The sequence below is a fragment of the Flavobacterium pectinovorum genome (assembly GCF_022802975.1).
GTDB lineage: Bacteria > Bacteroidota > Bacteroidia > Flavobacteriales > Flavobacteriaceae > Flavobacterium > Flavobacterium pectinovorum_B.
This window is the reverse complement of sequence record NZ_JAFEVZ010000001.1, coordinates 1-57671: the sequence shown is the minus strand read 5'-3', so window position 1 is coordinate 57671 and position 57671 is coordinate 1. Positions and strand designations below refer to the sequence as shown.

The 57671-nt window shown below is 33.3% G+C and carries 51 protein-coding genes and 2 tRNA genes (1 of these 53 running past the window's edge); 25 read left to right on the top strand and 28 right to left on the bottom strand.

Translation table 11 applies throughout. From position 1 onward, the window contains the following. Nucleotides 1-1012: the start of a nitrite reductase large subunit NirB gene (nirB, locus tag FLV_RS00265; RefSeq protein WP_243229944.1), read on the bottom strand. It extends 1499 nt beyond the left edge of the window; the window shows 1012 of its 2511 coding nt (coding positions 1-1012); it begins with the start codon at nt 1010-1012; the stop codon falls past the left edge of the window. Nucleotides 1013-1284: 272 nt separating this feature from the next. Between nirB and FLV_RS00260 the strand changes: the two genes are divergently transcribed. Beyond that, a complete protein-coding gene (locus FLV_RS00260) occupies nt 1285-2061 on the top strand; it encodes an META domain-containing protein (RefSeq protein ID WP_243229942.1) in 777 nt (258 codons plus the stop codon). 62 nt (nt 2062-2123) lie between these two features. Here FLV_RS00260 and FLV_RS00255 read toward each other — a convergent pair whose 3' ends face one another. After that, the gene (locus tag FLV_RS00255; RefSeq protein ID WP_243229941.1) at nt 2124-3257 is read right to left on the bottom strand and encodes a DegT/DnrJ/EryC1/StrS family aminotransferase; all 1134 of its coding nucleotides are present in this window, start codon (nt 3255-3257) and stop codon (nt 2124-2126) included. 134 nt (nt 3258-3391) lie between these two features. Between FLV_RS00255 and FLV_RS00250 the strand changes: the two genes are divergently transcribed. Together FLV_RS00250 and FLV_RS00245 are read left to right on the top strand one after the other, a co-directional pair. After that, complete coding sequence (locus FLV_RS00250) at nt 3392-4618, top strand: 3-deoxy-D-manno-octulosonic acid transferase (RefSeq protein WP_243229940.1); 1227 nt, start codon at nt 3392-3394, stop codon at nt 4616-4618. Nucleotides 4619-4971: 353 nt separating this feature from the next. After that, the gene (locus tag FLV_RS00245) at nt 4972-5184 is read left to right on the top strand and encodes a hypothetical protein (protein WP_243229939.1); all 213 of its coding nucleotides are present in this window, start codon (nt 4972-4974) and stop codon (nt 5182-5184) included. Nucleotides 5185-5398: 214 nt separating this feature from the next. On the opposite strand, the gene FLV_RS00240 is transcribed toward FLV_RS00245, so the two are convergent. The 4 genes from FLV_RS00240 to mutS all read right to left on the bottom strand — a co-directional run bounded on the left by FLV_RS00240 (nt 5399) and on the right by mutS (nt 8878). Beyond that, nucleotides 5399-5770: a DUF1508 domain-containing protein gene (locus FLV_RS00240; RefSeq protein ID WP_243229938.1), complete on the bottom strand. Its 372-nt coding sequence runs from the start codon at nt 5768-5770 to the stop codon at nt 5399-5401. A gap of 110 nt (nt 5771-5880) precedes the next feature. Continuing rightward, nucleotides 5881-5966: transfer RNA gene (locus FLV_RS00235), tRNA-Leu, on the bottom strand. An 81-nt stretch (nt 5967-6047) separates the two neighbouring features. Further along, a tRNA-Gly gene (locus FLV_RS00230) sits at nt 6048-6120 on the bottom strand. 151 nt (nt 6121-6271) lie between these two features. Continuing rightward, nucleotides 6272-8878, bottom strand: a complete 2607-nt coding sequence (mutS, locus tag FLV_RS00225) for a DNA mismatch repair protein MutS (RefSeq protein WP_243229937.1) — start codon at nt 8876-8878, stop codon at nt 6272-6274. 159 nt (nt 8879-9037) lie between these two features. On the opposite strand from mutS, the gene FLV_RS00220 reads away from it, so the two are divergent. From FLV_RS00220 to FLV_RS00210, 3 genes are all read left to right on the top strand, one after another. Continuing rightward, nucleotides 9038-9475: a DUF1573 domain-containing protein gene (locus FLV_RS00220; protein WP_243229936.1), complete on the top strand. Its 438-nt coding sequence runs from the start codon at nt 9038-9040 to the stop codon at nt 9473-9475. Between the two features lie 79 nt (nt 9476-9554). Further along, nucleotides 9555-10091, top strand: coding sequence for an RNA methyltransferase (locus tag FLV_RS00215; RefSeq protein WP_243229935.1), 537 nt, complete (start codon nt 9555-9557; stop codon nt 10089-10091). Nucleotides 10092-10197: 106 nt separating this feature from the next. Continuing rightward, a complete protein-coding gene (locus FLV_RS00210; RefSeq protein WP_243229934.1) occupies nt 10198-13572 on the top strand; it encodes a T9SS type B sorting domain-containing protein in 3375 nt (1124 codons plus the stop codon). A gap of 119 nt (nt 13573-13691) precedes the next feature. On the opposite strand, the gene folK is transcribed toward FLV_RS00210, so the two are convergent. Then, entirely contained in the window at nt 13692-14825 is a 1134-nt protein-coding gene (folK, locus tag FLV_RS00205) for a 2-amino-4-hydroxy-6-hydroxymethyldihydropteridine diphosphokinase (protein ID WP_243229932.1), read from the bottom strand. A 137-nt stretch (nt 14826-14962) separates the two neighbouring features. Here folK and sppA point away from each other — a divergent pair, with 137 nt between their 5' ends. From sppA to FLV_RS00190, 3 genes are all read left to right on the top strand, one after another. Beyond that, complete coding sequence (gene sppA / locus FLV_RS00200; RefSeq protein WP_243229931.1) at nt 14963-16720, top strand: signal peptide peptidase SppA; 1758 nt, start codon at nt 14963-14965, stop codon at nt 16718-16720. 10 nt (nt 16721-16730) lie between these two features. Next, a complete protein-coding gene (locus tag FLV_RS00195; protein WP_243229930.1) occupies nt 16731-17678 on the top strand; it encodes an alpha/beta hydrolase family protein in 948 nt (315 codons plus the stop codon). A gap of 160 nt (nt 17679-17838) precedes the next feature. Continuing rightward, nucleotides 17839-20463, top strand: a complete 2625-nt coding sequence (locus tag FLV_RS00190; protein WP_243229929.1) for an AsmA family protein — start codon at nt 17839-17841, stop codon at nt 20461-20463. 180 nt (nt 20464-20643) lie between these two features. Here FLV_RS00190 and FLV_RS00185 read toward each other — a convergent pair whose 3' ends face one another. Then, on the bottom strand, nt 20644-21723 hold the full coding sequence (locus tag FLV_RS00185) for a glycosyltransferase family 9 protein (protein ID WP_243229928.1): 1080 nt from the start codon (nt 21721-21723) through the stop codon (nt 20644-20646). A 246-nt stretch (nt 21724-21969) separates the two neighbouring features. Next, complete coding sequence (locus FLV_RS00180; protein ID WP_243229927.1) at nt 21970-22764, bottom strand: DUF2797 domain-containing protein; 795 nt, start codon at nt 22762-22764, stop codon at nt 21970-21972. A 225-nt stretch (nt 22765-22989) separates the two neighbouring features. Between FLV_RS00180 and FLV_RS00175 the strand changes: the two genes are divergently transcribed. Together FLV_RS00175 and FLV_RS00170 are read left to right on the top strand one after the other, a co-directional pair. Then, nucleotides 22990-24498, top strand: coding sequence for a GH3 auxin-responsive promoter family protein (locus FLV_RS00175; RefSeq protein WP_243229925.1), 1509 nt, complete (start codon nt 22990-22992; stop codon nt 24496-24498). 30 nt (nt 24499-24528) lie between these two features. Then, nucleotides 24529-25125, top strand: coding sequence for a hypothetical protein (locus FLV_RS00170; protein ID WP_243229924.1), 597 nt, complete (start codon nt 24529-24531; stop codon nt 25123-25125). Between the two features lie 646 nt (nt 25126-25771). On the opposite strand, the gene serB is transcribed toward FLV_RS00170, so the two are convergent. From serB to FLV_RS00105, 13 genes are all read right to left on the bottom strand, one after another. Further along, complete coding sequence (serB, locus tag FLV_RS00165; RefSeq protein ID WP_243229923.1) at nt 25772-27001, bottom strand: phosphoserine phosphatase SerB; 1230 nt, start codon at nt 26999-27001, stop codon at nt 25772-25774. A gap of 158 nt (nt 27002-27159) precedes the next feature. Beyond that, the gene (locus FLV_RS00160) at nt 27160-27600 is read right to left on the bottom strand and encodes a VOC family protein (protein WP_243229922.1); all 441 of its coding nucleotides are present in this window, start codon (nt 27598-27600) and stop codon (nt 27160-27162) included. An 80-nt stretch (nt 27601-27680) separates the two neighbouring features. Then, complete coding sequence (locus tag FLV_RS00155; protein WP_243229921.1) at nt 27681-28118, bottom strand: SRPBCC domain-containing protein; 438 nt, start codon at nt 28116-28118, stop codon at nt 27681-27683. 2 nt (nt 28119-28120) lie between these two features. Next, nucleotides 28121-28528, bottom strand: a complete 408-nt coding sequence (locus tag FLV_RS00150) for a VOC family protein (protein WP_243229920.1) — start codon at nt 28526-28528, stop codon at nt 28121-28123. A 231-nt stretch (nt 28529-28759) separates the two neighbouring features. Then, complete coding sequence (locus FLV_RS00145) at nt 28760-29164, bottom strand: SRPBCC family protein (RefSeq protein WP_243229919.1); 405 nt, start codon at nt 29162-29164, stop codon at nt 28760-28762. A 277-nt stretch (nt 29165-29441) separates the two neighbouring features. Beyond that, nucleotides 29442-30107 carry a murein L,D-transpeptidase catalytic domain-containing protein gene (locus FLV_RS00140; RefSeq protein WP_243229918.1) on the bottom strand — a complete coding sequence of 222 codons (666 nt, stop codon included), beginning with the start codon at nt 30105-30107 and terminating at the stop codon, nt 29442-29444. Continuing rightward, entirely contained in the window at nt 30091-30690 is a 600-nt protein-coding gene (locus tag FLV_RS00135; protein WP_243229916.1) for a hypothetical protein, read from the bottom strand. Before FLV_RS00135 ends, FLV_RS00140 begins: the two co-directional genes overlap by 17 nt. 137 nt (nt 30691-30827) lie before the next feature. Beyond that, a complete protein-coding gene (clpX, locus tag FLV_RS00130; protein ID WP_243229915.1) occupies nt 30828-32060 on the bottom strand; it encodes an ATP-dependent Clp protease ATP-binding subunit ClpX in 1233 nt (410 codons plus the stop codon). Nucleotides 32061-32293: 233 nt separating this feature from the next. Continuing rightward, nucleotides 32294-32968: an ATP-dependent Clp endopeptidase proteolytic subunit ClpP gene (gene clpP / locus FLV_RS00125; RefSeq protein ID WP_243229913.1), complete on the bottom strand. Its 675-nt coding sequence runs from the start codon at nt 32966-32968 to the stop codon at nt 32294-32296. 344 nt (nt 32969-33312) lie between these two features. Beyond that, the gene (locus FLV_RS00120; RefSeq protein WP_243229911.1) at nt 33313-34635 is read right to left on the bottom strand and encodes a trigger factor; all 1323 of its coding nucleotides are present in this window, start codon (nt 34633-34635) and stop codon (nt 33313-33315) included. A gap of 119 nt (nt 34636-34754) precedes the next feature. Further along, complete coding sequence (locus FLV_RS00115) at nt 34755-35096, bottom strand: phage holin family protein (protein WP_243229910.1); 342 nt, start codon at nt 35094-35096, stop codon at nt 34755-34757. 163 nt (nt 35097-35259) lie between these two features. Then, on the bottom strand, nt 35260-36024 hold the full coding sequence (locus tag FLV_RS00110; RefSeq protein WP_243229909.1) for an alpha/beta fold hydrolase: 765 nt from the start codon (nt 36022-36024) through the stop codon (nt 35260-35262). A 24-nt stretch (nt 36025-36048) separates the two neighbouring features. Next, nucleotides 36049-36762 (bottom strand): pyridoxine 5'-phosphate synthase, encoded by a 714-nt coding sequence (locus tag FLV_RS00105; protein WP_243229907.1) that lies wholly within the window; start codon nt 36760-36762, stop codon nt 36049-36051. Nucleotides 36763-36878: 116 nt separating this feature from the next. Between FLV_RS00105 and FLV_RS00100 the strand changes: the two genes are divergently transcribed. From FLV_RS00100 to FLV_RS00070, 7 genes are all read left to right on the top strand, one after another. Next, the gene (locus FLV_RS00100) at nt 36879-37538 is read left to right on the top strand and encodes a CBS domain-containing protein (RefSeq protein WP_243229906.1); all 660 of its coding nucleotides are present in this window, start codon (nt 36879-36881) and stop codon (nt 37536-37538) included. 85 nt (nt 37539-37623) lie between these two features. Beyond that, nucleotides 37624-38511: an NAD kinase gene (locus tag FLV_RS00095; RefSeq protein ID WP_243229904.1), complete on the top strand. Its 888-nt coding sequence runs from the start codon at nt 37624-37626 to the stop codon at nt 38509-38511. Between the two features lie 173 nt (nt 38512-38684). After that, complete coding sequence (locus FLV_RS00090; RefSeq protein ID WP_243229902.1) at nt 38685-39368, top strand: DUF6089 family protein; 684 nt, start codon at nt 38685-38687, stop codon at nt 39366-39368. A 1-nt stretch (nt 39369) separates the two neighbouring features. Then, nucleotides 39370-40110: an isoprenyl transferase gene (locus tag FLV_RS00085; RefSeq protein WP_243229901.1), complete on the top strand. Its 741-nt coding sequence runs from the start codon at nt 39370-39372 to the stop codon at nt 40108-40110. Next, nucleotides 40043-42790 (top strand): outer membrane protein assembly factor, encoded by a 2748-nt coding sequence (locus FLV_RS00080; RefSeq protein WP_243229900.1) that lies wholly within the window; start codon nt 40043-40045, stop codon nt 42788-42790. Before FLV_RS00085 ends, FLV_RS00080 begins: the two co-directional genes overlap by 68 nt. A gap of 41 nt (nt 42791-42831) precedes the next feature. Continuing rightward, complete coding sequence (locus tag FLV_RS00075; protein ID WP_243229898.1) at nt 42832-43845, top strand: OmpH family outer membrane protein; 1014 nt, start codon at nt 42832-42834, stop codon at nt 43843-43845. A gap of 14 nt (nt 43846-43859) precedes the next feature. Next, nucleotides 43860-44369, top strand: a complete 510-nt coding sequence (locus FLV_RS00070) for an OmpH family outer membrane protein (RefSeq protein ID WP_243229897.1) — start codon at nt 43860-43862, stop codon at nt 44367-44369. Between the two features lie 55 nt (nt 44370-44424). Here FLV_RS00070 and FLV_RS00065 read toward each other — a convergent pair whose 3' ends face one another. Further along, the gene (locus FLV_RS00065) at nt 44425-46605 is read right to left on the bottom strand and encodes a TonB-dependent receptor domain-containing protein (RefSeq protein ID WP_243229896.1); all 2181 of its coding nucleotides are present in this window, start codon (nt 46603-46605) and stop codon (nt 44425-44427) included. Nucleotides 46606-46677: 72 nt separating this feature from the next. Beyond that, a complete protein-coding gene (locus tag FLV_RS00060) occupies nt 46678-47007 on the bottom strand; it encodes a DUF6660 family protein (protein WP_243229895.1) in 330 nt (109 codons plus the stop codon). A gap of 135 nt (nt 47008-47142) precedes the next feature. Between FLV_RS00060 and murI the strand changes: the two genes are divergently transcribed. Beyond that, nucleotides 47143-47919 (top strand): glutamate racemase, encoded by a 777-nt coding sequence (murI, locus tag FLV_RS00055; RefSeq protein WP_243229894.1) that lies wholly within the window; start codon nt 47143-47145, stop codon nt 47917-47919. Here the strand turns inward: murI and FLV_RS00050 are convergent. Next, nucleotides 47916-49151, bottom strand: coding sequence for an aromatic hydrocarbon degradation protein (locus FLV_RS00050; protein ID WP_243229892.1), 1236 nt, complete (start codon nt 49149-49151; stop codon nt 47916-47918). The genes murI and FLV_RS00050 overlap by 4 nt on opposite strands. Then, the gene (locus FLV_RS00045) at nt 49152-50480 is read right to left on the bottom strand and encodes a DUF4270 family protein (RefSeq protein WP_243229891.1); all 1329 of its coding nucleotides are present in this window, start codon (nt 50478-50480) and stop codon (nt 49152-49154) included. A gap of 232 nt (nt 50481-50712) precedes the next feature. Here FLV_RS00045 and FLV_RS00040 point away from each other — a divergent pair, with 232 nt between their 5' ends. The 5 genes from FLV_RS00040 (at nt 50713) to FLV_RS00020 (ending at nt 54842) form a co-directional block, all read left to right on the top strand. After that, nucleotides 50713-51555 carry a DUF6268 family outer membrane beta-barrel protein gene (locus FLV_RS00040; protein ID WP_243229888.1) on the top strand — a complete coding sequence of 281 codons (843 nt, stop codon included), beginning with the start codon at nt 50713-50715 and terminating at the stop codon, nt 51553-51555. A 16-nt stretch (nt 51556-51571) separates the two neighbouring features. Then, complete coding sequence (locus FLV_RS00035; RefSeq protein ID WP_243229886.1) at nt 51572-52579, top strand: Kelch repeat-containing protein; 1008 nt, start codon at nt 51572-51574, stop codon at nt 52577-52579. Beyond that, a complete protein-coding gene (locus FLV_RS00030) occupies nt 52566-52904 on the top strand; it encodes a DUF4907 domain-containing protein (RefSeq protein WP_243229884.1) in 339 nt (112 codons plus the stop codon). The genes FLV_RS00035 and FLV_RS00030 overlap by 14 nt, the downstream gene beginning before the upstream one ends. Further along, nucleotides 52905-54011 (top strand): sensor histidine kinase, encoded by a 1107-nt coding sequence (locus tag FLV_RS00025; protein ID WP_243229882.1) that lies wholly within the window; start codon nt 52905-52907, stop codon nt 54009-54011. It abuts the gene before it with no gap. A 117-nt stretch (nt 54012-54128) separates the two neighbouring features. After that, on the top strand, nt 54129-54842 hold the full coding sequence (locus tag FLV_RS00020; RefSeq protein ID WP_243229880.1) for a LytR/AlgR family response regulator transcription factor: 714 nt from the start codon (nt 54129-54131) through the stop codon (nt 54840-54842). Nucleotides 54843-54939: 97 nt separating this feature from the next. On the opposite strand, the gene FLV_RS00015 is transcribed toward FLV_RS00020, so the two are convergent. Together FLV_RS00015 and FLV_RS00010 are read right to left on the bottom strand one after the other, a co-directional pair. After that, complete coding sequence (locus FLV_RS00015) at nt 54940-55458, bottom strand: gamma carbonic anhydrase family protein (RefSeq protein ID WP_243229878.1); 519 nt, start codon at nt 55456-55458, stop codon at nt 54940-54942. Between the two features lie 12 nt (nt 55459-55470). Further along, nucleotides 55471-56460, bottom strand: coding sequence for a type IX secretion system membrane protein PorP/SprF (locus tag FLV_RS00010; protein ID WP_243229876.1), 990 nt, complete (start codon nt 56458-56460; stop codon nt 55471-55473). A gap of 146 nt (nt 56461-56606) precedes the next feature. Here FLV_RS00010 and FLV_RS00005 point away from each other — a divergent pair, with 146 nt between their 5' ends. Continuing rightward, complete coding sequence (locus FLV_RS00005) at nt 56607-57506, top strand: NifU family protein (RefSeq protein WP_243229875.1); 900 nt, start codon at nt 56607-56609, stop codon at nt 57504-57506. Nucleotides 57507-57671 lie beyond the last annotated feature (165 nt).

The window sequence follows — 57671 nt, the reverse complement described above, 5'->3', positions numbered from 1 at the left end:
GATCACCAAAACTCGCCACTTCAACACCAATTAACTTCAATTGTGTTGACATGTCAATGGTTTCTCTCATGGTCTTAGAACCATTTAAGATCTGCTCTGCAGCAACGTCGGCCATTTCATAACCCGGAGCAACCAGTCCGTAAATCATTTGATTGTATAAAGCCACTTCACCAATCGCAAAAATAGAAGGATCTGATGTTTGCATTTGATTGTTTACCACAACCCCACCACGTAAACCAACTTCAAGTCCCGAAACTCTAGCCAGTTCATCACGTGGTTTAATTCCGGCAGATATAACCAACATGTCAACTTTTAACAATTCATTATCAGCAAACATCATTCCCGTGATACACTCTTTTCCGTCGATATATTGAGTCGCTTTATTAAGATGAATTCCAATATTCAATTCTTCAATTTTTGACTGCAGCATATCGCTTGCCCCTTTATCAAGCTGTCTTGGCATCAGACGAGGTGCAAATTCTACAACATGCGGATTCAATCCTAAGTCACGAACTGCTTTTGCTGCTTCAAGACCCAATAATCCTCCTCCTAAAACTGCCGCTTCAGTTGCTCCTTTTTGTTTTATTTTTTTAGCATAACCCATAATCGCATCCAGATCCTCAATGGTTCTGTACACAAAAACACCTTCTTTTTCTACTCCGTCAATTGGCGGCACGAAAGCAGAAGAACCTGTTGCCAGGACTAAGTAATCATACTTATGCGTTTTTTCTAAATGCGTATGTATTGTTTTTTCTTCCCTGTTAATATCAGTAACTAATTCAGAAGTATTTAAAGTAATATTATTTTCTGCGTACCATTCACTTGTTGACAATGACAAATCATCAGCCGTTTTACCTCCAAAGTATTCACTTAAGTGAACACGATCATAAGCACGTCTCGGTTCTTCCCCAAATACTGTAATTTGATACTTTTCCTGTCCCGATTTCGCTATAAATTTTTCACAGAATTTATAACCTACCATCCCGTTTCCAACTACTATTACTTTAATCATGATTTCTTTAATTAAGTATTACTACGCAAATATAAGTATTTGTACTTATATAAAATACTTATCTACGTAATTTTTTCATTAAATAGAATTCTTCTAAATACGTAGTTTGCCTTATAACCAATAAGTACAAGGCCTTTTGGTTTTTGGATATTTTTACAAATTATTTTATCTGTACTATTTTACTTAAATTTGAATATCACCCATTACACTGTTTATCAATACATAAACATTTACAAAACTTTTGCACATTGTACAAACCTAAACCACATCTCATGAAAAAGTACTTAATTTTACTCACCACACTTTCTTTAGCATACAACTGCAAATCCGTTAACACAAAAGACTCAAATTCAAGCATTACAACTCAATATATTCCCAAAGAAGATATTACCACTTACTTTAAAGCAACAGGAAACGAACCTGCATGGGAAATAAAAATTGGAAAAGAAAAAATTATTTTTACCTCACTAATACAAGGAAAAGAAAATCTCAGTTATCCATCCGTTAAACCAACCAGAGCTATGGATGCTAATATAAAAATGTATCAGACAAGCAATGCAACTTCCAGCATAACAATTACCATACAACAAACAGATTGCCAAGACTCTATGGCCGATTTGATTTCGTCTTATAAAGTTTCTGTAGAAATCAAAAATAACTCAGAAGCCGATTTTGAAAAACTTGAAGGCTGTGGAAAATACATAACCGATTATCGTTTACATGACATTTGGGTTTTAGAAGAATTAAACGGATACAAAGTTTCAATCACAGATTTTCAAAAAGAATTACCCCGAATTGAAATCGACGCTGAAGAAAACAGATTCATGGGATTTGGAGGCTGTAATTCAATCAGCGGAAGTTTATTTTTTGAAGACAATTTACTTCGCTTTTCAAAAGTGATTTCGACTTTAATGGCTTGTTCGCCAGGAAACAAAGAAGATGAATTTACCAAAGCAATTCAAAGCACTACAACTTATGCTATCAAAAACAACAGATTAACACTTTCGAATCCATCTGGAAAACTTTTAGTATTTAAGAAAGTAGATTAAAACATAAAACCCAAATCATCAAAACTGATAATTTGGGTTTTATTTATGCTTAAAAAAATAAATTATTTAGCCAGAAATTCTAAAACAGAATCTGTAATAAATTTAATTTGTTCATCATCTAGTTCTGTATGCATTGGCAATGCAATTACTTCTTTTACCAATTGATTGGTCACAGGAAACTGCTCTTCTTTATAACGAGAATCAGTATAAGCTTTTTGAGAATGCAACGGAATTGGATAATAAATCGCACACGGAATTCCCTTATCCAGCAAATGCTGCATCAAAGCATTTCGATCTGCATCAATAATTCTTAATACATACTGATGAAAAACGTGATCATTTTCGTTTGCATCAAATTCCGGTGTAATAATATGTCCATTTCCGGCAAAAGCCGCATTATATTTCGTAGCCGCTAAACGACGCGCTTCATTATATTCATTTAACAAAGGTAATTTTGCATTCAATACACCTGCCTGAATACTATCTAAACGCGAGTTAACCCCCACAACATCATGATGATAACGTTCATACATTCCGTGATTTACGATTCCGCGGATAACGTGCGCTAATTTATCATCGTTAGTAAAAATTGCCCCGCCGTCTCCGTAACAACCTAAGTTTTTAGAAGGAAAAAATGATGTCGCCGCAACATGTCCAATAACACCCACTTTACTTTTTGTTCCTGATTTAGAAATATAATCAGCACCAATAGCCTGAGCATTATCTTCAATTACATATAAATTATGTGCTGCAGCGATTTCCATAATTGCATCCATATTCGCAGCACGTCCAAATAAATGTACCGGAACAATCGCTTTGGTTTTTGGCGTAATGGCGCTTTTAATCGCTTCTATATCAATATTCATATTTATTATATCAACATCAACCAAAACAGGAGTCAATTGTAGCAAAGCAATAACCTCTACAGTAGCTGCAAAAGTAAAATCAGCCGTAATAACCTCATCGCCCGGTTTTAAATCCAACCCCATCATTGCAATCTGCAAAGCATCAGTTCCATTCGCACATGGAATTACATGTTTTGCTCCCAGATAATCCTCAAGATTTTTTTGAAACTGATGAACCAAAGGCCCATTTATATAAGTATTTGTATCTAAAACTTCCTGAATAGAAGCATCAACTGTAGTTTTTATTTTCTCGTATTGACTCTTTAAGTCAACCATTTGAATTTTTTTCATTTATCTTCTTATTTAAATCTGAAGATTCTGATTTACATCAAAATCTTTAAAACGAAAAGCAAAAATAGTTATTTAATACCTTCAAACAATGAAAATAATCGAAAGAAACGTATTTTAGCCCCAAAAATAAACAGATGCTTTTTCTATACAATTTAGTCGTTTTAATTACTGGTTTTTTCCTTAAAATAGTAGCACTTTTTAGCCCAAAAATGAAACTTTTTATTGATGGCCGAAAAAATGTTTTTACAATTTTAGAAGAGAAAATAAAACCCAATGACAAAACAATCTGGTTTCATTCGGCTTCCCTTGGCGAATACGAACAAGGCCTTCCTGTAATTGAGAAGATCAAAGAAAGATATCCTGCACATAAAATCATTGTTACTTTTTTCTCCCCATCCGGCTACGAAGTTCGAAAAAACAACAATATAGCCGATATCACTATCTACCTTCCTCTTGACACAAAAAGCAACGCAAAACAGTTTTTAAAATTAGTTCATCCCGAATTGGTCTTTTTTATCAAGTATGAATTTTGGCTTAATTATTTAAAAGAACTAAAAAAATTAAAAACACCTACTTATCTCATTTCAGGAATCTTTAGAGACAATCAGATGTTTTTTAAATGGTACGGCGGATTTTACAGAAAAGCATTAGAAACTTTTACTTATTTTTTTGTTCAGAATGAAGATTCTAAAATAAAAATCGAAACAATAGGCTTTCATAACGTAATAGTTTCCGGCGACACCCGTTTCGATAGGGTAAATGCTATTTTAGACAGAGACAATACACTTGAATTTATTGAAATCTTCAAAAACAATCAACCTACTATTGTCATTGGAAGCTCCTGGCCAAAGGATGAAATTTTATTAACAGAATACATCAATCAGGCTCCTGAGAATATAAAATTTATTATTGCACCTCACAATATAAAAGCAGAACAAATTGAAAATCTAAAAAATACAATTTCAAAAAAAACAGTTTTATTTTCCGAAAAAGAAAACAAAAGCCTAATCGATTATAATGTATTTATTATTGATACCATTGGTTTATTAACTAAAATTTACAGCTACGGAACCATAGCTTATGTTGGCGGCGGCTTTGGGAATCCCGGCATTCATAATATTCTGGAACCCGCTACCTTTGGAATCCCGATTGTTATTGGCCCTAATTATTCAAGATTTGCCGAAGCTATTGAATTAGTCAATCTTGGAGGCTGTATGGTTATTTCAAATACAGAAGAATTAAAAGAAATCTTTGACCGTTTGCTTTCAGACGAAAATTTTCTCAACGGAAAAGGAGAAATTTGTAAATCCTACATTCAGAATAATAAAGGAGCAACAGACACTATTCTAAAAAGCATTTAACAAAAATAATCAGATCTATAAATCTCAGTTTCAAAGATTCATTTTTTACAAAAGAACTAAAACAACCCTACCTCTCAGCTTATTCGATACAGAATAATCAATAAAAAACAAAACAAATCACAACTAACCAAATCAAAATCGCCAAATGTTTTTTGAATATTCAACAAAAGATAAAATTTTCAAAAAATACAACAATACGACACGTTCTGTTAGTTTTGGCACATTAATTGATAAATAACAACATCGAGTAACAAAGGAAAATATTTTAAAAAAAAAATAAAAAAATATTTTACATATTAAAAAATTTATATCTTTGCCTCGAATTAATAATTAACCTTTTATAATAAAGTAAGATGAAAAAAGTATTTTTAAGTTTAGCTGTTGTTGCTGTTTTAACTGTTGTATCTTGTAAAAAAGCTGACGCTGCAGCTGAAACTGCTGTAGATTCTACTGCTGTTACTGTTGATTCTGCTGCTGCTGTAGTTGATTCTGCTGCTGCTGTAGTTGATTCTGCTGCTGCAACTGTTGATTCTGCTGCTGCTAAAGTAGAAGAAGTAAAAAAATAATTAGAACCCAGTTCTAAAGATTTTAAAACCATCCATAAGATGGTTTTTTTTTATGCTTAAAATTTAAGCTTAAATCCCAATCTCAAAAAAAATCCCAATCTCAAAAAAGACTCTGTATCTTTTTGAAATTTGGGATTTTTTTTAAACTTAACAAAAACTAAAAAACAATCAAGCCTTGAGTTTGGAATTTTCAATATCAAAATTCCATTTTCTTTTATTCCTCAACCCCTTCAACCTCCTCTTCTTCAAAAATCAAATCATTTGACGAGAAATCCAAAATCTCCGCTCTCGACGCATACAATACAATTTCCTTTATCCCTTTCTGCAAAAGCAACTCTGTAGTATATTTACGACTCGTTGCAAAGTGAGTCTCACCCAACATCAATTTAAAAAAATACTTCCCTCCAGAGCCCTTAAATTTTAAAAAATTAGCCCGCTCAATATTTACTTTAAATTTCTCAATATCCTCTTCACACTCAAACTTTAACTCATAACTCAAACTTGTAAATATCACTTTCCCTTTTCTGGAAGTAAATACAAACTTATATTCATCATTAAATCGCCTGCTAATTACAAAAGCCCCCATGTTGATTGTTGATTATTGATTGTTGAAAAATAAATTTACTTCGCAAATTTACTTACCACAACCATGAATTTACACCATAAAAAAAGCCTCTTCAAAAGAAGAGGCTTTAGTACTCAGAGCGGGACTTGAACCCGCACGAACATTGCTGTTCACTGGATTTTAAGTCCAGCGTGTCTACCAATTTCACCATCCGAGCATTATATCTTTTAGTATTTTTTTTAAATAATTTTTTAAAAAAATCAATTAAATGAAACACCATCCAAGCGTTTTGGTTTTGAGCGAAAAACGGGGCTCGAACCCGCGACCTCGACCTTGGCAAGGTCGCGCTCTACCAACTGAGCTATTTTCGCGTTTCAAATTTTAATAAGAACTGCAACACTTAACTTGTTCTGTATTGCGAGTGCAAATTTAGGACATTTATTCAATTAAACAAGCCTTTTTTGAAAAAAAAACACACTTATTTTATAACTTTCTGATAACCTAAACTTTAAATCTGAAAATTTATTTTTTAATCAACATCCTTTTAATCTCATTGAGTTTCATTAATGCTTCAACCGGAGTAATCGCATTTATATCAAGACCCAGGATTTCTTCTTTTATTTCTTCCAACAAAGGATCATCCAAATTAAAGAAACTCATCTGTATTTCATCATTTGCAGATTTGATTCCGTTAAGCGCATCGCTCGAATGGTTTTTCTCCAGTTTCTTTAATAGTTTTTGAGCCTTTGAAATAACCAGCTGCGGCATCCCTGCCATTTTTGCGACATGAATACCAAAACTATGCGCACTTCCTCCTTTTACCAGTTTACGAATAAAAAGAACTGTATCCTTTAATTCTTTTACAGCTACATTATAATTCTGAATTCTTGGCAGAGATTCAGTCATTTCATTTAATTCATGATAATGCGTTGCAAACAATGTTTTTGCCCTGCCCGGATGTTCATGTAAAAACTCGGCAATAGCCCAGGCAATCGAAATTCCGTCGTACGTACTTGTTCCTCTTCCGATTTCATCCAACAAAACCAAACTTCTGTCTGAAATATTATTCAAAATAGAAGCCGTTTCATTCATCTCAACCATAAAAGTCGATTCTCCCATCGAAATATTATCTGAAGCCCCTACTCTTGTGAAGATTTTATCCACGATTCCCATTCGTACACTGTCTGCCGGAACAAAACTTCCCATTTGAGCCAACAATACAATTAAGGCCGTTTGCCTCAAAATAGCCGATTTACCCGACATGTTAGGCCCGGTAATCATAATAATCTGCTGGCTTTCCCTGTCTAAATAAACATCATTTGCAATATAAGGAGTACCAACAGGTAATTGTTTTTCGATAACAGGATGTCTTCCATTTTTGATTTCAAGTTCAAAAGTTTCATCAATTTCCGGACAAACATATTGATTCTCGACCGCCAATTGTGTAAACGAACACAAACAATCCAATTGCGCGACCAAACTTGCGTTCATCTGAACCGGTTTGATATAAGTAGCAATCCAGGCCACTAACTGCTCAAAAAGGTCTGATTCAATTTTATAGATTTTTTCTTCGGCTCCTAAAATTTTGGTTTCGTATTCTTTTAATTCTTCGGTAATATATCGTTCGGCATTTACCAAAGTCTGTTTACGAATCCATTCTTCCGGGACTTTATCTTTATGTGTATTTCGAACTTCGATATAATATCCAAAAACATTATTAAAAGAAATTTTCAGAGAAGAAATCCCGGTTCTCTCCGACTCTCTTCTTTCAATTCCTTCTAAAAATTCTTTCCCTGAAGTTGAAATAGCACGTAACTCATCTAATTCTTCATTAACTCCTTTTGCAATAGCATTTCCTTTTGCAATAGCAACCGGAGCATCCTGATTTAAAGTAATTTTTATTTTCTCCCTTAGTAAATCACAGGCATGCAGACTATCTCCTATAATTTTGACTGCTTCCTGCGGGCTTTGCAATGCCAAAGTTTTTATTGGAATAATCGCATCCAGAGATTCTTTCAGATAAACAATTTCACGAGGCGAAACTTTTCCGGCTGCGATTTTAGAAATCAAACGTTCTAAATCTGAAATCTGCTTGATTTGGTACTGAATATTATGAAGGATTTCAGGGTTTGATTTCAAATATGAAACCACATCATGGCGTCCTTTTATTTTATTAGCATCTTTTAAAGGTAATGCCAGCCAGCGTTTCAACAAACGACCTCCCATTGGCGAAAGCGTTCGGTCAATCACGTCTAAAAGCGTTACAGCATTTGGATTATAACTGTGGTATAATTCTAAGTTTCTGATGGTAAAACGATCCATCCAAACGTAAGCATCTTCTGCAATACGCTGAATTGTCGTGATATGCTGCACACGATTATGCTGGGTTTCGGACAAATAATACAAAATCGCTCCGGAAGCAATAATTCCTTCCTTCAATTCTTCAACGCCAAAACCTTTTAGAGAAACAGTCTGAAAATGTTTTGTTAGAGTTTCTAAAGCATAATCTTCTTTGTAAATCCAGTCTTCCAGATAAAAACTATGAAAATCATCTCCAAAAGCCTCTTTAAAATTACCTTTACTATTCTTAGGCACCAGAACTTCACTCGGATTGAAATTCTGCAATAATTTATCAATATATTCTGCATTTCCCTGAGCCGTTAAAAACTCTCCCGTTGAAACATCCAAAAAGGAAATTCCGATACTTTTATTAGCAAAATAAACTGAGGCTAAAAAGTTATTTGTTTTTGATTGTAAAACCTCATCATTTAAAGAAACCCCCGGAGTTACAAGCTCCGTAACCCCACGTTTTACAATCGTTTTGGTCATTTTTGGATCTTCGAGCTGATCGCAGATCGCCACACGAAGACCGGCTTTAACTAATTTTGGCAAATAGGTATTGACAGAATGATGCGGAAAACCAGCCAAAGCGGTCTCGGTTTCAGAACCTGCACCTCTTTTTGTTAAAGTTATCCCCAGAATTTTAGAAGCTCTGATGGCATCTTCTCCAAAGGTTTCATAAAAATCCCCAACTCTGAAAAGCAGACATGCATCAGGATATTTCCTTTTGATTTCGTTGTACTGTTTCATTAAGGGTGTTTCTTTTACCACTTTATCTTTCGCTGCCAAATTAGTATGTTTTAAATGAAAATTAAGACAGCGAATTTATAATATTTTAACGGTATATCGAAGTGCTTCAAAAATTAAAATATTTTAAGAATATTTTAAGCTGACATTTAGGAATTTTACATAGATTTGTTCATCATTAAAACAAAGACCCTTATAAAGATGAAAAAAATAATTTTATTAGCTATGCTGGCTGTAGTTGGAATTACAGCTTCTAATGCTCAAAGCAAAAAATCTTCTACAACTAAAGCTGCCAAAGTTGCTAAGGTTCAGGGAGCCGGAATGGTTTTTGAAAACGAAACAATTGATTACGGAACAATCGCTCACAATGCTGATGGTAATCGTCAGTTTGTTTTTGTAAACAACGGAACAAAACCATTAATTATCACTAACACTCAGGGATCTTGTGGCTGTACTGTACCAACAACGCCAAAAGAGCCAATTGCTCCAGGAGCCAAAGGTGTTATTGGCGTAAAATATGCTACTGACAGAGTTGGTGCTTTTACAAAAACGGTAACCGTTACTTCTAATGCTGAAGGACAACCAACAAAAACATTAACGATTAAAGGTACTGTTTTACCAGATCCGGCAAAGAGCTAATCTAAAAAAACAATATAAAAATAAATCGAAAAAGCTTCCTTATCTTTGGAAGCTTTTTTTATGAACTGAATACAACACAATGAGAAAACTTGAAAATAGCGAACTGGAACGCAAATCAATTGATGATTTTAAAAAATCAGACAAAACACCACTGATTTTAGTTCTGGACGATATTCGGAGCTTACACAACATAGGATCCGTATTTAGAACTGCTGATGCTTTTTTAATTGAAAAAATAATCCTGTGCGGCATTACAGCCACTCCTCCCAATAAAGAAATTCACAAAACAGCCCTTGGCGCTACTGAAACCGTTGCCTGGGAGCATCATGAAAACGTTTTGGAAGTTATTGAAAACTTAAAAAAAGAAAACGTATTAACTCTTGCTATCGAACAAGTAGAAAGCGCCATTTTTCTCCAGGATTTTACTGTCGAAAAAAATCAGAAATATGCTTTAGTCTTCGGAAATGAAGTACATGGAGTTGCCCAGGAAGCTGTAGCAATTTGTGATGGCTGTATTGAGATTCCGCAATTAGGCACCAAACATTCTTTAAACATAGCGGTTAGTGCCGGAATTGTAGTTTGGGATTTATTTAAAAAAATCAACTGGAATTTATGACATCTATAAAAATTACCCTTTTTTAAACAAAAAAGTTAATTCATAGCATTTTTTTCACAATTCTCTTAACTACTTTTACTAAAAGAGTTTACGAAATTAATTTGCTATGAAAAAAACGTTTTTGCTATTTTTATTTTTATCAGGCTTTCTTTGTTCTGCTCAGTACACTACAATTCCTGATTCAAATTTTGAAAAAGCCTTAATCGATTTAGGAATTGATAGCGGCCCTGTTGACGGAAGGGTTTCTTCTCTTAATATCATGAATATTAAATCTTTGGAAATTCCGGGAAAAAACATCTCAGATTTAACCGGAATTGAGGCCTTTATAAAATTAGAGCAATTAAACGTTGGGATACTTTATAATGATCCCGGTAAAAAAAATAACCTTACCAATCTAAACATTTCTAACAACATATACCTAAAAGATTTACGCTGTGAATATAATGATTTAACATACCTTAATCTTTCAAATAACACACAACTGAATACACTTTATGTAAACTACAATAAACTTAATGGTATTGATATTTCTAAAAATACAGGATTAACCACTTTTGATTGTCGTGAAAATAACATTTCATACATCGATGTAACTAAAAACACTTATTTAACAAATTTAAATGTTTCTGCAAATAAGTTAACTAATTTAGATATTTCTAAGAATTTATCATTAACCACTTTGAGCTGTTACAAGAATCAACTAACTAATATAGACGTTTCAAAACACATCAAAATCAAAAATTTTAACTTTGGATTTAATAAATTATCAACTATTGATGTTTCTAAAAATACGGCTTTAGAATTTTTAAATTGTGAAAACAATCAATTAACAAGTCTTGACATTACGACCAATACGCTCTTAACCGGATTGGAAAGCAAAAACAATCTATTGACCAATTTAGATGTTACTAAAAACACTGGTCTTGTTCGTTTAGACTGCAGTTTTAACCAATTATCAACTATTGATATTTCGAAAAATCTTTTACTAAATGATTTTATAATAAGTAACAATCAATTAACCAGTTTAGATGTTTCTAAAAATACAGCTCTAAAGCTATTATTTTGCGGCTTTAACAGCTTAACAAATATTGATGTTTCTAAAAATATTCTTTTATATGATTTATCAATTCACAATAATCAGATAACCAACTTAGATGTTACTAAAAACACTGGATTAGTAGTTTTAAACTGCCAAAACAATCAGCTAATTGATTTAAATGTTTCTAAAAACATTAATCTGGTTAATTTTCACTGTGAAAACAACCAACTAACCAATTTGAATTTAAGAAACGGAAAAAACACAAAGTTTTCCTTTTTAGACTTTAAATCAAATTCTGCTCTTAGCTGCATTCAGGTTGACAATGCCACTTATTCAAATACAAACTGGTCTGCTTATAAAGATGCTTCAGCTACATACTTAAATAATTGCAACACCCTTAATAGTACCGCACCTAAATTAACTGCTACCGGAAATCAATTATATTGCCCTAATACCGAAATCTATATTGTTACCGATTTCTCTATAACCCATGATCCCGACGAAACAGGAACTCAGGCTGTTTATATTCAAATTTCATCCGGATATGCTGCGGGATTTGACAAATTAAGCCTTTTAGACCCATCTTTACATCCAACTATCACAGAAAACTGGGATTTGGCTGCAGGAAAACTGACACTCACAAGTACAGCAGGTACTCAAATATTATACACAGATATTGTTAAAGCAGTTAAAAATATTGTTTTTTCAAACCCTTCTGCAACTGCCTCCGGAACCAAAACTTTTTCTATCACTATTGGTCAGGCAAATTATTTACCTTCAACAGGACATTTTTATCAGTTTGTCCCTAACGTTGGCATTAAATGGACTGAGGCAAAAATCGCTGCAGAAAACAGTACTTATTATGGCTTACAGGGATATCTCGCTACTATTTTGGCTGCAGATGAAGCAAAATTAACAGGCGAGCAAGCCTCAGGCGCTGGCTGGATTGGCGGAAGCGATGCCGAAACAGAAAATGTCTGGAAATGGGTTACTGGCCCGGAAGGGCTGGCAAATAATGAAACCGGAACCATATTTTGGAATGGAAACAGCAATGGAACCACACCGAACTTTGCCCTTTGGAACCACACCGAACCAAATCAGGCCGGAGACGAAGATTATGCACACATTACAGCTCCGGGCATTGGAATTCCCGGAGCTTGGAATGATCTATCAGATACAGGAGGATCAAGTGGTGATTATCAACCAAAAGGATACATTATTGAATACGGAGGAATGCCTGGAGAATTACCTTTAGAAATTGCTGCCAGCACCCAAATTACGATTCCTGAAGCTACTATTATTTCCCCTAATGCAATTTGTGATTCAGGAACTGTTACGTTAAATGCCACTTCAAACGCCGGGACAATCAAATGGTATGATGCTCAAGTGGGAGGTAATTTACTCGAAACCGGAAATACGTTTACAACTCCAATAATAAGCAGCACAACAACTTATTACACAGACGCAGGTTGCGAAATAAACCGAAAAAAAGTAGTGGCTACTGTAAACAAAACTCCAGAAACACCAACCGTATCTTCAACAGTTTCCAGATGCGGAACCGGCACTGTCACTTTACAGGCAACCTCGAATTTTGGAGTTATTAATTGGTTTACAAATTCAACAGGCGGAACAAGTATCCATACCGGAAACAACTTTATCATACCAAGCGTTTCAGCAAATACAACTTATTATGCAGAGGCTTCGGATAGTGGCTGCATCAACCCAAATCGTATCCCGGCAAATATAATTGTATATACTCCTCCTGTTGTTACTAATGAACAAGCGATTTTATGCGAAAACCAATCTGTAATTTTAGATGCTAAAATAAGCGGAATGATCTACAAATGGTCAACAGGAGAAACGACCCAAACCATAGAAGCTAAAACAACAGGGACCTATACCGTTGAAGTAACCAGCCCGGATCCTGAAAACTGCACAAGCACAAAAACCATAACAGTTATTGAATATAAAAAACCAATTATTAAAAATATTGATATAAAACAAAGAACCGTTGTTATCAATCTTACAAATCCACAAGATTATTTTGAGTATTCTGTTGATGGAAGTAATTATCAGAATTCAAATACTTTTTATGATGTGCCGGGCGGTTTACAAACTGCTTATGTAAAAGTCAAGAATAATCAATGTAATAGTAATGAGACTATTCAGGATTTCATTGTTATTATTATCCCATCATTTTTCACTCCTAATAATGACGGCTTTAATGATTTATGGGAAATTACCGGAATGGAGAATTATCCTAAAGCACAAGTTACCATTTTTGACCGTTACGGAAAACTACTCATACAATTGAATATTAACAAATTGAGTTGGGACGGCACTTTCAAAAAAGCTCCGCTTCCTGCTTCTGATTATTGGTACACCTTAAAAATTGATGATACAAAACCCTTGTTTAGAGGGCATTTTTCTTTGAAAAGATAATTTAATTAGAAAATATGTCAATTAAAAAATGAGATAATTATCTACGCAAAAAAGATATTATTTGTAACTGTTAGAAAGTAAAAGCCTTTAAAAAATTTCCTAATTATCAAATTGGCACATTATCTAATTACTCTTTGAATCTCATTCAATATAAAAAGATAATCTTCGTGTTTTTTGACAAAATCACGATCCGAAACATCAATTATTAAAACATTCAGATCTGTTTGGGATTTGATATATTCCAGATAGCCGTTATTTATTTTCTCCAAATATTCAGCCGAAATATTTTGTTCATAATTCCGTCCGCGTTTCTTAATATTCTGAAGCAGTCTGTTTGTATTCTGATACAAATAAACATATAAATCCGGCTTTGGCATTTCTTTGTAGATAATATCAAATAAGTTTCGATACAAACGGTATTCATCTTCGGCAAGCGTGATTTTTGCAAAAATTAAAGACTTGAAAATGTGATAATCGGCAATTACAAAGTCTTTAAACAAGTCAAATTGTGACAAATCATCAGCCAATTGCTGGTAACGATCGGCGAGAAAAGACATTTCTAACGGAAAAGCATATCGGTTTTGATCTTTATAAAATTTTGGCAAAAAAGGATTATCGGCAAAACGTTCCAATACCATTTTTGCATTAAAATCTTCGGCTATTTTCTGTACCAAAGTGGTTTTTCCGGCACCAATATTTCCTTCAAAAGCAATATAATTAAATTGCTCCAGCGGAATTTGCTCCAATGGATTTTTCAGGTTCTGAACTACAGTACAAACGCTATCATCGGGTGTAATTGCGATTAATTCTGAAACGGTTTTTTGAAAAATCGGATGTTTCCAATTTAGTTTTAAATCCTGCATTGGCAATAAAACAAACTTTCGGTTTTGCATTAGCGGATGCGGAATCTGAAGTTTTTCTGATTCAATTATCTGATCATCAAAAACAATCAAATCGACATCAATGATTCGGGATTGATACCCTTGCTGCCCCGAACGAATGCGTCCCAGTTGTTTTTCAACTTTTAAAACCTGACTGAGTATTTTTTGTGCAGAAGAAGAACTGTGCAGAAGCAAAGCACAATTGTAAAAAGCATCACTTTCAAATCCCCAGGCGGGTGTTTCATACAATTTTGAAACCAGGATGACGGTTCCCACTTCCTGATGTATCAAATTAATACAACTTTCAATGTTTTCTAACCGGTTTCCCTGATTACTGCCTATAGATAAAACGACCTGATGCTGTGATTTCATAATTAATGCAAATTAACTAAAACTATTTTAGAAATAACAATATATTTGTGTAGCGACATGCTTATTCAACTGATAAATTAAGTCTCGAAAATTGTAACAAAGCAGCTCTTTTTGCTACTTATTAAAAAAATATATTTATGAAATTTCTAGGAAATGTAATGGCCACAGTAATTGGCATTTTTGTTTTTATTATGCTGTTCTTTTTTGGTGTAATCCTAATTGGAGCTATTTTTGGAGGTGACGACAGCGTTACTGTCAAAGCTGATTCGGTTATTGAATTAGATTTAAAAAAAATCAATAACGACTATGCCGGAAAATATAAAGATCCTTGGGTAACTGTTTTTTCAGACAAAACAAACATTGGTTTAACAGATGTAATCAATGCTATTGAAGCTGCAAAAACTGACGATAATATCAAAGGAATCTCCATATTAAATGACGAATCTTCCTTAGGCCTTGCTCAATATAAAGATTTGAGAAATGCTTTGGAAAGTTTCAAAAAATCAGGGAAATTTGTTTGGGCTTATGCTAATACTTATTCTCAAAAAGAATACTATTTAAACTCGGTGGCCAATACTGTTTATTTGAATCCTGCCGGGGACTTAGATTTTAAAGGTCTTTCATCAGAAGTAATGTTTTTTAAGGATTTTCAGGAAAAATCAGGCATCCACATGGAAGTTATCCGTCACGGAAAATACAAAAGTGCCGTTGAACCTTTCCTCGAAAATAAAATGAGTGATGCCAACAGAGAGCAGATAACAGCACTTTTAAATTCTGTGTGGACCACTGTTGTCGCTGATATTTCAAAAAGCCGAAATATTTCAGTTGCAAAACTTAACGAAATAGCAAACGGATTGCTGGTAAGAACTCCTGAAATGGCAAAAGCTCAACATTTGGTTGACATTGTTGCCTATGAAGATGTCTATCACAATGCCATCAAAAAAGCTTTAAAAGTAAGCGGAGATGATGATTATAATAAAATATCAATTTCAGATTACACACAAAATAATATCACTACAGCTTTGACCAATACAGCAACCGATCAAATTGCAATTATTTACGCTCAGGGCGAAATTGGCAGTGGTGAAGGTGATGTTAATCAGATTGGTGAAGGTTCTATGAGACGTTCATTACAGGAAGCCAGAAAAAATGATGATGTAAAAGCGATTGTACTAAGAATAGACAGTCCCGGAGGAAGCGCACTAACATCTGATTTAATCTGGAGAGAGATTGAGATTACCAAAAAAGTAAAACCTGTTGTCGTTTCTATGGGTAATTATGCTGCTTCAGGCGGTTATTATATTGCCTGCAACGCCAATAAAATTTTTGCCGAAAAAAATACGATTACCGGCTCAATTGGAGTTTTTGGTATTTTACCTAATTTCAGTCCTTTAGCAAATAAATTAGGCATCAATACCGAGCAGGTAAAAACACATGAAAACTCGGCTAATTATAGTCCGTTTGTGCCTGTTGACGAAAAATTTAAAGCTTTTACTCTAGAAGGTGTTGAACACGTTTACAAAACATTTGTAACTCATGTTGCCGAAGGCCGAAAAATGACTTTCGCCCAGATAGACGCCATTGCTCAGGGAAGAGTCTGGTCTGGTACTGAAGCTTTAAAAATTGGTTTGGTAGACAAAATAGGAGGCCTGAATGATGCAATTGCCGAAGCTGCCAAAATTGCCAAAACAAAATCATACCGCACACAGAATTATCCTGAATATGAGAAAAGTTTAAACGATCTTTTGTCCGGGCTTCCTTTTGCACAATCAAAAGAATCATTTATAAAGGAAGAAATTGGTGAAGAAAATTATATTCTTATTGAACATATCAAAAGACTTCAAAAATTAAAAGGCGCTCAGGCCATCATGCCTTACAGTATCAATATCAAATAATTTATAGGAAATGAATAAAATCATGCTGCTTTTAACGGTTTTTATTCTAAGTTTTGTTAGTGCTCAGGATAAAAAAGAGGTCACATTTAAGGAATCCCCTGTTGTATTAAAAATAAATATCGATCAGTTGTACGGTACGCTGACAATTCCGGAGGTAGCCAAAAAATGCCCTGTTGCCTTAATCATTGCGGGTTCGGGACCAACAGACAGAAACGGAAATAATCCGATGATGAAAAACAATTCGTTAAAAATGCTTGCCGAAGCTTTAGCGAAAAACGGAATTGCATCCTTACGTTTTGATAAAAGAGGAATTGGTGAAAGCAAAGCTGCTGCCCCTTCCGAATCAGGATTGGTTTTTGAAAATTATACCGAAGATGCAAAAAGCTGGATTAATTTATTAAAACAAGACAAACGCTTTTCTAAAGTAATTGTAATTGGACACAGCGAAGGATCGTTAATCGGAATGATTGCCGGAGCAAAAGCAGACAAATTTGTTTCAATTGCCGGAGCCGGGGATGCTGCCGATAAAATTTTAAAGGCACAGATTTCTTCCAAAGGAATAAAACAGATTGAAGATATGACCTTTCCTATTATTGACAGCCTGAAAAGTGGTAAAACAGTAAAAAATGTTGACCCAATGCTTAATTCGCTTTTTAGACCGGGCATCCAGCCTTATTTAATTTCCTGGTTTAAATACGATCCGCAGACAGAAATAAAGAAACTCCCGATTCCTGTTTTAATTCTGCAGGGAAATAACGATTTGCAGGTAACTGTTCAGGATGCTGAAAATTTATCCAAGGCCAAACCCAATTCTGAATTGCTCGTCATTGATAAAATGAATCATATCCTAAAAGTTATTGAAGGCGACCAACAGGCAAATTTAGAAAGTTACAACAACGAAAATCTTCCGATTTCTGAAACACTGACTTCTAAAATAGTTTCATTTATTCAGAAATGACAATAAAAATTAAATTAAATCCGTTTGAAATAATAAGCTCAAACGGATTTTTTTATTGAATTTTATCAAAAAATTACAAAAAAGCTCTCGTATAAAAAACTATTTTTGCTAAAAGCATTTATCGTTTTTTGTCTATTCAACCCCCAAATATTAAATAATTATGTTAAAGAAAATTTTAAAAATCACAGGAATTGTACTCGTTGTTTTAATTGCTGCTCTCTTTGCTGTTCCCTACCTTTTCAAAGACCAGATCAAAGCTAAAATTGCTGAAGCCATTAACAAAAGTGTCGATGCAAAAGTAAGTTTTGCTGATGCTGATTTAAGTTTGTTCAAAAACTTTCCAAACGCAAACGTTTCAATTGAAAAACTGATAATCATCAACAAAGCCCCTTTTGAAGGAGATACACTGGTTTCTTTAGGAGAATTAGATTTAAAAATGAGCATCAAGGAACTTTTTAAAGGAAAAGAAGAAGCTTTAAATATTGAGGGAATTAGTTCTCAAAACGGTTTAATTAATATTATTTTCAACAAAGACGGCGTTGGAAACTTTGATATTGCCCTTAAAGACGAAAAAGAAACCAAATCTGAAGGCAAAAGCGATCCTCTTTCGTTAAAAATTCAGAATTATAAAATTGAAAACTTCACTTTCAGGTATATCGATCAGGGTTCTAAAATAAAAATGGTAATTGACAGCCTGAACCATGAAGGAACAGGAGATTTTACCAATTCGAAATTGGATTTAACTACAAAATCTACTGCCAATGTTTCTTTGGACATGGATAAAATGAATTATCTTAAAAATGTAAAACTGACTTTAGACGCTGTGTTAGGAATTGATTTAGAGCAAAGCAAATATACTTTTAAAGAGAACAAAGCTTTAATCAATCAGTTGCCTTTAGAATTTGACGGATTTATTCAAATGGCTGAAAAAGCTCAGATTTATAATTTAAAATTTAAAACCCCAACCTCATCTTTTACTAATTTCTTAGGCTTAATTCCTTCAGCTTATGCTTCAAGTCTTGATGGTGTAAAAACAACCGGAGATTTTACCGTTGTTGGTTTTGCAAAAGGAGCATTAACAGATACAACTGTTCCGAAATTCAATATCGCAATTGCATCGAACAACGCTTCGTTTCAATATCCGAACTTACCAAAATCGGTTCAAAATATTGTAATTGACACAAAAATCATCAATGAAACCGGTATTTTAAATGATACTTATATAAATCTGGACAAACTTTCGTTTAGAATCGACCAGGATGTTTTTAGTGCGAAAGCCAATATTAAAAACGTAACCGTTAACCCTATTGTTGATGCTGCTTTAAAAGGAACCATCAACCTGGCAAATCTTTCAAAAGCTTATCCGGTTAAACTGGACAAACCTTTATCAGGTATTTTAAAAGCCGATGTAACCACAAATTTTGATATGGCATCAGTAGAAAAAAGCCAATATCAAAATATCAAAAATGCAGGAACGATGAGTTTATCCGGATTTAAATATACAGATGAGAATAACAAATCGATGAATATCAGCACCGCTTTGGTTGAGTTTAACCCAAGTAAAATTAACCTAAAACAGTTTAATGCCACTACTGGGAGAAGTGATATCGCTATTAACGGAATTTTGGAGAATTTCTATGGTTTTATGTTTAAAAAACAGGAACTGAAAGGAAACTTCAATATGAGTTCAAACCAGTTGGCTGTTGATGATTTTATGACTTCGGGAGAACCTGCAAAAACTACAGCTGCAAATGGCGAAGCAAAAACTGAAACAAAAACTGCCGCAAAACCTGCAGAGGCTATGAAGATCCCTGCATTTTTAAATTGTACTTTAAATGCAAAAGCAAATACCGTTTTATATGACAATTTAAAACTGACTGCTGTTTCCGGTAAATTAATCATTAAGGATGAAAAAGCTACTTTAGAAAATTTCAAAACATCAATCTTTGGAGGAACAATCGGTTTGACAGGTACCGTTTCGACGAAAGCAAAAGTTCCAACCTTTGATATGAACTTAGGATTTAATCAGGTAGATATTGCGCAGACTTTTACGCAATTGGATATGATGAAAAAAATTGCTCCAATTGCAGGAATTATTAACGGTAAACTAAACTCGACAATTAAATTAAACGGAAATTTAGATGCCAATGAGCTAACTCCAAACTTAACATCGCTTTCAGGTGATTTATTGGGACAATTGCTTTCGACTACCGTAAATTCTAAAAATTCGACTTTACTAAATGCATTAAGTTCAAACATCAAATTTATTGATCTGAGCAAAGTAAACCTGAACGACATAAAAGCTGCTGTTACTTTTGATAATGGAAAAGTAAACATAAAACCTTTTGATATCAAATATCAGGATATTAAAATTACAGTTGGCGGAACTCACGGTTTTGACCAAACGATGAATTACAATATAAAATTAGATGTTCCTGCAAAATATTTAGGAGCAGAAGCAAATGCATTCCTTTCTAAATTATCTCCTGCTGATGCAGCTAAATTGCAGAATATTCCAATTTCCGGTCTGATAACAGGTAATTTTACAAACCCAAAAGTAACATTGGATACTAAAACAGCGGTTAATAATCTTACAAATCAAATTGTGAGTCAACAAAAAGAAAAACTAACCAAACAAGGAGCTTCGGCTCTTACAGATTTGCTTAATAAAAACACCAAATCAAAGGACACCACAAAAACTGCTACTGAAAATAAGGCAAAAACTACCGAAGAAGTAAAAACAAAAGCCAGCGAATTATTGAATGGCTTGTTTAAGAAGAAATAAGAACAGTTAAAGAGGCTGTCTCAAAAGTAGAATAGCCTCTTTTTTATTTAAATAATTCTCAAAAATTATCCAATTATACCAAATATTTATTGGTTAATTGCAATTTAATAGCCTTTTTTTAGTGTTATTTGTAATCAAAAAACTGCTTATTTGACTTTTGAGACAGCCTCTTTACTTTTTTTAAATTGCTTTAGAGTAGATTCCCGATTTTCCATGATCTAAAATGGTGTTGAAAACTTTAAAATACTCTTTTTCAGAAACAGTATTTATATCTACTCCAATACTGTTATTATCGTAAGGCTCATATTTTTTTAAATTAGAGACCGAGAATAATCCTACCGTTGGCGTGTGTACAGCACTGGATAAATGCATAATTCCGCTATCGGCTCCAATGAATAAATCGGTATTTGCAATTACCGATCCAATTTCACGAACATCTTTGCTGTAAAATGTTGGTGCTTTAAAACCAATCTGGGAAACATTTTCTATTGGCAGGATTTCAATGATATTATAATTTTCATATTCAGATTTCAGACTGTTATAAAAATCTTCCCACCAGGATTCTGATAAACATTTTGTTCCTGTTGCATAAGTAAACACACAAATTGTTTTTTTATAATTTTTTACAAGGCTTCGCAGTGTTCTCTTCCCTTCAGCAACTTCAAAAGCCGTTAATTTAAGATCTAAAGGAGCAATAAGGCTTTCTCTTTTCTCAAAACCTAACTTAGTCAAATAATCCCTGAAATGATAAATAGGGTATTTGGCAATGTGAGCGTAATCTCCATAATATAAATTGGCAGAAAAAGGTAAATCACCAAAAAACTTAAACTTGGAATTAGAAAATTTGGTTGCCAGACGACCTGAAGATGAACCCTGATCTACATTTATGACAATATCATATTTGTACTTTTTTAAAGAAATCCAGACGCTGCAATATTTCAACAAATTGCTAAAAGGTTTTTTGGGCAATTGAATGATTCTCGATATGTGGTCATACTTTTCAAATATGATTGGTGCTAATGACCCTTTTACAAATAAATCAATTTCACAATTCGGAAACGTTTCTTCCAGTTCCTGAACAAAAGGTGTAATCAGTAAAAGATTTCCCAATCGTGCATTTGGCCTGCAAATTAAAACTCTTTTGATCTCGTTTCTGTTAACTAAAGTAATGCCCTGCTCTGCGTTCGATTTTCCTATATTCTTTGTCAAACTTCGCATTAAAGTACGCCTGACAGTATTTATTTTCTTTAAAACTCCCATTTTATAACTAATTAATCTGATTTATAATCTTTTAAAAAACGAATCCTTTTGTAATTTTTCACAAAACTAATTCCTTAATCTTCTAAAAATAAAAATCTTCCAACAAGTAATCATTATAAAATTGTAACGAAATGTTTCAAAATAACCACAACAAATACATCATTATCAAATACTTAAACATAAAACAACAAAAAAATGCTTTGTAATTTACAAAGCATTTTTCATGATATTTTAAAAATCGAAATTTTAAACTGAAATAGTAACCAAATACCCTTCAGAACCTCTGATATTAAAAACAGTTCCGTTTTCAAAAATCAAATATTGGCCTTTAATTCCGGTAAGTTTACCACTAAATGAAGGTGTTTTATCTAAATTTAAACTTGCCACTTTTGCCGGGTAATGTAAAACCGGATAATACAAATCGTACACATCCTCTTTTTGACTATAAAAGTATTCTCTGGCTTCTTCCGGAATCAAACTTTCTAATTTTGCTTTTTCAGCAATTAAATCAAAAGTCTCTGTTGGATTTTGAAGCATTTTTCTCCAATTGGTTTTATCAGTATAATGATTTTTTAGCGCAACTTCGGTAATTCCTGCCAAATATCGATTTGGGACCTCAACCACAGCAATTGCCTGACTTGCCCCCTGATCTATCCATCGGGTTGGCACTTGTGTTTTACGGGTTACACCTACTTTTATTTCGCTTGCTACTGCCAGATAAACCACATGAGGTTGTAACTGAACTTTTTGTTCATACTCCAAATCACGGTCTGCGATTCCTAAATGTGCTGTACTCAGTTCAGGTCTCATAATCCAGTCTCCAACTGCCGGACTTGAATAAAAACAATCATAGCAAAACCCCTGACGGAATATTTTTTTCTTTTTATTGCAATTCAAACACTGGTAACCTGCAAAGTTGATTTCGATTTCCTTGTTCAATAACTGATTCATGTTTAGAAAACTATTTTCAAAAACCAGATAATATTGAATTGGATTTCCGATTTCAGTTTGCATTTTAGTAAGTACACCTTGATATTGCATGGTTATTTTAGATTGTCGGGGTTAGATTTTAGATTCTTTTTTGAGTTAAAAATTGAAATTATACAATAGAATCTTACCACAAATAAAATTGTTTTTTGCTAAAAAACACTATTTTTGATATAACGACAAAGTTAGTATTTGTATATCGATATTCAAATTTTAAATCTCCGGCTTTTGCGAAAAGCAGGAATCAGAAATCTAAAATCTAAAATCTAAAATTTCCCCATGCCTATATCCATAATAAATTCGTTTGCTTCCTGGGTTCTCAAACAAAGAATTCATCAAATTGAACTTTTTTTAAAATATCCAAACGAAGTTCAGGAAGAGCTTTTACATAATTTATTGACGGCTTCAGAAAATACGATTATTGGAAAAAAATATGATTTTGCATCGATCAACTCTTATAAAACTTTTGCCGAAAGGGTTCCCATTTCTGGTTATGAGGAATTACAGCCTTTAATTGAACGTACACGCCAGGGCGAACAGGGCGTTTTTTGGGAAACCCCTATAAAATGGTTTGCAAAATCAAGCGGGACCACCAATGCCAAAAGTAAATTTATCCCTGTAAGTAACGAAGCTTTAGAAGATTGCCATTATAAAGGCAGTAAAGATTTGCTTTGTCTGTATCTGAATAATAATGAAGATTCCGAATTGTTTTTAGGAAAAAGTCTTCGCTTGGGCGGAAGTTCTCAGATTTACGAAAACAACAATACTTTTTTTGGAGATTTATCGGCGATTCTAATTGAAAATATGCCGATTTGGGCAGAATTTAGCAGTACACCGAGCAATAAAACTTCGCTGATGACCGAATGGGAAAGCAAAATTGCTGCGATCATTAACGAAACAAAAACTGAAAACGTAACCAGTTTCGCAGGAGTTCCTTCGTGGATGCTGGTTTTAATGAACAGGGTTTTAGAAGACACCGGAAAAGGAAATTTACTGGAACTTTGGCCGAATCTGGAAGTATATTTTCACGGAGGCGTAAGTTTTTCTCCATACAAAGAACAATACAAGAAAATTCTACCTGGCAAAGATTTTAAATACTACGAAATATATAATGCTTCAGAAGGATTCTTTGCGATTCAGGATTTGAACAATTCGAGTGATCTATTATTGATGCTGGATTATGGTATTTTCTACGAATTTATTCCGATGGAAACTTTTGATACTCCAAACCAAAAAGTGATCCGTTTGGCGGATGTGGAACTGAATAAAAACTACGCCATTGTTATTACGACCAATTCCGGGTTATGGCGTTATTTAATTGGTGACACCGTTCGTTTTACATCCTTAAATCCGTACCGAATTAGAGTTACCGGAAGAACCAAACACCATATTAATGTTTTTGGCGAAGAACTGATGGTCGAAAACACCGATCAGGCGATTGCCAAAGCCTGCGAAATTACTCAAACCGAAGTTATTGATTATACCGTTGCCCCTATTTTTATGCAAGACAAGGAAAAAGGCGCACACGAATGGATGATCGAATTCAAGAAAAAACCTACCGATGTTGGTCTTTTCCAAAAAGTACTTGATGAAACCTTACAAACTTTAAACTCTGATTACGAAGCGAAACGCTATAATAATATGACCTTAAATCCTCTGGTGATTAATGTTGCCAGAGAAAATTTATTTTATGACTGGCTGAAGGAAAGAGACAAACTAGGCGGCCAGCATAAGATTCCGAGACTTTCGAACCAGAGGGATTATCTGGAGCAGTTGAAGGAGATGTAGGGCTTTAAAAAAAATGACAAAATGAAACTTATGAAAAACTTAATGTTTTTGGCTTTAACATTTGCAACAAATGTTAGTATTAGTCAGAACATTTTCAAAAATGAAAGTATTGGATTTAGTATTGAACAACCAGAAAAATGGATAAAAGCAAAAGAAGGTCAAACTATTGAAAATTTAAAAAGCAACATAAAATTAGATGAGAAAGTTATTGCGAAATTATTAGAACAAAACAAAGGAACAATTCAAGTTGTCACTTATTTCAAATATCCAATCGAAACAACAGCAGGAATTATACCAACTATTAAAGTTAACTTAAGAAGTAATCCTCATAAAAATTTTGCTGATTTTAGAAAAAGTATTGAAGAAAGTTTCATTAGTATAAAAAAAGTTTTTTCTGACTTTAAATATACTAGCGAACCTACCGAAAGCGTAATCAATGGTAGAAAATGTATAACAGCCTCTTGTATTTACACTCTAACTGGTATAGGAGGAAGTGAAAAAGTTAATATTATAGTGTATGCCATTCCAGTAAAAGATCAATTTTATCAAGTTACATTAATGGACACTAAAGATGACAATAACACTGAATTGTTTCAAAAAATCATTAATACAATAGCGATTAAATAAAAAAACTAATATGCTAGCATGAGCGCCACATGTTGGTACGAGGGCTGCCCTATGCTAGCGCGAGCGTCCCGCTCGTGAACACAATCAAATTCAAATTACTTTTCTTTGTGGGTACGAGCGGGACGCTCGCACTAGCATAAAAATTGCCTACCAACTTAATAGTTTTAGAAACGATAATTCCCCTATACCAACGAGAACGTCCCGCTCGTGAACACAATCAAATTCAAATTACTTTTCTTTGTGGGTACGAGCGGGACGCTCGCACTAGCATAAAAATTGCCTACCAACTTAATAGTTTTAGAAACGATAATTCCCCTATACTAACGAGAACGTCCCGCTCGTGAACACAATCAAATTCAAATTACTTTTCTTTGCGGGTACGAGCGAGACGCTCACACTAGCACAAAAATTGTCTGACAATTTAATAGTTTTAGAAACGATAATTCCACTAAATCGCATGAGGGATAGAAGTGGAAATCCTTTTGTGCCGGGGTTCGGCATAAAAGATTGTAACGAATAGCCCGACCCGCTTTTTCTGCGGGGCATGCCTATAAAAAAACCTTAATTCAAAGAACTAAGGTTTCTATAATCAATTGTAAAAAACGCACTGCTGTGCGCCTCTACCGTAATACATACGATAATTTGTTTACATCATATCAATATATCGGTCGTGATAACCTAACAGATACAGCACACCATCAAGACCTAAACTTGAAATCGAATTTGAGGCACTTTCTTTAACTTTTGGTTTGGCGTGAAAAGCGATTCCGAGACCTGCAAGGTTGATCATTGGTAAATCGTTTGCACCATCACCAACCGCAATGGTCTGGTTGATGTGGATTCCTTCTTTTTCGGCAATGGCTGTCAGGTATTCTGCTTTTTTGATACCATCAACAATATCACCTATATATTTACCGGTTAATTTACCATCTTTAATTTCTAACTGATTGGCATGTACGTAATCGATCCCCAGCTCTTTTTGAAGATATTCTCCAAAATAAGTAAATCCTCCGGATAAGATTGCGGTTTTATAACCGTAGTATTTTAACGCTTTCATCAAACGATGTGCTCCTTTTGTGATAGGTAAATTTTCGGCGACTTTTTGCAAAACGTCTTCGCTTAAACCTTCCAGCAAAGCCATACGTTTTTTAAAACTTTCGTTAAAATCAATTTCACCGTTCATAGCAGATTCGGTAATCGCTCTTACCTGCTCTCCTACTCCGTTTAATTCCGCCAGTTCATCAATAACTTCGGTCTGAATTAAAGTTGAATCCATATCAAAGCAAACCAAACGTCTGTTTCGTCTGTAAATATTATCTTCCTGAAACGAAATATCAACATCAAGCGTTCTGGAAATTGCCATAAAATTAGCTGTCATTTCGATCTTATTTACAATTTCGCCGGTAACGGATAACTGGATGCAGGAACGCGGATACTCTTCTTTTTCAACAACAGAAGTTCTTCCTGTTAATCTGATAATGGAGTTAATGTTCAGGTTTTGGTCTGTCATTATTTTAGTCACGGCAGCCAATTGTACGGCCGTTAATTTTTCGCCTAAAATATTGATAATGTAACGCTGATTAGATTGTGATTTAACCCAAGTTTCATAATCTTCAATAGAAATCGGAATGAATTTAACCTTTACTTCCAGCTCATAAGCTTTAAACAAAAGATCTTTTAAAACAGGTCCCGAACTTGAACCGGCTTCGATTTCGAATAAAATTCCTAAAGATAATGTATCGTGAATATCAGCCTGACCTATATCTAAAATAACGGCGTCATAAGCCGCTAATACTGAAGTTAAACCTGCTGTAACACCCGGTTTGTCGTGTCCTGAAACTTTTAATAAAATAATTTCCTTATCTTCTTTTGCCATTTTATCCTTGTTGATTTAAGAAGCGACAAAAATCGGCAATCTATTGTTGATATAAAAGTATATTGTTTGTTTTTTATAACGAAAAAGCACAAATCAATGTGCTTTTTAAAGTAATTTAACAATTATGTTCAGGTATTAAAATAACCTAACTTTTTTACTTATTTATTTGGTTCATTTTCATCAAAATTCACCATCCAGCTTACACCAAATTTATCCCTGAACATTCCGAAATAAGCACCCCAAAAGGTTTTGTTCATAGGCATAAAAACAGTTCCTCCGGCTGAAAGCCCGTTAAAAATCCTGTCTGCTTCTGCTGCACTTTCCACATTTACTGAAACTGAAAAATTACCTCCGGAAACTACCTCTCCGGATTGCTCATTGCTGTCACTTCCCATTAAAATGGTATTTCCTATTGGGAGCGAAACATGCATGATCCGGTTTGCATCTTTTTCTGAAACCTTTGCAGAGCCATCTTCTGACGGCATATCCTTAAATTTTCCGATATACGGAAATTCCCCTCCAAAAACGGATTTGTAAAGCAAAAATGCTGCTTCGCAATCTCCGTTAAAAATTAAATACGGGTTTACTGATGTTGCCATGATTTGATATTTTATTATTATTTATTGTTTTTATTATCATTGCAATTGACATTGATTTTTATAATTGACATTTGATCTTTTTATTTCTCCGAAATCTCCTTCACTGTTTCCAGACCTTTTGGAAAAGCTTCTTTAAAATAATCGACATATTTTTCAACTACGTCAACATGAACAATCAAATCAATAAATTCATCATCCGGAGTCAGTCGATAGATTTCCATTGCTCCGCTCCATTTTTTAGTTTCTTCATCAAGAGGCAGTTCCTTAAAGTCTTTTATTTCTCCAATATGCTTAAAAGCCATATATTCATTTGGAACTTTCTTTTCAATAACACTGTTCATTCCTTCCCCATTTAGAGACAAAAAATGTATTTTATCACCTTCATTCCAGTCACTTACCGCGTATGAACTTTCACAAAAAGCACCTGTCCACTCTCTATACGTTTTATCATCCCATAAAACCGACCAGACTTTTGCCGAAGAAGCTTTAATTCTGATTTTAAACTGTAATGTTTCCATAATTATGATAATTTACTAAAATCCATAAATAAAACATTCCAACGATGGCCATCTAAATCTGCAAAACCAAAACCGTACATCCAGCCCTGACTTTCTGACGGAGCCGCAAAAACAGTTCCACCGGCATCCTGTACTTTTTTAGCCAGTTCTTCAACTTCTTCTCTGCTCTCGGCATCAATCGAAATCAAAACCTCAGAACCCAAATTAGTATCAGCAATACTGTTTTGTGAAAAACCTGCAAAAACCGACTCTTCGAAAAGCATCACTACAAAATGCCCTTCGCCTACAACCATACAAGTCGAAGTTGGAGTATCATGTTGTTCATTGAACGAAAAACCTATTTTCCAGAAAAAATCTTTCGCTTTTGCCACATTTTTCACTGGCAGATTCAACCATATTTGTTTTGTCATTTTTTTGATTTTTTGTTGGTTAGCTATTTATTTATTTATCTTTTACCATATAAGTGATATAAGTTCATTTAGCTTTGGGCTTTAGTTTTACAATTGTCATCCTGAGCGGAGTCGAAGGCTTATGAAAACGAGGACTTCGACTCCGCTCAGCCTGACATTGAGTTTTTAAATGTTTTTTTAAACTTATAATTTAAGCTAATCTTTGAACCTTTTCTGGCTCTAGCTTTGAACCTAATTAGCTTCAGCGTAATTTTTAAAATTATCCAAAATAGCCTGCCAGCCTGCACGCTGCATTTCTTCCGGATTTTGTGTTTCAGGGTCAAAACTTTCAATTATTTCAACACCTTCTGCGGTTTCTGCAAAGGTAATTTCAACCTTTCTGCCGTCAGCCATAACATATTCAATTGCTTCGTTCGGTTTCACCAAAGTATATTCGCCTTCAAAATCAAAACTCATACTACCGTCTTTTGCAGCCATAGTCGATTTAAATTTTCCGCCTTCCCTCAAATCATTTTCTGCGTAAGGTGTATGCCAGTCCGGAGATGCAAAGCTCCATTTTATAATATGTTCCGAAGAATTCCATAAATTCCAAACTTTGTCAAGAGATGCTTTAATCACATTTTTTACCGTTATCATTATTTATTTATTAAAATTGAAGTTCATTTTTTATAAAATTACAAATTATTTAATACAAACTTAAAATATTACCAAATGGTCTCTATAAGGCTTATTAAATCTCGGAAGAAATTTAGGGTTTAGTAGTTTTATTAGAAGCAGAAAGTCTGTTTTCAAAAGAACCTGTAGTCCTGCTCTCCACTATATCTGTTGTTGCTCCCTAGCTATCGGGAGCAACAACAGGATGCCGTTACGATCAGGGCTAAAACAGAAGTTTTGTTTTCATAACACAAAACGGTTATGACTTAATAACCCACATCAAAACCTTCTTATTGGTTTTCAAGAGTTCATCAATTTCTTTCATGCTTTCGTTAGAAACTGCCGGGCAGCCCCAGCCTTCAGGTGTTCCCTCAGGAAAAACTTCCTCATCCGGAATCGCTTCCCAGGAATGCAAAACTATAGAACGCTTTAGGGCATTGGAGTTTGATTTGTCTTTGCCTTTTAAAATATAATTAACCTTAATTCCCCATTGGCTTACTCCACGATCTAAAATCACATATTTCCCCAACGAAGAACAATGCGAATCAAATTCATTGCTAATTAGTGCATCCTTTTTTGATGAAGTCCTTCCCCATTCATTAGCACCGCAGCCATGACTTACCATGTAGGATTTTGATATTTTTTTGTCTTTAAAATCATATATAAAAAATCTTTTCAAACCCGAATGAACTCCTAAATCAATCAAAATAAATTTGTCCTGATTCAGGTTATTTGCCTTGCAATACTGCTGTGCTTCTTTGTAATAATTGTCATAATTAATTTCAACTCTTGGCTTTTCTTTTGAAACTATTTCGCTTGTCAGTTCATTCTCAGAAACAGTCATTACTTTATTTTCTTTATTACAAGAAAATCCGAAGACACAAAACAGTACGAAGATTAAATAATTTTTAATTATAATTTTCATCCTGACAAATAACTTGGTTATTAAAAAAAGCATTAAACATTTTAAATTCACCCAAATATGAATCTTGAAAACTAATATCATCTATAATGTTATTCATTATTGCTTCAGGGAATTTGGTATATGACAGCTTTTCTTCTATGATTTTTTCAATATCTAAAGCTAAATCTTTGATTTTTCTACAATCTTGATTTTCCTTTTCCAATTCTTCAAGCCTTGATTTTGAAATAAAGATTTGATTAGTATGAATTGTAGTTTTAATTACATAATAAGGAACTAAAATACTCATATACAAAGTGATTGAACAAAGCTCACCATCTTCAACAACAGTCAAAAGAAATGTATAACACCGATCCTGCAAATCCAGTCTGGAAAAATCCTGAAATTCTTTCAAAACCAAATCTTTACCAAATTCTTCTTTAATAGTATTTCGTGTCTTTTGACTTTCATCAGAATCAAAAAAATCTATTATTGATTGTAGTCTTTTATATTCTGAAGTTTCTAAGTACAATTCTTGCTGATTCCATGGACATATATTTTTAGGATAATATAAATATGCCAAACTTTTTAAAACTTCAGTTATCATATCTTAACAGTAAAAGATTACAAAAACCAAATATATTATTTTATAATAAAGAACGAAAAACATTGATTAAGTATTTCGATATAAAAAAAACCTGCTCAAATAAATGAACAGGTTTTAGAGAAAATAGTATTTAATATTTAAGAAGCAATTTCCATTCGCTTCAATAAATTTTTACTTAGTGTATGTTCTGCATATTCTTTGTCAATTGACAGTGTCTTATCATCAGAACTTGGCAATTCGTACATAGCGTCAGTTAAAATTGCCTCACATAACGAACGTAATCCACGTGCGCCTAATTTGTATTCTAAAGCTTTGTCAACAATAAAATCTAAAGCTTCATCGGTAATATTAAATTCCACTTCATCCATTAAAAACAGCTTTTGATATTGTTTTACCAATGCATTTTTAGGCTGCGTTAAAATGGCACGCAATGTTTCTCTGTCTAAAGGATCCATGTGCGTTAAAACCGGTAAACGGCCAATAATCTCAGGAATTAAACCAAAATCTTTAATATCTTTTGGAATAATATACTGTAATAAATTGTCTTTGTCAATATTGTCAACATTCTTAGAAGTAGAATATCCAACTGCCTGACGATTCAGACGTTTTGAGATAATACGCTCAACCCCGTCAAAAGCTCCTCCGGCTATGAACAGGATATTTTGGGTATTCACCTCAACAAATTTTTGGTCCGGGTGTTTACGCCCTCCTTTTGGCGGTACGTTTACAACTGTTCCTTCCAATAATTTAAGCAAAGCCTGCTGAACTCCTTCACCGGAAACGTCACGTGTTATAGACGGATTATCACTCTTACGGGCAATTTTATCAATTTCGTCAATAAATACGATTCCACGTTCGGCTTTGGTTACATCATAATCTGCCGCTTGTAACAAACGAGTCAAAATACTTTCAACATCTTCTCCTACATAACCGGCTTCTGTAAGTACAGTTGCATCTACAATAGCCAAAGGAACATCTAACATTTTCGCAATAGTTTTTGCCACCAATGTTTTTCCTGTTCCGGTTTGACCAACCATGATGATGTTACTTTTTTCAATTTCCACTTCGTCGTCTAATTGCTGCTGCATTAAACGCTTGTAGTGATTGTAAACCGCAACAGACATCACTTTTTTTGTCTGATCCTGACCAATAACATATTGATCCAGAAAAGCTCTGATTTCTTTTGGTTTCTTTAAAATCAAGTCACCAACTAATTTCGAGCTTCCACTTGATTTTAATTCTTCTAAAACAATTCCGTGTGCCTGTTCAATACACTTATCACAAATATGTGCATTAATACCTGCTATCAATAAATTAGTTTCTGGCTTTTTTCTTCCACAAAACGAACATTCTAATACTACTTTTGCCATTCTTTATTTAAGTTACTAAGTTGCAAAGATACTAAGTTTCTAAGCTTTTTAATTTAAAACTTAACTCCTTGCCGCTTAACTTTTTTGTTTAAAGTTTCAAGTTTTAGGTTTCAAGTTCGCCAAAGCAACTTGAAACCTGAAACTAATTTTTATATGCTTTTTTTTAAGCTACATAGTTACAAAACTAATAATCTTAGTCCCTTTGTAACTTTGTAACTTTGCAACTCTTAAATTTAGCTTCTTCTCAAAACTTCATCAATCATTCCGTATTCTTTTGCTTCGTCAGCAATCATCCAGTAATCACGCTCACTGTCTTTGTGTACTCTTTCGAAAGACTGACCTGAATGCTGCGAAATAATATGGTATAATTCATCTTTTAATTTCAGCATTTCACGTAAGTTGATTTCCATATCCGTTGCAACTCCCTGAGCTCCTCCAGATGGCTGGTGAATCATCACTCTTGAATGTGGCAGAGCCGAACGTTTTCCTGCTGCTCCTGCGCATAATAGAACCGCTCCCATAGAAGCTGCCATTCCGGTACAAATTGTAGCAACATCCGGTTTGATGTATTGCATGGTGTCATAAATTCCAAGACCTGCGTAAACGCTTCCTCCCGGAGAGTTTAAATAAATCTGGATATCTTTTGATGCATCAGCACTTTCTAAAAATAATAACTGAGCCTGAACGATATTAGCGATTTGATCGTCTATACCTGTTCCTAAAAAAATAATTCTGTCCATCATTAATCTTGAAAAAACGTCTAATTGAGAAATATTCAACTGACGCTCTTCTATAATATATGGAGTCATATTTGTTGGGTTCATTGCCGCTATGATTTTGTCATAGTACATTGCGTTTACTCCCTGATGCTTTGTAGCAAATTTTTTGAATTCTTTACCGTAGTTCATATTTTTATTTTTAGTTTAAAATTGAAAAGTCTAAAGTCTGAAAGTGACTTAAAACGAATTAAACAAAGTTCATACCTTTTTATAAAGGATGCCAATTTGTCTTCTTTTTTAATATGCTAAGATCCTAAGGTACTAAGATTCTAAGTTTTTAAACTAAGAAACGTTTAATAGCTTGAAACCTGAAATAAAAAAAGAACGTCAACAGAAGAAAAACTTCCATTGACGTCCAAATATAATTATTTTTATCTTTCAGTTTCTGTAATAAAATATTAATTTTTAAAATCGAGTTAATGAAGCTTGCTTCTTAACTTTTGACTTTACAACTTAGACTTTCAGACTTAAATTTATTCTCCGTAAGAAGCTGCAATAAATTCTTCGTAAGTAACTTCTTTTGTTGTTGGATTTGCTTTTTCTTTGAATAAATCTAACAATTTAGCTGCAACAACCTGCTCAGAAAGTCTTTTCACTTCTTCCTGGTTAGATAAAACTCTAGCCACGATACCCTGAACTTCTTCATCTGTTGGATTAGTTTGTCCAAATTGAGCCATTTGTTGTTTGATAGCGCCAGTTGTAAACTCTTTCAAATCATCAAAAGTAATTTGGATATTGCTTTGAGCCATTGCTTTTCCTTCGATCAATTGAAAACGTAAACCTTTTTCAGATCTTGCGTATTCAACTTCAGCTTCTTCTGCAGAAAGTTTTTTCTCTCCAACAGTCTGCAACCATTTTTTAAGGAATTCAGCCGGTAAATCAAATTTTGTATTTTCGATCAGGAAATCCTGAACATCCAATAATAATTTTTGGTCAGCCTGCTGTGCAAATTGAGCTTCAGCATCTTCTTTAATTTTAGCTTTCAAATCTTCCAAAGAAGCTACTTTTCCTTCACCAAAAAGTTTATCAAATAATTCCTGGTTCAATTCTGCAGGTTCAGAAACATTGATGGCGCTGATTGTAAAAGCTACATCAACTGCTAAATCGTGTACATTATCGTGACCCACTTTCAAGTAATCCATTAATTGGTGATCGTCTTCAAATAAACCTTTTGTATTTACAGTAACTATATCACCAACTTCTTTACCTACAAATAAATCAGCTGTTTTTTTATCTTTGAAAACTGACAACGAAAAAGTTGTTTTGTTCTCGATTCCGTTTTCTTCATTTGAGAAAGTTCCGGTAACATCTGAATCTTCAGTAACTTTTTCAACTGGGTTTGCTTTTCCAAATTGTTTTTGGATACGCTCCACTTGTCCGTCGATTAATTTATCATCAGCAGTAACAATATATTTTACGATATTATTTTTAGCTTCTAAATCAATTTCGAAGTTTGGCACTAAACCAATTTCATACTCAAAAGTCAATTCTTCAGCGTCCCAGTCAATTTCGTTTTCTTTAGCAATAGGAGTTCCTAAAAGATTTAATCTTTCAGATTGAACAAAACGCTCTAAAGCCAAATCAACTACTTTTTTAATTTCTTCTTGTTTAATACCTTTTCCGTATTGTTTTTCAACAAGATCTTTAGGCACTTGTCCTTTTCTAAATCCTTTTACTTGTGCCAAAGGCAATTTTTCGTTGATTCTTTTTGCCACTTGACCTTTATAATCCATATGAACAACGTTCAATACAATTGTCTCGTTTACAGCGTCTATTGCTACTCTTTTAATATCCATCTTCTTCTTTAATTTACATAATAAAATTGGGTCGCAAAATTATAAAATTTTTGCAACCCAACCAAGTTTTTAATGTATTGTATTTGAAGAGGTTCAAAACCTTCTTTTTTTATCTGAATTTAGTCTTCTCCGATGATTTTATTTGCAATTGACTGCAAAACAGACAACACGATGCTAAACAATAATGCAGTCCAGAAAGTATCAACATGAAATCCTCCGACAATTTTTGTACAAAGCAACACTATTATAGCGTTTATAACCAATAAGAACAATCCTAACGTTACAATCGTAACCGGAAAAGTCAACACCACCAATATAGGTTTGATAAAAACATTTAATAACCCCAAAACGACCGCCACTATTACGGCTGTGGTAAAACTAACTACATGGATTCCTGTCATAAAATGACCTATTAACAAAACCAAAAGTGCTGTAGCAAGAATTCTGAGTAATAATTTCATTTGTTTTTATTTTAAACTTTTAATAAAAGTAAGCAATTTTATTATCAAGTCGAAAGTTTTAAAGTCATAATGTCAAAAGTCAAAAAAACAACAAAATCATTAAAATCAACGTCTCATATATTTTTGAAAATTAGTGCTAATTTGTGTAATTCGTGTTTAAAAACTACTCTTTCAAGAAAGTTGCTGTAATTTCGAAAAACATTTTTGGATTCTCGGCGTGAAGCCAGTGTCCTGCATTTGGAATTGTTTCGAAAACTGCTTTTGGAAAATATTTTCGAATATCATCAAAATCTGAATCTTCAATATAACCTGAATTTCCGCCACGTATAAATAAGGCCTCTTTTTCGAAAACCAATCCTTCTGCCAGTGGCTTTCCGATGGCATCCAGATTGTTGTTAAAAACTTCTAAATTGAATCTAAAAGCCAATTGCCCCGGTTCCTTCCAATATAAATTTTTCAACAAAAACTGACGCGTTCCAAAATCCGGAACATACTCAGAAACGATTGCTTCGACATCAGCTCGACTTGGTTTAACTGAAAAATCAACAGCATTCAATCCTCCTAAAATATCTTGATGATGTTGCTTGTAAAACCTCGGACCAATATCGGCAACAATCAATTTATCGACTAATTCCGGATGCGTAGCTGCAAAAAGCATTGCTACTTTTCCACCCATAGAATGTCCTAGAATATCAATTTTTGTCAAATTATTTGCCTGACAATATTCAAACACATCGTTAACCATGTCTTCATAACTCCATTCATCCGAATGAAAACTGCGTCCATGATTTCTTAAATCTAAAATATGAACCTGGAAACCCGCCTCAACATATTGTCCCGCTAGTGTTTTCCAGTTGTCTGACATTCCAAGAAAACCATGCATAATTACAAATGGTTTCCCTTCGCCTTCTATTTTTGAGTAAAGCATATTTATATTTTTTATTCTGGAGAATTATTTCAATTTATTCAGATACATATTCACCACATTATCCAAACCAAGATATAGCGCTTCTGAAATTAAGGCATGACCAATAGAAACCTCTAATAATCCCGGAATATTTTGCTTAAAAAACTGAATATTATCCAGACTTAAATCATGTCCTGCATTAATACCCAAACTTAATTCATTTGCCAATTCAGCAGCCTTTACGTAAGGATCGATTCCGTTTTTATTTCCTAAATCATATTGATGTGCAAAAGCTTCTGTGTATAACTCGATTCTGTCAGTTCCTGTTTTTTTGGCCCCTTCGATCATTTCTAAAACCGGATCAACAAAAATTGACGTTCGAATTCCATTTCTTTGAAATTCCTGAATAACCTCGGTTAAATACGCCTGATTTTTTATAGTATCCCAACCGGCAGAAGAGGTAATTGCACCAATTGCGTCTGGAACTAATGTTACCTGATCGGGTTTGCATTCTAAAACCAAATCAATAAAGTTATGTTGTGGATTTCCTTCAATATTATATTCTGTAGTAACAATTGCCTTTAAATCGCGGGCATCCTGATAACGAATGTGGCGCTCATCCGGGCGTGGGTGAATTGTGATTCCCTGACCTCCAAATTTTTGAATATCGGCAGCTACTTTTAACAAATCAGGAACATTTCCTCCGCGGGCATTACGCAAAGTTGCTATTTTATTGATATTTACACTTAATTTTGTCATATAAATAGATTATTAATTCTGGTAACATTATATTTGTAATGGCAAAAATACAAAGTAAAACGTAGCGTTTTTTGCTATTTTTTGATTATTTTGCATCAAATATCTTCAAACTACTTATGACAGAAATTACCAACTATATCACCAACGATTTTAGAGCAATCGACAGTCAGGAAACGATAGGGGCAGCTCAGGACTTTTTTGCCGATTTGAACTTTTCTCACTTTCCTGTTTTGGAAGATGGTATTTTTATAGGAAGCATTGCCGCTGATGATATTGAAACTTTTGATATTGATAAAAAAATCATTGACTACAAATATACTTTAGAACGCTTTTTTGCCAGAAAATCTATGATTTGGCTGGATGTACTGGAAGTTTTTGCCAAAAATCACACCAATGCAGTTCCGGTACTCGACGAAAACAACGCTTACATTGGATATTATGAAATGGAAGATATCATGAAATTTTTTCAGGAAACTCCATTTTTAAAAGAACAGGGCGGAATCATTATTGTACAAAAAGGGCTTTTAGATTATTCTATGGCACAGGTGGCGCAAATCGTAGAAAGTAACAATGGTAAAATTTTGGGCTGTTTTATATCTGAAGCCGACTTAGAGAATGTTCACATTACAGTAAAAATTGGTGTTGGACCAATGAATGAAATCATTCAGACTTTCAGAAGATACAATTACGAAATCATCTCAGAACATCAGGAAGACACCTATATAAACAGCTTAAAAGAACGTTCTGACTATTTAGACAAATACCTTAATATATAATTATAATGTGGCAATTAGAAAATGAGTCAATTATATAATTTCGATTGGCACATTATCTAATTTTCCCATTATCTAATTTAAAAAAATGAAAGTAGCAATTTACGGACAGTATTATCAAAACAGTACCGAACCCATTATCAAAGATATTTTTGTGTTTTTTAACACCAATAATGTCGAAATGGTCATTGAAGAAAACTTCCTGAAAATGCTTTACGAAAAACAGTTAATCAAAAAAGAATATAAAACTTTCTCAGCAAAAACAAAGCTTGATGATAGTTTTGAAATGCTGATTAGTATTGGTGGTGACGGAACTATTTTAAGAGCAGCCAGTCTGGTCCGTAATTCAGGAGTACCCATTTTAGGAATCAATGCCGGAAGATTAGGTTTTCTGGCAACAGTTTCAAAAGACAGTATTGATGACTTTTTACAATTTGTAATTGATAAAAACTATACCATCTCTGAAAGAACATTATTAAGTCTGACCTGCGACCCAAAAAATGATGCCATAGAAGATGATTTAAATTTTGCGATGAATGAAGTTACGGTTAGCAGAAAAGACACCACTTCGATGATTACCGTTGAAACCTATTTAAATAATGAGTATTTAAACTCATATTGGGCAGATGGGCTTATTCTGTCAACCCCAACTGGCTCCACAGGATATTCATTAAGTTGTGGCGGGCCAATATTAACACCTGATGTAAAAAGTTTAGTAATTACCCCTATTGCTCCCCATAATTTAAACGCAAGACCATTGGTTATACCTGATGACACCGAAATAAAACTTCGTGTTTCCGGAAGAGAGGATCAATATTTAGTATCGCTCGATTCGAGAATTGCTTCTATTAAAAACGAATCGATTTTAACCATTAAAAAAACCAATTTTAAAATCAAAATGGTAGAAATTCCAGGCGAAACTTTCTTAAAAACACTTAGAAAAAAATTGCTCTGGGGAGAGGACAAAAGGAATTAAGCTCTTTTAGAGATTTCAACTATACGATATTAGTACTTTTTTCCGTTTTGCATATACCGAATCCTCATTAAATGTCTCAAAATCATACTGTAAATCTAAAAAAAGACACATTTAACTAAAGAAACGTTGATTCGTATTGATAATTATTATATTTGCACGCAATTTTGAATTAAATGAAGAAAATTTTTAATTTATTGTTATGTTTTTTCCCCTTTATTACACTTAATGCTCAGATAAATGAGATTGGTGTTTTTCTTGGCGGAAGTAACTTTGTCGGGGATGTTGGGAGCACCACTTATATAGCTCCTGAAAAACCAGCTTTTGGTATATTGTATAAATGGAACAAAAGTCCACGCCATTCGTATCGCTTTTCATACACACAATCCACAATTGCAGGAAATGACTCAGAATCTGAAGAATCATCACGAAACAAAAGAGGTTTGAGTTTTAAAAACAGTGTAAAAGAACTTTCTGCAGGTTTAGAATTTAATTTTTTCGATTTTAATTTGCATGAAGAAGATCTTAAAATCACACCTTATGTATTTTCAGGCTTAAGTTATTTTAGATATGATGAATTACATGTAGAGAACGGAGTAACAGAAAAAGATAAAAAATCAAGTTCTCTGGCTATACCTATTACATTAGGATTAAAGTCAAACATTAGTCGAAATTTTGTTTTAGCAGCTGAAGTTGGAGCCCGATATACTTTTACAGACAATATAGACGGAAGCCATCCTAAAAACGACTCTTTTGCCAATAATCGTTTTGGTAATTTAAATAATAATGATTGGTATGTTTTTACTGGAGTAACCTTAACATATACCTTTGGACAAAAACCTTGCTATTGCGCAGAATAAAATGAATTTACTAGAATCTATAGATAAGACAAACTTACCCCGCCATATCGCCATTATTATGGATGGTAATGGCCGTTGGGCAAAACAACAAGGCTTTCTTCGTGTATTTGGGCATGAAAATGGCACTAATTCAGTAAGAGAGATAATCAAAACTTGCACTAAACTTGACATTGAATTTCTTACACTCTATACTTTTTCTTCAGAAAACTGGAATCGTCCAAAACTAGAAGTAAAGGCATTGATGAAAATATTAATTAGCTCTTTGAAAAAAGAACTAACTACCATGCAGGAAAACAACATTAAACTTGCTGCTATAGGTAATATTGACAAGTTGCCGGAGTCAGCTCAAAAACAGCTGAAAGAGTCAATCGAACAAACAAAAAACAATACAGGTTTAACACTAACTTTGGCCTTAAGTTACGGATCCAGAGAAGAATTGATAAACGCCGTAAAGGTCATTAGCGATAAAGTTAAAAATAATATAATTTCAATAGACACTATTGACGATTCAATTATAAATGAGCATCTTTACACGCAAAATTTACCTGACGTAGATTTATTAATACGAACAAGTGGAGAACACAGAATAAGTAATTTCCTGCTATGGCAAATAGCCTATTCAGAATTATATTTTACTGATGTACTCTGGCCGGACTTTAAAGCACAACATTTATATGAGGCTATCATTAGTTATCAAAAAAGAGAACGTAGATTTGGAAAAACCAGTGAACAAATTAAATAATACTTTAGTGTTGCAAAAAAAATTACAAATAATACTTACCCTGTTTATCCTGGGTAGTTTTTCTCAAATAAAAGCTCAAGAAAGAATTCCTTTTGATCAGGGAAAAAAATACATTCTTGCAAAAGTTTCTGTTGTTGGTAAAATAAGCTTCAATGAACAAACCGTTGTAACCTTTTCCGGACTGCAAAAAGGACAGGAAATTACCGTTCCGGGAGAAGAAATTAGTGGTGCAATCAAAAAATTAGGAAAGCTTGGTCTTTTTGATGAAATCGCTTTTTATGTAAATAAAGTAGAGAATGACAGTATCTATTTAGACTTAAACATAATTGAACTTCCTAAGCTGAACGAAGTAAAATTTGTTGGTATTAAAAAGAGTAAAGTTGAAGGATTAATAAAAGACAACAACCTGACAAAGAGCAAGATTGTAAACGAAAACTTAATTACTACAACAAAAAATTACATCGAAAACAAATACAAAAAAGAAGGTTTTTATAACACAAAAGTCACCATCACAACTACTCCTGATACTATTGCAGGAAACAATGTAAACATGCTTGTGCGTGTAGACAAAGGTGACAAAGTAAAAATTAGCAGTATTGACTTCATCGGCAACAAACAGTTTACTGACAGCAAATTGAGAAGTGCTATGAAAGATACCAAACAAAAAAACGTATTACGTGTTCTAAAAGCCTCTAAATTTATTCCCGAAAAATACAAAACTGACTTAGAAAAAGTTATTGCATCTTATAAAGAAAAAGGATATCGCGATGCTCGTATTATATATGACTCTGTCACTTATAATAAAGAAAAAAACATGCTTGCCATTAAAATTAATCTGGAAGAGGGAAACAAGTATTACTTCGGAAATATTAAATTTTTAGGAAATACTGTGTACTCTGACCAACAACTAAATCGTTATTTAGGCATTAAAAAAGGAGAAACCTACAATGGTGTTTTACTGGAAAAACGTATTGCAGACAAAACTAAACCTGATGGTGAAGATATCACCAACCTTTACCAAAATAATGGTTACTTATTTTCTAACATCAATGCCGTAGAAACAAGAACTGCAAATGACACAATTGATTTTGAAATTAGAATCACTGAAGGTCCTATTGCTTATTTCAACAAAATATCAGTAGTAGGAAATGATAAAACTAATGACCACGTTATCTACCGTGAACTAAGAACAAAACCTGGTGAAAAATACAGCAAAGAATTACTGGTAAGAACCATTCGTGAAATTGGTCAGTTAGGATTTTTCGATCCGGAGGCAATTGATCCTAAATTTAAAAACGTAGATGCCGCAGCCGGAACCGTAGATATCGAATACAATTTAGTTGAAAAAGGATCCAGCCAGGTAGAATTACAAGGAGGATACGGCGGTGGCGGTTTCATAGGAACCCTGGGATTATCTTTCAATAACTTTTCGGCAAGAAACATGTTTAAAAAGGATGCCTACAAACCATTACCTATGGGAGATGGTCAAAAAGTATCCCTTCGTTTACAAGGAAGTACGTTTTTCCAAACCTATAGTGTATCGTTCTCAGAACCTTGGTTTGGAGGAAAAAAACCAGTACAATTTAGTTCTTCTATCTCTTACAGTAAACAATTTAATTATAGCTACGGACGAAATGTAAATAAAGACCAAAGTTTTAACATTCTAACCTTACAAGTTGGACTTGCAAAAAGATTATCTGTTCCTGATGACTATTTTGTATTATCGCAATCGGTAAGTTACCAGCATTATGATTTAAATAATTACTTCACAGGATTATTTACTTTTGGTAACGGTTCATCCAGAAACTTAGCCTATACTATCGGACTGACGAGAAATAACAAAGGAGTAAACCCTATATTCCCTACTTACGGTTCAGAGTTTAGTGTTTCTGCAAAAGTAACACCACCTTATTCATTATTTAATGGTATTAATTACGCTGATTTAGAAAATCAAAAAGAATACAAAATAAGATATACTGGAGACAATAAAACAGGAGGTGACAACCAACCATTAAACAATGGTGATTATGTAAATGTAATAGGTACAGACGCATCTGGAAACCCAGTTTATAAAAGTGTAGGATCTGATTTTGCAAGTGCCGATACAAACCAGGCAAAAGTAGATCAGCAAAAATACAACTGGCTTGAATATTATAAAATTAAATTTAAAGCAGACTGGTATAATAAAGTATATGGTAAATTAGTTTTAAGAACATTAACTGAATTTGGTTTCATGGGGGCTTATAATGCTGATAGAGGTATTGTACCTTTTGAACGTTTCTATTTAGGTGGAGACGGTATGGCAAATTACTCAATGGATGGCAGAGAAAATGTTGGATTAAGAGGATATGAAAACAACTCCCTGACTCCAATTCAAAATAGCCAACAAGTTGGAGCAACTATTTACAACAAATTCTCAATGGAATTACGTTACCCAATTACACTTAAACCATCAGCCTCTATTTATGCATTAACGTTTTTAGAAGCAGGTTCATCTTACAATGGGTTCCAAAACTATAACCCGTTTGATTTATATCGTTCTGCCGGTTTTGGTTTACGTGTATTCATGCCTGCATTTGGATTATTGGGTATTGATTTTGGTTACGGTTTTGATGCACAACCAAATGAAACAAAAGCACATGGTCAGGAAATTCATTTTATTATTGGACAGCAATTTTAAAAACATGATATTTGGTTAAAATTTAGAAATAAAGCGGTGTTATGAGAAAACAATTTTTATTTATATTTTTAGCCCTGATTGTAGTAAATACAAGTGAGGCACAAACAAGATCCACTAGAATTGGCTACATCGACATGGAATATATTTTAGAAAATGTTTCTGATTACAAAGAAGCTAAATCTCAATTAGACTTAAAAGCTACTAAGTGGAAGCAGGAAATTGAAGCCAAAAAATTAGAAATAAATAAATTAAAGGAAAATCTTAAAACTGAAAAGGCTCTGCTTACCAAAGAGCTAATAGAAGAAAGAGAAACCGAAATTAAATTTCTGGAAAATGAGATGCTGGAGTACCAGCAAAAACAATTTGGAGTTGACGGAAACCTGATGCATCAAAAAGCAGCGTTGGCAAAACCAATACAAGATCAGGTTTTTACTGCTGTTCAAGATATCGCAGAAGCCAAAAACTATGATTTTATATTTGATAAATCATCTGATTTGACCATGCTATTTTCAGCTAAGAGATTTGATATAAGTGATCAGGTTATTCGCATTCTAAACAGAACAGAAAAAAGAGAACAACTCACCAAAAAGCAATTAAAAGAACAGGAAGTCAAAGAAAATCTTGAAAATGAGATTGACGAAAATCCGGCAATGGCCGAAAGACAAAAAGCATTGGATGCCAGAAAAGCAGCAAGAGAAAAATTAGTTGCAGACAGGAAATTAGAACAAGAAGCCAAAAGGAAAGAATACGAAGATAAAAGAAACGCAATAGCAGCTGAAAAAGCAGCCAAAAAAAATGGCACGGTTTCTGAAACTGCAAAAACAACAGAAGCTACAAAGACTGAAACAACAGCTACTCCTGCAGCAGTTCCTACAACAACAGAAACTACGACAAAAGCTGAACCTACAGTTAATAAAGCTGAAGAAAGACAGAAACTTTATGAACAGCGTAAAAAAGAATTAGAAGAAAAAAGGAAAAAAATTTTAGAAGAAAGAGAAGCGGCTAAAAAAGCAAAAGAAGCCGAAACACAAAAATCAAATACGACCAATAATTAATTAATATTTTTAAAATGATGAAACAAATCAAAACTTTAGTAATTGCTGCAGTGCTTATTTTAACTGCAAATAATACAATGAATGCGCAGGCCAAAACAGCTCATGTTGATGTTACCGAGATTATGTCGAAAATGCCGGCTATGCTTGATGCTCAAACTCAATTACAAAAATTAAGTGGTACATACGATGCAGAATACAAAAAAATGATTGAGGAATATCAAACAAAAATCAAAAAGTATGATGCTGAAGCTGCAACAGCAACTGAAGCAGTAAATACTGATCGTGCAAAAGAAGTTCAGGACATGCAAAAGAGAATTGGTGATTACAGAGACAATGCTCAAAAAGAACTACAACAAAAAGAAACTGATTTAGTAAAACCTTTAATTGACAAAGTGAAAGCTTCTATTCAAAAAGTAGGAAAAGCAAAAGGTTTCCAATATGTATTAGATGGTTCAAATTCAACTCTTTTATTAGCTGACGGTCCAAACCTTACTGCTGATGTTAAAAAAGATTTAGGATTCTAAGAAACCGATTTCTTATTACAAAAAATGGCTCAACTTAGTTGAGCCATTTTTGTTTTTATAGTTTTATTTTCACACCTCCATTAATCGTAAATCCTTCTGTATGTGTCCAGATATCATCAAAAGTTGGTTTATTATGAGGGTCATTGACCACCCTTTTATAATTACTTTGTCGTGTATCTGTAAAATTTTCAAAATTGATAAAAAAAGCAAAATTATTCCATAACGTTTTTTCGATCATGAAGCCAAATTCCCAATAGGCAGGCGTTTTGCTAGCATCATATAAAAATTGTTCATCGGTAAAATAGCCTTCTAAACCCATTTTAAAATTGTTTTCTTTTTCATAAATCAAGGCCAGATTTACTTTGTTTTTTGGCAGTAAAGCCAAAAATTGATTTCCATTTAAATATTTGGCCTGAGCATCTGTAAAAGTATATCCTGCAAAAAGTTTAAAATCTTCCTTGTAAATAAACTTAAGATTAGTTTCAAAACCCCTGCTTAAAACGGGATCTGATGCATTTACAAAGAATAAATCATCTGTATCATTTTCCAAAACCAACGGTTTACTAATTTTTGTTATAAAAAACATCTGGTTGGCAGAAAATTTCAAATCAGAAAAAATATTTGCTTTATAATTTATATCAGCTGTTCCTCCAATGCTTTTTTCGGCAGTAACATTTTGCAGAGCACGCACATTCTGATATTGAATAGATTCTGTCTGTTCTGTAAAAACAGTTGGTATTTTATAGCCAAGTCCGGCACCAACTCTACTACTCCATTGAGAATTTATTTTGAACAATGCGGAAACTTTCGGCAAAAAGAAAGTCTGGTTTTTAGAAAAGATACTATTAGAATACGATACATTATCCAATCGCAAACCATTTTCAAGTTTTACATTTTCAGAAACGTCCCATGTGTGCTGAACATATATACCTGTAGTAAAAGATTTGGCATTTAAAACACCCGAATTTCTTTGTTCAAAATTATCATAAACCAAGTTAGCACCACTTATTAAAGTATATTTTTCTTTGTTTATGACATAAGAAGCATCAGTAAAAGCATTCACATTTAAGCCTGAAAATTCATAATCAGGAATATTTATTTTTCTGTCAAAAAAGCTAAGGCTTTGCTTTAATTTAAAACCGTTCAGGTTTTCAAATTTCTTATCCAATTCAAAAGTAGTTGTATTTCGAATGGTTTTATTTTTTTCAAAATAAGCATGATACGCATCCGCTTTGCCATCAATAACCTGCATATCCCCTCCTTCCATATCTGATTTAGTAAAACTATTACCAAGCATAAAGCTCAAACTTTCAGAAGGATAATAAAACAAACGTGGGTTTATGCTGAAATTATGAGATTTTGGAGTTTCAGAAAAATCGTCGTTATCTACATCAAAAGCTTTTTGAAAATTAACCAACCCTAATATTGAATATCCAAACTTCCCCTTTCTTTGTGATGCATACGCTCCAATATTAGTCTGATTGATATTCGATTGATTCAGAATAAAATTGTATTCTCCTTTTTCTTTAGGTGTTTTCGAAATAAAATTAATAACTCCGGCTATAGCTCCTCCCCCGTATAATGTTGAAGACGGTCCTTTAATAACCTCAACCTGTTGTAAATCTAAAGGCGGAATTTCGAGAATACTCAAGCCGCTTGCAAAATTTCCAAAATTTGCATAACCATCTTTTAATAACTGTGTATAACGGCCGTCAAGTCCCTGAACTCTGATACTTGCATTACCGCTTGTAGCAGATGTTTGCTGCACCTGTAAACCGGTACTTTCGTGCAGCACCATACTTACGTTGGCAGGTTTCATATTTGCTTTTTCGTCGAGTTCTTCGGCATCGATAGATTCGATTCGTGTGGGTGTATTTCTGATTGTTCTGCTTGTGCGGGTAGACTGAACGATAACCTCATCCAATTCTTCTTCTTCACTCGCGATCAATTGAACATTTATGGTCTCATCATTCTTTCTTGGAAAAATTACATTTAAAACAAGTTCTTCATAACCTAAAAAACTAAAACTAATTTTTTGCTCTCCATTATTTATGGAATTAAATTCTAAAAAACCACTGTTATCAGTTATTCCTGAAATAGTACTATTATGAATACGAGCCGAAACACCTATTAAATTTTCCTGAGTTTTGCTATCCTTTACGATAACTTTTAAAGTGTTTTGGCTATAGGTAAACGTACACATGAGCATAGCCAAAATAAATATATATCTTGTCATTTGATATTTTAAATTAAATAAATATTAAATAGTACCCAAAGCAATAACTATGGGTAAAAAGGCAATACTGATTTAACTTAATTTTGGCGGCTGCCAGATTCCCAGATAAATTGTTTTGTAATTATTAAAAACATACAAAACCGTTTGCTTTTTAGTATCAGCAAAACCGGTGTTTTTTTCTTCCTTAAAAATGTGGTTTTGAAATTGAAAACCATGAATTCCACAACAGGCACAAGAACAAAAAGGAGCGCACTGATCATTTTGAGTATCTGATTTTTTATTCTGAGAATGATTCTTATGAAGTTCTGTTTTTGCAAAATCTGTACAATCGTCTACATCATTGCAAGGCAGCAATGATAATGAAACAAGATAAACTGCAAACAAAAACCAAATAAATTTCATGCTGTAAATATAAGAAATTTTTCAGGACAGGTTTTAAAAAAGAGGCTACCCTTCAAATAAATTTCTAATTTATTTAACTTAAAATTCAATAAAAAATACGAATTTAGATTCTCAAAAAAAATATAACTTTGTTTCATGACAAACAACAATCCTATAGGCGTTTTTGATTCCGGAATTGGAGGAACCTCCATCTGGAGCGCCATTCACGAACTGCTTCCGAACGAAAAAACCATTTATTTAGCAGACAGTAAAAATGCTCCTTATGGTCAAAAAACAAAAGAAGAAATTGTTGCGTTGAGTAAAAAAAATGTTGATTTTTTAATTGAAAACAACTGTAAATTAATCGTTGTTGCCTGTAATACTGCCACTACAAATGCCATTCTGGAACTTCGTTCAAATTATGATATTCCGTTTATAGGAATTGAACCGGCCATAAAACCGGCCGCCCACAACTCTAAAACGCAGGTTATAGGCATTTTAGCCACAAAAGGAACTCTTAACAGTGAGTTATTCAACAAGACTGCCGAAATGTTTCATGACACAAAAATCGTAGAACAAGTAGGTTACGGATTGGTTCAGCTTATTGAAGATGGTAATTTAAATTCTCCGGAAATGACCCAATTATTAGAATCGTATTTACAGCCTATGATTGAAGCCAATATTGATTATCTGGTTCTGGGCTGCAGTCATTATCCGTACTTAATCCCACAAATTAAAAAAATTCTGCCTGAACATATTCAAATCATTGATTCCGGAGAAGCTGTAGCCAGGCAAACCAAAAATATTTTACGAGAAAAAGTAGGTTTTTCAGATGCTGCAAAAAGCGAACCTGTGTTTTATATCAACTCAAACCCAGCTGTCTTAAAATCAATTTTAAATAATAAATACGAGGTTATACAAAAAGATTTTTAATCTATTTTTCTCTTGACGAACCAGATTCCGTCCAAGGATAAATTGAGCGATAATTTATGATAATTTTCTTTTATCAAACCTTCTCCGATTTTTCCTTTTTGTCCGTAAGAATACGAAATATTGAGAACCGAAAAAGTATTATCAACCGGTAAAGAAACCCCAAAAGATATTGCTGTATTATTGACTCTTTTTCCGTCAACTTCCAGATAGCCTGTATCAAAATTTAATCCTGCTCCGTACCGAACACTATCCCAATAACTTCTAATGTTTTTATTTTTTCTGAAACTAAATCCTAAAGCAAAACGATCCTGGTTTACAAAATCACCATATAATTGGGACTGATTTGTATCATTCCATAAACTTTTTTCGTAATCGAAGGTCACGTTAATATTGTTTTTGAAACGTTTACTAATACCAAAACCTATTTCTAAAGGCATATAATAATCATCTGTATCAGAAGCTACATTAGACTCTATAACACTTTCATTTGTATTGCTAATATTTTCTACAGACTGCACTTTAGAAGCCTTAATTTGAGCAGGCAATTTAAAAGTTGAAGCGATGGTAAAAGTCGAATCAATTTTATACTGAGTCCCCAGAGTTGCACGTAAACCGCTATAATCTGTTTTTTTATTAATAGCTGTTATTGAATTTGAAATGGTATAACTTCTTTCATCAGTAGTGTTTCCAAAAAGTACAGTTCCGGTAAATCCCATTGATATTTTTTTACTTACACGATACCCGTATGAAAAATCAAAATTATTCAATCCGCCGGATCCTTCAGCATTTAAGGTATAATATTCTGAACTATTTGAAATTGGCAATTTAAATTCTGAAATTTTAAACGAAGCACTTGAATAAGGCCGCAAAGCAATACTAAAAGCAGATTTTCTTGTAACCGGAAATGCAAAAGCAATGTGTGAAAACTGGAAATTATTGCGTTTTTCAGTTTTAACACTACTCTGAAAAGTTGTTCCAATTGCCTTTCCTCCAATTTCAAACATAAAATGATTCATTGGCAAATATCCTAATGACGCAGGATTGAGATTATTGATAAAAGTATCTGATGGAAGTGCAATCCCGGAAGAGCCAATTGACGGAATTGAACCATAATCAGCGTCATACAAGCTTCCTAAACCGTACAATGAATAAGGAGAACTCGAAATACTTTGAGAAAAAGAGGTTACATACATTAAAATGAAGCAACTTATAAAGGTGATTTTATTTTTCATTTAATAAGAGATGTAGTAAATTTTCAATTGGATTTTATTGTTTAAATGTTTTTGATCACCCAAAACAAGTCTGTTAACTGCCTTGGCAATATTAGGCAAAACTAAAACCAGAGAAGATCTAGAATCTGATTGTCTGAGCATTTCTTTTTGTAAAAAATTCCCAACGGATAATGAGTACTGAACATTTTCATTAAATTCATCACTTTGCTTATTAAGGTTAGCATATAGTGCAGTCCCTGATGAACTATTTAAAGTACCACTAATCCTGTTTAATTTATCTGCAACAAATACGCGTAATGAATCTGACAAGGGAAATTTTTCGGAATACGTATTATTAACAGGTTTTAAAATCAATTCGGCATCAACGATCGCACCTTTATCTGAAATATATCGCAGTTGTTTTATGTTCGGAAAATCAATTCTGCACGCTACCCCCGTTCCTGATTGTATATATCCCTGATTATTGGTTAACAAACTTGATAATTTGCTGCTTGAAGCTGGTAAATTTTGAATCAGCGTACCCGTTTTATCAAGTGAAATAGCATTGAATTGTTTCGTGGCATCCAAAAAAGTAAAATCTTTTACATAGGAAGTTTCAGTATCGGTACCACTTAAATATTTTGAATAATAAAGCCTCACTTTGCTGGTTAAAGCAAACCCAATAACACTTGACGAATTTTCTGTTGAAGGAACAAGTACAAGTCCTTTTAAATACTCAGAAAAACTATCAAAATCTGTAATATCCCTTTGCTTAAATCTTTGAAAAAGTGCTTGTCCAAAAGCAGCATCCATTTTAATATTGATAGAATCTTTTTCTGTTGGTCTGGGTTTATATGAAATAGTCCCTAAACTTTCGGGACTATAATTCAGCGCCGAATTATTATAAAAAGAATCATCATCTGTGTTTGGTTTGACTTTTTGAATTAATCGATGAATATTAAACGTTTGTACTTTTGTCGTATCACCGTAATAATAATTATCATATTTTAAAATCATGGAAATAGAATCAAAAACATAATTTGTAGCCTCAGTATCTGATGCCCCGCTAACCAAACTGTAAGAATCTGATGCCAATTGAAAATAACTGTTTGATTTTACTTTTCCGAAAAGAGGATCATCATAGTTCCCAACCAAAATTCTGCTTTGATTAGACGTGATAAGAGAATCGAAATTTATTGTAGCCATTTCGACCGTAACCGTGTCAATTAAAATCACTTTGTTATTTACTGCCAAATAATCAGATCCAACAACAAACTCTCCTGCATCTGTGTCTGTACCGCACGAAACTATTGCAAAGGCAAAAAACAACATCAATATATACTTATACATAATCCAATTTTTTGGACAAATATAAAAGGCACAATTCTGGACAACACTATAACATATACAACCCAGTGTTTTTAGCCTATAGAAAGCATAAAGTTATCTACAACATGCTTTGACAGGCAAATAATTCATTAAGCCCGCTAAATTGCCATTTAGTCTATCAAAAACCCCCATACATATATCTTCTTTTTTTTAAAACAGGTTGCCCACTACTTTTGAGCCAATTAAAAAAGTAATGAAAATAAAGGTTTTAGTTTGGTTGGCATTTTTAGTTTGCACTTTTAGCATGAAAGCTCAGGAAAAGCTTTCTGTGGATTTTAATTTAAAGACTGAATCAACAGAGAAAATTAATTTCAATCAAGCTAATGCCCGCCTATTTATTTCTAAAAAAATAGACGATAAAAATGAAATTACAAATACAACATCATACACAAATCTTAAAGTAAAATACGAAGCTGGAACTTATGATTATTTTGAAAATCTGAATCAGTTTAATCGGATTGAAAACAAATTTGAGATTTCGCATAAAATTTCTGATGCGACCAAATTGAATTTAGCCCTTACACCAACCCTTAATTTTCAGCAAAATTTAGGCATTTCAGATTTGAATGTATTAGGGAGTTTTCAATTGAATCAGCAGTTAAATTCAAAAATAGCTTTACATATTGGTTTCGAAAGATCAACAATTTTCGGTTTGCCAAAATTCATGCCTTCGTTATCATTTTCGGGTAAAATAAACAATCAAAGCAGTTTATTAATAGGTTTTCCGAATTCTAAAATATCATATTCTAACAATGAACGAAACACATTTAGTTTAAGCAACAGCTTCAATGGCAGTTTTTACAATTTGGATAAATCTCTTGCTTTGTACAATACAGCAGCAAAAATCAGCACATCTCAAATGACAACTGCTCTTGAATATGAAAGAAATATGGATAAAAACTGGTTTATAAATTTCAAAGCCGGTTATGATTTTGACAAAAAATATAATCTTTTGGACGAAAACAATCATAAACTATATGATTTTAATACCGGAGACGGATACATTTTAAGCATTGGGATCAAATACAAACAATAAATAAATTTAATACACTATGAATAATTTAAAAAAAGGAATATTATTCGCGGCACTATTTTCAAGTCTGTTTTTTACAGGCTGCAGTAACGATGACGAGGAAGATGAATTAGTAGGAAACTGGATTAAAAAATCATCATTTGACGGACCGGCCAGATCTAGTGCAACCAGTTTTGTTATTGGAGATTATGCTTACATTACTACCGGTTATACGGGGGACGAATATTTAAAAGACTTATGGGCTTATAACTCAAACGGTGATTATTGGGAACAAAAAGCTGATTTTATCGGAATAGGAAGAAGCTCTGCCTCTAGTTTTGCATTAAACGAAAAAGGATACATAGGCCTTGGATACGACGGAACCAATAAACTGAAAGATTTTTATCAATACGACCCAGGCAGTAATTCATGGACACAAAAAACTGATTTTTCCGGATCTGGACGTTATGGAGCAGTTGGTTTTCAGGTGGGTGGAAAAGCTTATTTTGGAACAGGGTATGATGGAAATTATTTAAAAGATTTTTATCAATACAATGACACTGCCAATACCTGGACATTAGTTAGCGGTTTTAGCGGAAACAAAAGACGTAATGCTACTGTTTTTATAATAAACGACAAAGCCTATTTAGGTACTGGTGCCAATAACGGAATCAATCAGGAAGATTTTTGGGAATTTGATCCCTCAACTGATGCCTGGACCAGAAAACGTGACATTGATCAGGATGATGACGATGATTACAGCTGGAATAACGACTATGCGATAATCCGTACAAACGCTTCAAGCTTCAGTCTGAACGGATTAGGCTATGTTGTAGGTGGTGAAGGAATCAGAACAGTATGGGAATATAATCCTTCTACCGATATCTGGGTCGAAAGAACTCCACTTGAAGGTGCTACGAGAACTGATGCCGTAGGTTTTGCCATTAATAACAGAGGGTTTTTAATGTTAGGACGAATTGGCTCAACTTATTTTGATGATGCCTGGGAGTTTAAACCGCTTGAAGCACAAAACGATGATGATAATTAATGCCCAAAATCTAAAATTCTTCCGGAGATTATTCCGGAAGAATTTGCCCATTATTGTATTTTTTCTGCTGTTAACCACTTGTAAAAAGAAAGAATCACTTCAAACTAAATCTATAAAAACAGCATCCGGATGGGGATATACGATTTCATACAAAGACAAAATTCTAATCAGGCAGAGTATTATTCCGGTTATTAGCAACACTAAAAGTTTTAAATCAGAAGATGATGCATTAAAAGTAGCTGCTTTAGTCGTAAAAAAACTCAATCAAAACACCTCTCCATCGGTAACCAAAAATGATTTAATTTTATTAAAAATAAAAATGTAAATGAATATCGGTACCCTTAAAAATACAAATTCAAATAAAATCTTATTCCATGTTACTATATGGACTTTCTTTATATTGACCTCATTAATTCAATTTTACGAAAGCCCTTTTAGAATCAATAGTGATTTCTATGTACAATGGACAACAGGGATTATTTTATTTTATCTGAATTATTTTTATCTGGTACCAATTTTACTTTTGGAAAAAAAATACTGGCTTTATTTTGTCTTTATACTGGCACTGATTCTATTCTTCATGATAATCCGAATCAATTATTTTTTTCCGGAATTTAATCATTTGAGACCTCAAAGTATGATGCCTCCCAAAATGATGCCCAAGGAGACCGAAATGTTTATTCGAGACACAAGAATTCCTTCACATAAGCAGCCTCTTTTTTTTAAAATAGGCCCATCATTTTTTTATCTTTTAATTACAGCCATTAGTGCTATTATTAGAACCCTGACAGAATTTTATCAAAATCAACAAAACAAATTAATAGCCGAAACACATAGAACAAATACTGAATTAAATTATTTGAGAAAACAGACCAATCCGCATTTTCTTTTTAATTCTCTGAACAGTATCTATTCTTTGGCTCACAAAAAATCTGATTTGGTCCCTGATGCCATCGTGACATTATCTGAATTAATGCGGTATATGCTGTATGAAACAGACAATAAAACGGTGGCTTTAGAAAAAGAAATCAATTACATTCAGAACTATATCGAATTACAAAAATTGAGGCTTAATAACATTGAAGACATTGTTATAAACGTTCACGGAGATACAAAAAATAAATTCATCGAACCTTTATTATTAATTTCATTTATTGAAAATGCTTTTAAATACGGAACTGATTATAAAGGAGCTACCCATGTAAAAATTAAGATTATTATCTTTGAAAATGACCTCGATTTTTGGATAGAAAACACAATCGAAAACTACGTGAAAGATCCTGAAAATTCAGGCATCGGATTAGCAAACATTCAAAACAGGCTGGATTTACTTTACCCAAACGCACATGAATTGACTATAAAACAAGATAGCCAATATTACCGTGTACATTTAAATTTAAAATTAGACAAAATTCAAACTGACATGCAATAAAAATCAGCTTTAAACAAAATTGACTTATTTAATATTTTAACTAAATTTTAAAATGCAAGTCTTTCGTTTAAAACTACTTTTGACCTGACCAATTTATTAAATTTTAAATCTAAACAGATGAAATGTGTAATTATAGATGATGAACCTTTAGCAGTAGATTTGCTAAAAGATTTTGTTGGCAAAGTAGATTCATTAGAATTAATCAGCACTTTCAATAATGCAATTGATGCGGTATCTTTTATCAATCAAAACAATGTAGATTTAATTTTTCTGGACATTCAGATGCCTCATTTTTCCGGGATTGAATTTTTAAATACTATCGAAAAAAAGCCTTTGATTATTTTTACAACTGCTTATTCGGATTATGCAGTTGAAGGTTTTAACCTTGGTGCAGTAGATTATTTAGTAAAACCAATTCCGTTTCACCGATTTTTAAAATCTGTAGTCAGAGCACAGCAAATTTTAATTCCTCCAACGGTTCAGGCTATTTCAGAAAATACAACAGTACCTGAGTTAGAACAGGATTTTATGTTTGTAAGAGCAGAATATGAAAATGTAAAAATGAATTTTTCGGATATTTTATTTATCGAAGGTTTAAAAGATTATGTGAAAATTTACACTACAGATAACAAATTCACCCTTACTTTGATTAGCTTGATAAAATTAGAAAATTTACTTTTCAATAAAGGTTTTTCGAGAATTCACAGATCCTACATCATCAACATCAAACATGTAAAATCCATACAAAAAAATAAGGTTTTGATTAGCGACAAACGAATTCCGATTAGTGAAAGCTATAAAAATGCTTTTTTCGAAAGAATCAATTTATGATTTTTTAAAATTTCAAAAAAAAAATCCAAATTCCAATATAGTTTGAACTTCATTGGAATTTGGATTTTATATTTTTTGTGATTTTCGGTTTTTACTGTTATTCTTCAGTTTTAAACCAGCCTGAGTACATTACATAATTATTAGAAATACGCTCAATTTCTCCCGCAAAATCTGACTGATCGATATCTTTTACTTTTTTAGCAGGGACACCGGCGTAAATACTACCTGAAGTTACTATTGTGTTTTGTGTTAAAACGGCTCCGGCAGCAATAATCGAATTACTTTCAACAACACAATTATCCATTACGATAGCACCCATTCCAATCAAAACATTGTCATGAATTGTACATCCGTGAACTATCGCGTTGTGCCCTATTGAAACATTATTACCAATAATGGTTGGATGTTTTTGATAAGTGCAATGAATGATCGCACCGTCCTGAATATTGACTTTATTACCAATTTTAATAAAATTGACATCGCCTCTAATTACAGCATTAAACCAAACACTGCATAAGTCACCGAAAGTTACATCGCCAACAATAGTTGCATTTTCAGCAACGTAACAATCATCAGGAATTGAAGGAGATTTACCATTTACAGCTTTTATTAACATGAAAATCTAAATTTAATTAATTGCAGGGCACTCGCAATCGTAACGTTCTTTTGTACAAAACAAATTAATCCCAAGAGTGATCTGATGATAACCGCCTGTATCAAATTTTACATCACCGGTTACTTTTGAATAGGTATAGGCAAACATGAATTTTTTATAATTTACCCCAACAATCGGAGTAATATATTGTAGCTTTTGATCCTGAGTTTCGCTACCTGCGTTATACCGTGTTACATCAAAACTTCTTCTGTAAGACAATGCTGCCCATACACTTCCAAAGTCCATATTTTTATAAGCTTTTAAATTCAGGTCAATTGATTTTTCTTTAGTTTGATCAAACAATTGAAACAAAATCGAAGGCTCCCAGGTAATACTTTCTTTTTTTCCAAAAACATAACCAGTACTCAATAAAAATTTTCTCAAATTATCTATTTCATAATCAGTATATAATTTTCTTCTGGTTTCTATAAGTCCCTGAACAGTTGCGTGAGCATAAAAATTTAAATAGTTATAAGAGGCTCCTACATCAACATTAAAATAAGAATCGTTTTGAATGGTTCCAAAAATGATTGGATCAAAAGTTCCTCCAAACGACGTTTCATCAAGTTGACTCTGAATTAAGCCTCCACTGATACCAAAAGAAAGCTGATTTAAATCCAGTTCACTTCTTGAAAACATAATATGATGTGCATAAGTAAGTTTTACTCCTTTTTGAGAATGATAACCGTTCTTATCATTAAAAACAATAATTCCGCCACCGGATTTTTCGCCAATTCTACCGTTAAAACTTAAGGTTTGCAAAGATGGGGCTTCATCCTCGCCAAACCATTGTTTTCTTGCGGTCAGCCTTATTTTTGCACAATTAGCCGCACCAGCCATAGAGGGATGAATCAAATAATAATTATCAGACAAGTAATCTGAATATACCGGAATCCCTTCTTGCGAATACGAATAAAAGGAAACCATAATGGTAACGAATAAAATTTTGAAATTTAATTTCATGAAGATAAATATTTGGGGGGTTTATTTACAACTTTAAGAAAATTTAACAAGAACTTATTACAAAAGAAATCTTAATTCTTTTATTAAAAGGCCAAATATAGATAATTAGTAAATAACTTTATTAAATTTGTAAAAATTAAACAAAGATGGCAAAAATCATTATAAAAAAAACTCAAAATCCTACAATTATAAAATTTGAGTTTGAAGACTTCATTACTCAGAATCAAAACTTTGAATTCAAAAACATCGACGAGGCAAAATCGTCTCCATTAGCCCAGCAGCTATTTTATCTTCCGTTTGTAAAAACAGTTTATATTTCAGGAAATTTTATCGCTGTTGAAAGATTCAGCATCGTAGAATGGGAAGATGTACAGGAAGCGGTTGCCGAACAAATTGAAGCTTTTGTAAACAAAGGTGGCGTAATCATAAACATTGACGAAAGCAAACCTAAAAAACAACCCATTACTGTTTATGGAGAAACAACTCCAAATCCGGCTGCTTTAAAATTTGTTGTAAGCAGAATGCTTACTAAAAATGCTGTTGAATATAAAAACATTGACCAGACTGCTTCTTCTCCGTTAGCGAAAGAATTATTCAGATTCCCTTATGTAAAAGAGGTTTTTATTGATGAAAACTACATTTCTGTTACCAAATACGATATTAACGACTGGCAGGAAATTACACTTGAAGTAAGAACTTTTATTAAACAATTTATCGAAAATGGCGGAACTGTTTTAGACGAAAGTTTACTTGAAACTACCGCTAAAAATGATATTACTAAAGATGAAGCTTTTGATAAATTAGATGTTACATCACAACAAATCATTAATATTCTTGAAGAATATGTTAAACCAGCTGTAGCTGCAGACGGCGGAAACATTGCTTTTGACTCTTTTAATGAAGAGAACAAAGTAGTCAAAGTAATTTTGCAAGGTGCCTGCAGCGGTTGTCCTTCATCAACATTTACTTTAAAAAGCGGTATTGAAAACATGTTAAAAAGCATGCTAAACGACGAACAAATTACTGTAGAAGCCTTAAACGCATAAAGCTATAATTTTCGCAAACAATTAAAAGCGTCTCGCAATGAACTGCCCCCAAAAAGTTAGACACTATTTGGGGGCATTTTTATGGAACGAAAAGTCAAATATTCATATGAGTTTAAGCTTCTCTGTGTAGAAGAAGTTTTAAAAAAACATCGACCTTTAACTAGT

What these genes read in the sequence shown, in the direction of transcription:
- FLV_RS00260 (WP_243229942.1), top strand. Translation starts at nt 1,285, where the DNA reads ATGAAAAAGTACTTAATTTTACTCACCACACTTTCTTTAGCATACAAC.
- FLV_RS00255 (WP_243229941.1), bottom strand. Translation starts at nt 3,257, where the DNA reads ATGAAAAAAATTCAAATGGTTGACTTAAAGAGTCAATACGAGAAAATA.
- FLV_RS00250 (WP_243229940.1), top strand. Translation starts at nt 3,392, where the DNA reads ATGCTTTTTCTATACAATTTAGTCGTTTTAATTACTGGTTTTTTCCTT.
- FLV_RS00245 (WP_243229939.1), top strand. Translation starts at nt 4,972, where the DNA reads ATGAAAAAAGTATTTTTAAGTTTAGCTGTTGTTGCTGTTTTAACTGTT.
- FLV_RS00240 (WP_243229938.1), bottom strand. Translation starts at nt 5,770, where the DNA reads ATGGGGGCTTTTGTAATTAGCAGGCGATTTAATGATGAATATAAGTTT.
- FLV_RS00220 (WP_243229936.1), top strand. Translation starts at nt 9,038, where the DNA reads ATGAAAAAAATAATTTTATTAGCTATGCTGGCTGTAGTTGGAATTACA.
- FLV_RS00215 (WP_243229935.1), top strand. Translation starts at nt 9,555, where the DNA reads ATGAGAAAACTTGAAAATAGCGAACTGGAACGCAAATCAATTGATGAT.
- FLV_RS00210 (WP_243229934.1), top strand. Translation starts at nt 10,198, where the DNA reads ATGAAAAAAACGTTTTTGCTATTTTTATTTTTATCAGGCTTTCTTTGT.
- folK (WP_243229932.1), bottom strand. Translation starts at nt 14,825, where the DNA reads ATGAAATCACAGCATCAGGTCGTTTTATCTATAGGCAGTAATCAGGGA.
- sppA (WP_243229931.1), top strand. Translation starts at nt 14,963, where the DNA reads ATGAAATTTCTAGGAAATGTAATGGCCACAGTAATTGGCATTTTTGTT.
- FLV_RS00195 (WP_243229930.1), top strand. Translation starts at nt 16,731, where the DNA reads ATGAATAAAATCATGCTGCTTTTAACGGTTTTTATTCTAAGTTTTGTT.
- FLV_RS00190 (WP_243229929.1), top strand. Translation starts at nt 17,839, where the DNA reads ATGTTAAAGAAAATTTTAAAAATCACAGGAATTGTACTCGTTGTTTTA.
- FLV_RS00185 (WP_243229928.1), bottom strand. Translation starts at nt 21,723, where the DNA reads ATGGGAGTTTTAAAGAAAATAAATACTGTCAGGCGTACTTTAATGCGA.
- FLV_RS00180 (WP_243229927.1), bottom strand. Translation starts at nt 22,764, where the DNA reads ATGCAATATCAAGGTGTACTTACTAAAATGCAAACTGAAATCGGAAAT.
- FLV_RS00175 (WP_243229925.1), top strand. Translation starts at nt 22,990, where the DNA reads ATGCCTATATCCATAATAAATTCGTTTGCTTCCTGGGTTCTCAAACAA.
- FLV_RS00170 (WP_243229924.1), top strand. Translation starts at nt 24,529, where the DNA reads ATGAAAAACTTAATGTTTTTGGCTTTAACATTTGCAACAAATGTTAGT.
- serB (WP_243229923.1), bottom strand. Translation starts at nt 27,001, where the DNA reads ATGGCAAAAGAAGATAAGGAAATTATTTTATTAAAAGTTTCAGGACAC.
- FLV_RS00160 (WP_243229922.1), bottom strand. Translation starts at nt 27,600, where the DNA reads ATGGCAACATCAGTAAACCCGTATTTAATTTTTAACGGAGATTGCGAA.
- FLV_RS00155 (WP_243229921.1), bottom strand. Translation starts at nt 28,118, where the DNA reads ATGGAAACATTACAGTTTAAAATCAGAATTAAAGCTTCTTCGGCAAAA.
- FLV_RS00150 (WP_243229920.1), bottom strand. Translation starts at nt 28,528, where the DNA reads ATGACAAAACAAATATGGTTGAATCTGCCAGTGAAAAATGTGGCAAAA.
- FLV_RS00145 (WP_243229919.1), bottom strand. Translation starts at nt 29,164, where the DNA reads ATGATAACGGTAAAAAATGTGATTAAAGCATCTCTTGACAAAGTTTGG.
- FLV_RS00140 (WP_243229918.1), bottom strand. Translation starts at nt 30,107, where the DNA reads ATGAAAATTATAATTAAAAATTATTTAATCTTCGTACTGTTTTGTGTC.
- FLV_RS00135 (WP_243229916.1), bottom strand. Translation starts at nt 30,690, where the DNA reads ATGATAACTGAAGTTTTAAAAAGTTTGGCATATTTATATTATCCTAAA.
- clpX (WP_243229915.1), bottom strand. Translation starts at nt 32,060, where the DNA reads ATGGCAAAAGTAGTATTAGAATGTTCGTTTTGTGGAAGAAAAAAGCCA.
- clpP (WP_243229913.1), bottom strand. Translation starts at nt 32,968, where the DNA reads ATGAACTACGGTAAAGAATTCAAAAAATTTGCTACAAAGCATCAGGGA.
- FLV_RS00120 (WP_243229911.1), bottom strand. Translation starts at nt 34,635, where the DNA reads ATGGATATTAAAAGAGTAGCAATAGACGCTGTAAACGAGACAATTGTA.
- FLV_RS00115 (WP_243229910.1), bottom strand. Translation starts at nt 35,096, where the DNA reads ATGAAATTATTACTCAGAATTCTTGCTACAGCACTTTTGGTTTTGTTA.
- FLV_RS00110 (WP_243229909.1), bottom strand. Translation starts at nt 36,024, where the DNA reads ATGCTTTACTCAAAAATAGAAGGCGAAGGGAAACCATTTGTAATTATG.
- FLV_RS00105 (WP_243229907.1), bottom strand. Translation starts at nt 36,762, where the DNA reads ATGACAAAATTAAGTGTAAATATCAATAAAATAGCAACTTTGCGTAAT.
- FLV_RS00100 (WP_243229906.1), top strand. Translation starts at nt 36,879, where the DNA reads ATGACAGAAATTACCAACTATATCACCAACGATTTTAGAGCAATCGAC.
- FLV_RS00095 (WP_243229904.1), top strand. Translation starts at nt 37,624, where the DNA reads ATGAAAGTAGCAATTTACGGACAGTATTATCAAAACAGTACCGAACCC.
- FLV_RS00090 (WP_243229902.1), top strand. Translation starts at nt 38,685, where the DNA reads ATGAAGAAAATTTTTAATTTATTGTTATGTTTTTTCCCCTTTATTACA.
- FLV_RS00085 (WP_243229901.1), top strand. Translation starts at nt 39,370, where the DNA reads ATGAATTTACTAGAATCTATAGATAAGACAAACTTACCCCGCCATATC.
- FLV_RS00080 (WP_243229900.1), top strand. Translation starts at nt 40,043, where the DNA reads ATGAGGCTATCATTAGTTATCAAAAAAGAGAACGTAGATTTGGAAAAA.
- FLV_RS00075 (WP_243229898.1), top strand. Translation starts at nt 42,832, where the DNA reads ATGAGAAAACAATTTTTATTTATATTTTTAGCCCTGATTGTAGTAAAT.
- FLV_RS00070 (WP_243229897.1), top strand. Translation starts at nt 43,860, where the DNA reads ATGATGAAACAAATCAAAACTTTAGTAATTGCTGCAGTGCTTATTTTA.
- FLV_RS00065 (WP_243229896.1), bottom strand. Translation starts at nt 46,605, where the DNA reads ATGACAAGATATATATTTATTTTGGCTATGCTCATGTGTACGTTTACC.
- FLV_RS00060 (WP_243229895.1), bottom strand. Translation starts at nt 47,007, where the DNA reads ATGAAATTTATTTGGTTTTTGTTTGCAGTTTATCTTGTTTCATTATCA.
- murI (WP_243229894.1), top strand. Translation starts at nt 47,143, where the DNA reads ATGACAAACAACAATCCTATAGGCGTTTTTGATTCCGGAATTGGAGGA.
- FLV_RS00050 (WP_243229892.1), bottom strand. Translation starts at nt 49,151, where the DNA reads ATGAAAAATAAAATCACCTTTATAAGTTGCTTCATTTTAATGTATGTA.
- FLV_RS00045 (WP_243229891.1), bottom strand. Translation starts at nt 50,480, where the DNA reads ATGTATAAGTATATATTGATGTTGTTTTTTGCCTTTGCAATAGTTTCG.
- FLV_RS00040 (WP_243229888.1), top strand. Translation starts at nt 50,713, where the DNA reads ATGAAAATAAAGGTTTTAGTTTGGTTGGCATTTTTAGTTTGCACTTTT.
- FLV_RS00035 (WP_243229886.1), top strand. Translation starts at nt 51,572, where the DNA reads ATGAATAATTTAAAAAAAGGAATATTATTCGCGGCACTATTTTCAAGT.
- FLV_RS00030 (WP_243229884.1), top strand. Translation starts at nt 52,566, where the DNA reads ATGATGATAATTAATGCCCAAAATCTAAAATTCTTCCGGAGATTATTC.
- FLV_RS00025 (WP_243229882.1), top strand. Translation starts at nt 52,905, where the DNA reads ATGAATATCGGTACCCTTAAAAATACAAATTCAAATAAAATCTTATTC.
- FLV_RS00020 (WP_243229880.1), top strand. Translation starts at nt 54,129, where the DNA reads ATGAAATGTGTAATTATAGATGATGAACCTTTAGCAGTAGATTTGCTA.
- FLV_RS00015 (WP_243229878.1), bottom strand. Translation starts at nt 55,458, where the DNA reads ATGTTAATAAAAGCTGTAAATGGTAAATCTCCTTCAATTCCTGATGAT.
- FLV_RS00010 (WP_243229876.1), bottom strand. Translation starts at nt 56,460, where the DNA reads ATGAAATTAAATTTCAAAATTTTATTCGTTACCATTATGGTTTCCTTT.
- FLV_RS00005 (WP_243229875.1), top strand. Translation starts at nt 56,607, where the DNA reads ATGGCAAAAATCATTATAAAAAAAACTCAAAATCCTACAATTATAAAA.